The sequence below is a fragment of the Nonomuraea mesophila genome (genome assembly GCF_004352805.1).
Classification (GTDB): Bacteria; Actinomycetota; Actinomycetes; order Streptosporangiales; family Streptosporangiaceae; genus Nonomuraea; species Nonomuraea longispora.
In genome coordinates this window covers 1-42742 of sequence record NZ_SMLD01000073.1, presented here as the reverse complement: position 1 = coordinate 42742, position 42742 = coordinate 1, and the positions used below count along the sequence as shown (strand labels likewise).

Sequence of the window (42742 nt, the reverse complement as noted above, 5' to 3'; positions counted from 1 at the left end):
CCTGACGCCTGCCCCGCCGCGCGGCGCCCGTCAGGGTTCGACGAGGCCGGCGCGGATGGCGTAGCGGGTCAGCTCCAGCCGGTCGCGCATGCCGAGCTTCTGCAGGATGTTCGCGCGATGCCTGTCGACCGTCTTCACGCTTATCACCAGCGTCTCGGCGATGTCCTTCGCCGAGTTGCCCTCGGCGATCAGCTTGACGATCTCCTCCTCCCTGGGGGTCAGGATGCTCTCGGGCATGCGCTCACCCTCGCGGTCACGCTGCAGGTAGTCGCGGATGAGCGCGGTGACCGCGCCGGGGTAGAGGAACGGCTCGCCGCGCATCGTGGCCCGGCAGGCCTCCAGGAGGTCCTGATCGGCGGCCGACTTGAGCACGTAGCCCGAGGCGCCGACCTTGAGCGCTTCGAAGAAGTACTGCTCGTTGTCGTACATCGACAGGATGAGGATGCGGATGCCGGGCGCGCGCCGGGAGATCTCGCGGGCCGCCTGCAGGCCCGTCATGCGCGGCATCGCGATGTCGAGAACCGCCAGGTCGACCGCGTCGTCCGAGGCCGCGGCGACGGCTTCGGCGCCGTCGGCGGCCTCGGCGACCACCTCCAGGTCGGGCTCGGCGTTGAGGATCAGCCGCAATCCCTGACGGACCAGGGAGTGGTCGTCGGCCAGCAGGATCCGGGTCTTGTTCACGGGTGGAGGCTCCGATTCACGATGTCCGGGACGACCAGGCGCACGCACGTGCCATCGCCTGGCGGGGAGTCGATGACGAGACGGGCGCCTATGAGCAGGGCGCGCTCGCGCATGCCCCGGATCCCGGCGCCCTCCCGGGACACCCCTCCCCGGCCATTGTCGGTGATGCGCAGGGCCAGCCTGCGCCCGTCCGTGGTCAGGGAGAGTTCGGCACGGGTGGCGTCGGCGTGCCTGGCGATGTTCGTGAGGCTCTCCTGGGCGATCCGGTAGAGGACCAGCTCCACGTCAGCCCCCAGATCGGGAATATCCGGATCGATCGCGCGGGTCACCCTGACGCCGCTCCTCTGCGAGAGGTCGCTGCTCAACGCGCTCAGCGCGGCGTGCAGGCCGAGATCCTCCAGCACGCCGGGGCGCAACCTGCGGGCGACCTGGCGCACCTCGTCGAGGCTCGCGCGTACGCTCTCCTGGACGTCGCGCAGCTGGTCCTTGAGCCCGGCGGGGGCACGGTCGACCACCCGCTTGAGCCCCAGCAGCACCACGGTCAGGCTCTGGCCGATCTCGTCGTGCAACTCGCGGGCGATGCGCTGACGCTCGCCCTCCTGGGCGGCCAGCGCGTGCGCGCTGCTCGCGCTGCGCTCGGCCTCCAGCCGGTCGAGCATCGCGTTGAACGTGTCGATCAGATGGGCCAGGTCGCTGTTGCCGCTGCCGGCCAGCCGGTCGCCGGTGCGCAGCAGGTCGACCCGCTTCATGAGCGTGGTCAGCGCGTCGAGCGGCGCCAGGCTGCGGCGCAGCAGCAGCCCGTTGGCGGCCAGCATCAGCGTCAGCCCCACGAGCAGCACCGGCACCTCGGCCAGCACGACAGGCGCCGACACGGTGGCCGGCGAGATCGCCAGCACCAGCGTCCCCACCGCGTACACCAGCCCATTGATCACGAAAAGCCGTCGGAACAGCGCCTGCGCAGGCGGGCGTGGCGTGGCCATGGCCGCCTGCCGGTCGGTACGCTCGGTCATCTTCCCAGCCTCGCACTGACCAGGCTCGGCTTGGCGTGGTGGTCCATCTCACCAGCCTGCTTGTCGCCGGGGTCCACTGTCCATCCGGCCCGCGTACCAATTGTCGGGCGCGGTGCTACACGTTCTACCCCGGCGCATATGGGTGCCAGACCCAATGGTGACAGGGGAGGCCCGGCGACACCATTGAGGCGAAGCCGGATTGGAGTCAGCTATATGCCCCACACCACGACCGGCATTGACGCCGTGACCCCGCCGGGATCGCCCGGTCACGCCCCCGAACGGGAAGATGCCATGCGAGCCAGCGCCATAGCCGTGAACCTGCCGACCGTAACGGTCCGCGATCCGGTCACGAAAGCCGTGCGGCTCATGGCGCTGGCCCGGATGCCCGGTCTGATCGTCGTCGACGACGCGCGCCGGCCTTGGAGCGTGCTTCCCGGCACACAGGTGTTGCGGCTGACGGTTCCTGGCGCGTACCAGGAGGACCCCGCGCTCTGCCGGACGGTGGACGAGGCTCACGCCGACCTGTTCTGGGGAGAACTCGGCGACCTGACGGTGGGCGACTGCCTGTCGGTGCGTCCGGCCGTGCCCGCGACCGTTCCGCAGGACGCGACGCTGCTCGAGGTGGCCGCCCTCATGGCGAGGTTGCGCAGCCCGCTCGTCGCGGTCGTCGCGGACGACCGCACGCTCACGGGGGCCATCACCCTGGAGCGGCTGCTCACCAGCCTCGCACTCTCCGACCCGGACGACTGACCGCCCCAACCCACCCGACCCCCTCACCATCGGGCGTGCGCCAACGGCCACGTCCCGCTGTCGCGTGCTCACTTTCTGTGTTCAACTCCCGGAGGCAACGCCATGTTCCGCCAGCATTCCTTGACACCGTCATGTCCGGCGTCCATGACACCCGCCTGCGACCAGGCCGTGCCGCCAGGGCATCACGGATGAGCGCCTTCTTCGCGCTCGGGATCTTCTCGGTGGCGTACTTCTTCATCGCCACCGAGAAGGTCGACAAGGTCAAGGTGGTGCTCATCGCCGCCGGGTTGATGGCCGTGACCGGCCTCATCCCCGGCGCAGGCGTGTTCTTCTCCGAGCACGAGGGCATCGACTGGAACGTCATCTTCCTGTTGTTCGGTATGATGATCATTGTCGGGGTCATCAAGCAGACGGGGCTGTTCGACTATCTCGCGATCTGGGCCGCCAAGCGGTCGCGCGGCCGCCCCTACCGGCTCATGGTCATGCTGATGGTCATCACCGCGGTGGCCTCGCCCTTCCTCGACAACGTCACCACGATCATGCTGGTCGCGCCGGTCACCGTGGTGGTGTGCAACCGGCTGCACGTCCCCGCGCAGCCGTACATCATCGCGGAGGTCCTCGCCTCCAACATCGGTGGCGCGGCGACGCTCGTCGGTGACCCGCCCAACATCATCATCGGCAGCCGCGCCGGCCTGACCTTCAACGACTTCCTCGTGCACATGGCCCCCATCGTGGTGATCATCTTTGCGGTGTTCGTGCTGTTCACGCGGGTGTTGTTCCGTAAGTCGTTCCAGTACAACGAGGAACACGTCGCCGCGGTCATGGCGCTGCAGGAGCGGCGGGCCATCACCGACACCCGGCTCCTCGTCCGGTGCCTGGCGGTGCTCGCCGCCGTCGTCGTCGCGTTCGGGCTGCACGCCGTGGTGCACATCGAGCCGTCGATCGTCGCCCTGGTGGGCGCCGGGGTGATGCTGTTGGTGTCCCGCTCGAACGTGCACGACGTGCTGAGCGAGGTCGAGTGGCCCACGTTGGTGTTCTTCATGGGGCTGTTCGTCATGGTCGCGGGCCTCGTCCACACCGGCGTGATCGAGTCGATCGGCACCTGGGCCGTGGACGTGCTGGGCGACAACTACTTCCTCGCCGCTACGTCGCTGCTGTTCGGTTCCAGCGCGCTGGGCGCCTTCTTCGACAACATCCCGTACGTCGCCACGATGGCGCCCATCGTGGAAGGCGTCGTCGCGCAGGTGCCCGACCCGGAGACCGGCCAGGCCCTGTGGTGGGCGTTCGCCCTCGGCGCCGACTTCGGCGGCAACGGCACCGCGGTCGCCGCCAGCGCCAACGTGGTCGCCATCGGCATCGCCGCGCGTACCGGACACAAGATCAGCTTCTGGCAGTTCACCCGGTACGGCATCGTCGTCACCATCCTCAGCACGGCGATGGCATGGCTGTACGTCTGGCTGCGCTACTTCACCTGACCCCGCCCCTGAGGCGGGGCCAGGGTGAAATCAGGGACGATCACTGATGGGCCGGCCAGGCGGGACGGGGCATCGTGATCCTCATGAACCCTGCGAACCGCCTGGCCCAGGCCTCCTTCACCGCCGGGCCGGCCGCCCTGCTGCTCGGCTGGCTCCTCATGCGTCCCATCGACGGCGACCTCGTGCCCGGCCCATGGTGGACGGCCGCCCACGCGGTCTGGCTGGCCGGCTTCGTGATGTTCGGCGTCATGACGGCGGCGTTGCGGGGCGTGGCCGGGCCGGTGACGGGCGGGTGGCGGGTGGCGGTGGACGCGGCCGTGGCAGCGGGCATGATCGGCGTCGCCGCCAACGTCGTCCAGATGGCCATCGACCTGTACGCGGGCGCCACGGCCGTGGACGGCGCGGCCATGCGGGCGCTGTTCGAGCAGGTGAAGGGCTATCCCGGGGTGGAGGTGCTGGTCTACTCGGCGGGTGCCCACCTGTTCTTCGCCGCCCTCGTGGCGCTGGCCCTCATCCTGGTCGCGCTGCGCCGGGTCACCTTCGTCGGCGCCGGCGTCACCGTCGTCGGGGTGGTCGTGATGGCGGTGGCGACGTTCCAGACGGGCCGGGACGTGGCGCTGGTGGCGGTGGGCATGGCGCTCATCTGGCTCGGCGTGCTGCTGCTCGGCCGCGGTTCCGCCGCCGGCCCGTCCCTCGGGTCCTCGGCAGGCGTCGGTACGAACTCCGCGGGGATCGCCGGGCCGCAGGCTCCCTGAGCCGGGCCGAGGGGGAGGAGGCCCCATGAGCGGGAGGGCTCCCGCACATGGGGCCGTCGTCAGACGCGCCGGCCGTTGACCCACACGTTGCGCAGCACGAAGCCGGTCACGTCGGTCACCACGTCGTCCTCCGCCATCTCCTCGAACACGCTGTTCGTCACCCGCAGCCCCCGGATCGGGTTGCCCGGGTTGCCGATGAGGGCGAACGCCCTCGGCGCGCGCCCGGCCCGCAGCCGCCGGATGTCGATCCGGCCCACGTCGGGGAAGTAGGGGCCGGTGTGCTTGTTCTCGTAGTTGAGCGCCACCTCGACGACCGCGTCGGCCGCCTGCTCCACGGTGATGTCCTTGACGTAGACGTCCCTGACGTACCCGCCGCGTTCGGGGTTGGTCTTGATACGCACCGCCCGTTCCAGGCGAGGGCTGCTCATCGTGCAGTTCCACGCGAACACCCAGCTCACGCCGCCGGTGGTCTCGCTGCCGATGGTCACGCCGCCGTTGCCGTCGCGCATCACGCACGAGTCCACGAGCACGTTCGCGGACGGCGCGTCCACCCTGCGGCCGTCGGCGTTCTTGCCGGCCTTGATCGCCACGCAGTCGTCGCCCGTGTTGAACGCGCACCGCTCGATCAGCACGTCCACGCACGACTCGGGGTCGCAGCCGTCGTTGTTCGGGCCGTGCGGGCTGTCCACGGTGACCCGGCGGATGGTCACGTTCGTGCACAGGACCGGGTGGATGTTCCACATGGGGGAGTCCTTGACGGTGACGCCCTCGATGAGCACGTTGCGGCACTCGTACAGCTGGATCAGGTTGGGCCGCAGGTGGTGTCCCTCGCCGAACACCCGCTCCTCGACGGGCACGCCCTGCTCGGCCATGCTCGCGAGCAGCTTCTTGTCCGGGCCCTCCGTGGGAGGCGGGTCGCTCGACCAGTCCCACCAGTGCCCGGCGTCGGCCTGGCCGTCGATGACGCCGTCACCGGTGATCGCCACGTTGGTCCTGCCGCGGGCGTAGATGAACGGGGAGTAGTTCATCAGCTCGATGCCCTCGTACCGGGTGTGCACGACCGGCAGGTAGTCGGCGGGGTCGCGGCTGAACCTGAGGGTGGCCCCGGCCTCCAGGTGCAGGTCCACGTCGTCGGCCAGGTGGATCGCCCCCGTCAGGTACGTGCCCGCCGGCACCAGCACCCGCCCGCCCCCGGCCGCCGAGCAGGCCGCGATCGCGTCACGGAAGGCCTGGGTGCACATGGTGTCCCCGTCACCGGCGGCCCCGTGGTCGGTGATCGGGAAGGTGCGGCCGGGGAAGCGCGGCGGCTTGATGCGCCGCCTGATCCGTGGCACCCGGCTCCACGCCGCCGCGGCGGGGTCGGTGCTGGTGGCCAGGGCGGCGTCCGCACGGCCGGCCACCCCGGCGGCCAGCACGCCGCCCACGGCTCCGGCCAGCAACCTTCTGCGTAACTGGTCCATCGAAATCCTCCGTCTGCGCTAAGGGTTCTTCAGCCGCGGGCCATCGAGATGCCCCGCCGCTCCGCCTGGGTGTGCTCGCCGACCTGGTACGGCTCGCAGCGCCGCGCCGCCGTGTAGAAGTGGTACGGCCGTCCGTCCCGCGAGACGACGGCGGGTTTGTGCGCGTACGTCTCGTCCACCGACCCGGGCGGGCCCACGTCGACGAGGATCTCGCCGCTCTTGTGCCAGGTACGCAGGTCACGGGAGACCGCGTAGCTCTCGCGGGCGTGCCCGTCGAAGGACAGCCCGAAGTAGAACATCACCCACCAGTCGCCGTCGCGCAGCACGCACGGGTCGGAGGCGAACCGTTCGTCGAACGCGCCCTCGCCGCCGTGCGGCACGACCGGGCCGGAGCGGGGCCGCTCCCAGCGTTCGAGGTCGGGGGAGACAGCGTAGCCGATCTGCTCGCGCCAGCCGTCGTAGGTGCGGTTCTTGGCGTTGTAGAAGCAGTAGTAGAGGCCGTCGTGGCGCAGCAGCCACGACTTGTACAGGCCGCCGCGCTCCCACGCGCCGCCGTCCTGCGGGCGCAGCACCGAGCCGGTGTCCTCCCAGGTCAGCAGGTCGTCGCTGGAGAGGAAGCCGATGACGCCCGCGCCCGCCTCCATGCCCGGCTCCGGGTAGGCGTGGTAGGTCGCGTACGCCCGGCCGTCCAGCCAGGTCACCTGGCCCGCGGAGCCGAGCCGGTTGTCGCGCACGATCGACGTGAGCGCCGCGTTGTAGCGCCGGTGGGGGTGGCCGGGGTCGCGCGGCAGAATCACCTCGCCGGGGCTCCACGACTCCAGGTCCGGTGAGCGGCTCAGCGCGGTCTGGTAGCCGGTGCCGTCGAAGCCGACGTACGTCATCAGGTATTCGCCGCCGTCGGAGCAGACGAACGGGCAGTCCACGAAGAGGCTGTCGAAGCGGCCGGGCTGCCGCGACGGCTCCACCAGCAGCCGCCCGTCCTTGTGCGGGGTCCGCACCCGCGCGGGATCGTACCAGCCCGCCGGCCCGCTCATCGGCTCGCCTCGAACGTCCAGTGCCCGGCGGGTACGTCGAAGGCACGTTCGCCGAGCGCGACGGCCCCTCCGGGGGTGGCGTGCCGGGGCAGGCCGAGGTCCGGCAGCCGCACCTCGGCCGACGAACCCGGCGGGACCTCCACGTCGAGCACGTAACCGCCGTCGCGCCGCTCCCACGACACCGCGACCCTCCCGTACGGCGTCGTGGTGCCCGCCCGCACCGCCTCCAGGTCGCCGGGTGCGGCGGGTTCGATCAGCAGCCTGCGGAAGCCGGTGGAGCCCGGGGCCTGCCCGATGCCGCCGAGCCCCCGGTAGAACCAGGAGTCGATCGCGCCGAGCATGTAGTGGTTCTGCGACAGCCCGCGCGTCGGACCGTCCCACGCCTCGGTGAGTGCCGTGGCGCCATGCCTGACCTGGTAGCCGTAGCTCGGGTTGCCGGTCGAGACGGCGAACTCCCACAGCGCGTCGTGCCGTCCGGCGCGGGACAACACCCGGAACAACGCGGGCAGCACGACCTCGCCGACCGTGATGCCGCCGCCGCGCACGGCCTGGCTCACCCGATCGAGCACCCGGGGCACGAGGTCGCCGGGTACGACGCCCATGTCGAGCGCCAGGATCTCCGACGCCTGCGTGGCCTCGCCGGAGACCGCCCCCGGCAACGCGCCGGAGAACGCCCCGGGAAAAGCGCTCGTGAACGTGCCCGTGAACGCCGCCGAGATGTGCTCCGTCAGCGCGCCGTACCGTGCGGCGTCGTCGTCGCGGCCGAGCACGCCGGCGACCCGCGCCATCGTGCGCGCGGCCCGCCAGTAGCCCCACGTCGACACCAGCGGCACGGGTGTGCCGGAGTCGGGGGCGAGCCAGTCGCCGAGCCCGTGGCCGAGGATGCCGTCCTCCGACCGCCCGGTGAGATAGTCCACGTAGCGGCGCATCGCGTCGTAGTGGCGCTCCATCGCCGACGTGTCGCCGTACCAGCGGTAGAGCTGCCACGGCACGCGCACCAGCGCGCCGCCCCAGTTGGGGTCGTCCCTGAAAGGGCCGTCGAACACGACGTACTCGGGTGCGATGTCCGGCACCAGCCCGTCCGGGGTCTGCGCCTCGGCCATCGTGACCAGCAGCTCGCGGTAGTAGGCGGCGACGTCGTAGTTGCAGGCCACGACGTCGAAGAGCAGGTGGGTCTGCTCCAGCCAGCCCAGCTTCTCCCGGTGCGGGCAGTCGGTCAGGACGCTGTACATGTTGCCCCGCACCGCGCGGTCGATGATCCGGTGGATGTCGTTGACCAGCGGGTCGGACGTCTCGAACACCCCGGTGGGCGTGTTGTCCGCGCGCAGCACCAGCGCCGTCACCGCCTCGGCGCCGACGTGCTCGGGCAGGCCCTGCACCTCGACGTAGCGGAAGCCGTCGTAGCGGAAGCTCGGGTGCCAGGTCTGCGGGCCGTCCTTGGTGACGTACGTGTTGAAGATCGGCGCGCCCGTCGTGGGCTTCGACTGGATGACGCGGCCGAAGTCGTCGATCTGGTCGCCGGGCAGCAGCCGCAGGTGGCGCCCGGCCGGGAGGTCGAGTCGGAGTTCGGCCCAGCCGGCGACGACCGTGCCGACGTCGAACACCGCCGTGCCGTCCTTGGCGAGCCGCTTCTCCACGGCGGGCAGCGTCTCCGTGACCCGGATGGGCGGGCAGGCGCGGGCCCGGAGCGCGACGTCCGGCGCGTCCGGCACGGTCACCGGCCGCCAGCCCGAGCGGTCCGCGCCGGGGGCGTCCCACCCGTCGACGGCCAGGCGGGCGTCGTGGTCCTCGCCGCCGAACCAGTGCGAGCGCGTCGTGGGGCCGTCGGTGGCCAGCCAGCCAGGCCCGGTGCCGAACGTGCGCGACGACCCGTCGGCGTAGGCCACCTCCAGCTGCGCGATCGCCTTCGGCGCGCCCTTGGAGCCGTAGAACTTCATGTAGCGGTCCTGGTGCGGGTACACGTGCGCGATGCCGGGGCCGACCGCGATCCCGACCGCGTTCGCGCCCTCGCGCAGCAGCGCCGTCACGTCGTGCGTCGCGTACGCCACCCGCCGGGTGAAGTCGGTGTACGCCGGCTCCAGCACGGCATCCGTCACCGGCCTGCCGTTCACCGACGCCACGTAGACGCCGAGCCCCGCGACGTGCAGCCGGGCCCGCGCGACCGGCCCCGTCACGGTGAACTCGCCGGCCAGCAGCGGCAGCGGACGGCCCTCGCCGGCGCGCGGGTCGCCGGGGTCGTGCCAGTCCGGATGGGTGATCCAGGAGGCCGTCCAGTCGCCGGCGTCCAGCAGGCCCATCTCGAACCACGCGCCCCGGCTCCACGCCGACCACGCGCCGCCGGCGTCGCGGACGCGTACCTGCCAGTGCACGACGGCCCGGCTCGCCGGCGGGGACCCGCCGTACGTCACGCGCTGCCGCGCGGACTCGACCTCGCCGCTGTCCCACAGGTCGGCGGCGCCCTCGGCGGAGCCCGCCCGCACGTGGTAGCCGGTCTGCGCGAGCGTGCCGGTCAGCCGCCAGCTCAGCGGGGGCCTGGTGGTCTCGATGCCGAGGGGGTCGGTCAGGTCGCACGTTCGCAGGTCGCTCACCAAGACAGGGACTCCTCAGGTGATTCTGATCATGTACGCGGCCGTCGTGGGCGGCTCGGGCGGCAGGTCGGCGTAGAGCGCGTCGGGGGCGAGCCGCCAGCCGACGGGGCCGTGGCCGAGCAGTTCCACGGCGGCGGGACGGCGCTCCAGCAGCCCCGCCGAGGTGCCCAGGCTGGTGATCCTGGCCGTGCGGTCGTCCGGCCAGGCGAGCAGGGTGGCGTACACGGCCTCGCCCTTGCGGGTGAAGCGGATGTCGCCCGGCCGGTACGCGCGCTCGGCCTCGTTGTACCCCTCGTAGCCCTTGACCTCGCCCAGTCCCGTCGTGCCCTCGCCCGCGCGCAGCCAGGGCGTCGTGCCGTAGACGCCCTCGCCGCAGACGCGCAGCCAGGCGCCCACCTCGGCCAGCAGCGCGCGGGCGCGGGCGTCGACGGTGCCGTCGGCGTGCTGGGGGATGTTCAGCAGCAGGCAGCCGTTCTTGCTGACCACGTCGATCAGCGTGTGGATGATCTGCTGCGGGGTCTTGCGCGGATGGAACATCGGGCCGTCGTCGGCGCAGTCGAACCACTCGCCGTCGCTGGTGTCGAACTGCCACGGGTGGGGCTGGGCCTCGGCGAGCTGGCGGCGCTCACAGTCCATGACCACCGCGGTGCGGTCGGCGTCCGGCACGTCCTTGATCGTCACGATGCCGCCAGTCGGGCACGTGTTGTAGTAGCGGGCCAGGAGCTCCAGCCCGCCCGTGCTGACCGGCTCCGACTCCACCACGCTGCCCGCGTCGAACGGCAGCCGGCCGTCGTCGAGATAGACCAGGTCGGGACGGTAGCGGTCGAGCGCCTCGCCGACCCGGGCGTAGAAGCGCTCGGCGACGTGCGCGGGCGGCCGGGCTCCCGGGTCGTGCCGCTGCGGGTAGAGGGTCGCGGGATCGAGGCCGTCCCACCAGGTGCCGGCACCGTCGGCCCTGGTCAGCGCCCCGTCGTACGGCTCACCCGTCTCGGGGTCGCGGCCGTGCGCCACGTCGAGCCAGCGCCACGTCCAGTTGTGGTGGAAGCTGAGGCCGAAGGGCAGCCCGGCGGCGCGGGCCGCCCGCTCCCACGCGCCGACGATGTCACGGCGAGGGCCGACGCGGGCGGCGGTCCAGTCGTGTTGCCGGGAGTCCCACAGGTCGAAGTTGTCGCAGTGGGTGGCCAGGGCGACGAAGTAGCGGGCGCCGCTGGAGACGTACAGGTCGATGAGCTCATCAGGGTCGAAACGTTCGGCCCGCCACCGATGGAACAGGTCCTTGGCCCCGCCCCTGCCGAAGTGGGCCCGGTGGTGCGCGTGCTGGCGGCCGGCCCGCGCCCGCTCCCACGGCTCCGACCAGGGTTGCGTCCCGTAGAGGTGGCGGGCGTACCAGTCGCCTGAGCGGGCCACGGACTGCGGGCCCCAGTGCGACCAGATGCCGAACTTCGCCTCACCGAACCACGCGGGCACGCTGTGCCGGCGCAACGACTGCCAGTCCGGCCGGAAACCGCTCAAGTGATCACCCGTACGTCGAAGGGGGCCAGCCGGAGCGGGCCCGGGTCGAGGGGCCGCCGCCGCCCGGTGATCTCGACGGCCGGCCGGCTCACGGTCACCGCGTGCTCGCGGTCGGACCAGTTGTGCACGAACCAGAGGCGCTGCCCGCGCGCGTTCACCGCGGAGCGCACGGTGACCTGTGGCTGCCCGCCGTCGCCGACCAGCGGGACAGCGGGCCGCTGGTCCGCGTCGACGGCGGCCTGTTCGGTAGCCTGTTCGGCGGTCCGTTCGGCGGCTCGGGCGGCGATGCGGCGGAACAGCGCCGCCGCCAGTGTCCTGCCGGGCAGGGTGCCGACGTAGGTCACCGTGCCGCGCCCGGTGCGGTGCTCGGTGACGGCGGGCCAGCGGCCGAAGTGGTGGTGGTCGTAGCGGGCCAGCACCTCGGCCCCCTCCGGCTCCAGCGCGTCCGCCCAGTGACGGGCCCAGTGATGGGCCCAGTGATGGGCAGAGTGCCGGGTGTCGTCCTCCGCGAGCCCGTGCACGGGGACGGGGCCGGGCAGCGTCGAGTACTCCAGGTAGCGCACCCCGGCCACCTCGCGCAGCGGTCCGGGCGCGACCTCGGCCCGCGCCCGTGCCTCCTCGTCGGCGTACCCGGTGCGGAAGGTCAGCACCAGGTGCCCGCCGTCGCGCACGTACGCGGTCAGCGCGCCGGCCGTCGCCGCGGACAGGCAGTAGAGCGCGGGCGCCACCACGACGGGGAAGCGCCGGGCGCCGAACTGCTCCGGCGTCACGAAGCCCGCCTGCAGCCCCGCGTCGCTCGCCCCCTGGTAGAACGCCGCGACGATGCGCTCGTAGGAGTCGCGGTCGGGGTCGCGTCCGTCGAGGGTGAGCGGCGGCTGGAACGCCAGCGCCCACTTGCTGTCGGGGGAGCAGACGAACCCGACGTCGGCGTCGGGGGTCAGCCCGGCCAGGTCGTCGCCCGCCCGGTCGAGCTCCGCGCCCAGCGCCGCGATCTCGTCGTAGATCCGGCCCGGCGTCATGGCGTGGCCGAGGATGCCGCCCCAGTACGTCTCGGCGCCGTCGTGCAGCGTGTTCCAGTGCCAGTACGAGATCATTTCGGCCCCGCGCGCGACCAGCGCCCAGGCCGCCTGGCGCAGCTGGCCGTCGTAGGGGGTGAGGTTGAGCTGGGATCCGGCGATCGAGGTCGCGTTCGTCTCGGTCACCCAGAAGCGGCGCTGCTTGGAGCCGTACATGCGGTCGGCCGCCTGGAACAGCGCGTCGGGCCCGGCGGCGAACCAGCCGGGCTCGGCGGGCCGGTCCTCGGCGTCCCTGATGAGCGCGTCCTGCGCCAGGTAGTAGGCGTTCCCGCTGGTGACGGTCAGGTGTTCGGACAGCCGTACGTCGTCCAGGGCCGGCCGCTGGTAGGCCAGGCACGTGGTGAGGGCGCGGTCGGCGGGCACCAGCTCGCGTACGAGCTCGGCCTGCCAGGCGATGAACCTGGTGGTCAGCTCGGCCTGGAAGCGCCGCCACGCGAGATCGTACGACGGAGTGGTGTTGCCGTCGGGACGCCACAGCTCGGCCCAGTCGCCCAGGCGGTGCGACCAGTACGCCAGCCCCCATTCCTCGTTCAGCCGTCCCACGTCGCCGTATCGTTCGGCGAGCCAGGCCGTGAAGCGCTCGAAGACCGGCTCGTTGTGGATGAGGTGCAGCCCCGGCTCGTTGTCGAGCTGGATGCCGATGACGGCGGGGTGGCCGCCGTGCCGCCCGACGACGGCGCGGATGACGCGCTCGGCGTGGCGCAGGAAGATCGGCGAGGTGAAGTCGGCCTCCTGGCGCGCGCCCCACGGGACGCGGGCCCCGCCGGCCCGCACGACGGCCAGCTCGGGGTGCTTGCGCTGCAGCCAGGGCGGGACGGCGTAGGTCGGGGTGCCCAGGAGCACGCCGATGCCGCGCTCGTGCGCCGCGTCCAGCACCGGGGTCAGCCAGTCGAGGTCGAACTCGCCGTCGCGGGGCTCCCAGGTGGACCAGACGGACTCGCCGACGCGGATGAGCCCGATCTTCGCCTGGGCCATCAGATCGAGGTCGCGTTCGGGATCGGGGGAGCGCTGATACTCGGGGTAGTACGCGGTGCCGAATCGGATGCTGGGGGTGGGGGGCGGTGGCGTCATGGGCTCCCCGTGACGTGACGGACCGATGGCGAGCTTAAAACGTTTCACCGGATGATATATCTATTCAAGCCCTCATGTCAATGCACGCCGAGGCTTCACCGCTGTCCCGGTCCACGCCCACGCACGTGTCGCCTAAGGCAAGGAGGGATGGTGTCGATCGAACGCCGCGTATATGGTTAAAACGTTTTGTCTCCACCGGAGGGACGTTCGGATGGCCGACTTCCACGAGGACCCCGGGCCGGGCTCCGGGCGGCGCGCGGCGCGCGCGGACTTCGTCTCCGACGCGCCGCGCCTGCCGCTCAACGGCCTGTGGCGCTTCCGCCTCTCGGACACCGCCGAAGGAACCGGGCCCGCGCTGCCCGACCCGGCGCTCGACGACAGCGGCTGGGACACGATCCGGGTGCCGTCGCACTGGGTGCTGGAAGGGCACGACGTGCCCCTCTACACCAACACCGCCTACCCGTTCCCCATCGACCCGCCCCACCTGCCCGACGACAACCCGACCGGCGACTACCGCCTCCGCTTCGAGCCGCCCCCGGACTGGCCCGCGGGCCGGACCGTGCTGCGCTTCCAGGGCGTCGACTCCTGCGGCACCGTCTGGCTCAACGGCGACCTGCTCGGCCACTCCAAAGGCAGCCGGCTGCCGTTCGAGTTCGATGTCACGGGGCTCGTGCGGGCCGGCGTCAACGTGCTCGCCGTACGCGTGCAACGCTGGTCGTCCGGCAGCTACCTGGAGGACCAGGACATGTGGTGGCTGCCCGGCATCTTCCGCGACGTGGAACTGCTGGCCAGACCCGACGGCGGCATCGACGACCTCACCGTCTCGGCCTCCTACGACGCCGCCACCGGCTCCGGCACGCTCCGCGTGACCGCCGATGCCCCGGGCGTGGTGGAGATCCCCGAGCTCGGCCTCGCCGTACCCACGGGAGAGGAGGTCACGATCGCCCAGGTCGAGCCGTGGAGCGCCGAGAGCCCCCGCCTCTACCGCGGCACCCTGCGCGCCGCAGGCGAGACGATCGAGCTGCCCGTCGGCTTCAGGACCGTCGAGATCGCCGGTGGGCGGCTGCTCGTCAACGGCCGGCCGGTGCTCTTCCGCGGCGTCAACCGCCACGAGCACGACCCCGTACGCGGCCGCTCCCTCGACCGCGCCACCATGATCCGCGACATCGAGCTGATGAAGCGCCACAACGTCAACGCCGTCCGCACCGCCCACTACCCGCCGCACCCCGAGTTCCTGCGGTTGTGCGACGAGTACGGCCTGTGGGTCGTCGACGAGTGCGACATCGAGACCCACGGCTTCGTCTACTCCGGCTGGGAGGGCAACCCGCCCGCCGAGCCGATGTGGCGCGACGCCCTGCTCGACCGCGCCAGGCGGATGGTCGAGCGCGACAAGAACCACCCCAGCGTCGTCATCTGGTCGCTCGGCAACGAGAGCGGCAGCGGGGCGGCGTTCGGCGACATCGAACGCTGGATCCGCGAGCGCGACCCCACCCGGCCCCTGCACTACGAGCGCGACCCGAGCTACCGCCACTCCGACTTCCACAGCGCGATGTACACGTCACTCGACGACCTGGAGCGGATCGGGCAGCGCGAGGAGGAGACGCCGGACGGGGTGGCCGTGGGCTCGCCCGACGACGTGCGGCGGCGCGGGCTGCCGTTCCTGCTGTGCGAGTACGCCCACGCCATGGGCAACGGGCCTGGCTCGCTGGCCGGCTACCAGGCGATCCTGGAGTCGTACGAGCGGTTCTGCGGCGCGTTCGTGTGGGAGTGGATCGACCACGGGCTGAGCGGGACCGACGAGCGTGGCCGCCCCTACCACCGGCACGGCGGAGACATCGCCGCCACCCCCAACGGCGGGCGGTTCTGCCTGGACGGGCTGCTGTTCCCCGACCGCACGCCCTCGCCCGGCCTGGCCGAGCTGCGTGCCGCCATCGCGCCCGTGGGGTTCGCGTTCGAGCCGGGTGAGGTGGCCGTCACCAGCAAGTACGACTCGATCGACCTCGCCCACCTGGACTTCCGCTGGTCGGTCGAGGTGGACGGCGAGCCGCGCGACGGCGGGGCGCTTCCCGTGCCGGACTGCCCGGCCCGCGAGACGGTCCGCGTGCCCCTTCCCGCGGTGGAGGTCGCGGCGGAGGGCGAGACGTGGCTCACCGTCGAGGCCTCGCTGGCCGCCCCCGCCCGCTGGGCGCCCGCCGGCCACGTCGTCGCCTGGGCTCAGACCCGCCTCGGCACCGGCTCGCACCGCCGCCCGCGCCCCGCCGTGAGCGTTCCTCGCTCAGCGGCCGGAGCGGTGGTCCTGGGCGGGGCGGCGTTCGACGCCAGGACCGGGCGGCTGATCAGGCTGGGGGACGCCGAGCTCGACGGGCCGGTGCTGGACGTGTGGCGGGCCCCCACCGAGAACGACCGGGGCCAGGGCCCCATGAACACGCTCGCCGCCGACTGGGAGGCCGTCGGCCTCGACCGCTTCCTGCACCGCACCGCGAGCGTCGAACGCCCCGACGACCGCACCCTCGTCGTACGCGGCCGCAGCGGCCCGGCCACCCGCATCCTGGGTTTCACCACCACGTACACCTGGCGATGGCGGGACGGCGCGCTCCACCTGACGATCGAGGCCGACCCCGTCGGCGACTGGCACGACACCGCCTACGGCGGCCTCAGCGTCACCCCGCCACGGATGGGCGCCAGGTTCTCGCTCCCCGGCGGCTACACCGACGTCACGTGGTTCGGGCGGGGCCCCGGCGAGTCGTACGCCGACAGCCTGGCCGCCGCCCGGGTCGGCCGCTTCGCCCGTACGATCGACGACCTGCAGACCCCGTACGTCTTCCCGCAGGAGAACGGCAACCACGTCGGGACCCGCTGGCTGGAACTGTCGGGCGACGGCCTGCCGACCGTGCGCGCGGACGGCGAGCCGCACCTCGACTTCACCGCCCGCCGGTGGACCAGCCAGGCGCTGGCCGCCGCGCTGCACCCGCACGACCTGGCCGACTCCGGCCGGGTCTGGCTCAACCTGGACCACGGCCAGCAGGGACTCGGAAGCGCCTCCTGCGGCCCCGCGCTGCCCGAGCGCTACCGGCTGCCGGTCCGCCGCCACACCTGGTCGATGACGCTGAGCACGTGATGTCCTCCAAGGAGCACCCGATGATGTTCGACTTCTGCCCCTGGTTGTACTGGGACCACGCGACCGACGAGGACCTCCGCGCCCAGGAGCGCCACCTGGCCGGGCTGCGCGCCAGGATCGCCGTCGAGGCCGCCGAGAAGGTCTTCGTCTCGCCGCTGGCGGCCGTCCACGCCGACCACCTGCGCATGGGCGACCACAGCTACATCGCCGCCCACGCCTACGTCACCGACACCCTCGTCATGGGCGACGACTGCACGCTCAACCCGTACGCCGTGGCGCGGGGCCGCGTCGTGCTCGGCGACGCCGTGCGCGTGGGCGCGCACACGTCCCTGCTCGGCTTCAACCACGGCGTCGAGCCCGACCGGCCCGTGTTCCGCCAGCCGATCAGCTCCAAGGGCATCACCATCGGCGACGACGTGTGGATCGGCTCCAACGTCGTCGTGCTCGACGGCGTCACCATCGGCGACCACGCCGTCGTCGGGGCGGGCGCGGTCGTCACCAAGGACGTGCCCGCCTGGGCCATGGTCGCCGGCAACCCCGCCCGCCCCATCCGCGACCGCCGCACCCGCACCCGCTCCCGCTCGGCGAGCAGCCCCGCCGACGATCTGGAGGGGCTGCTCGCCGCCTTCGCCGACCGCGCCCGCGACCAGGCCGAGGCGGTGCTCGCCCGCTGCTGGACGGGCGAGCGGTACGTCGACCGCCCGGACGCCCCGCCCACCGTGCGGGCCTGGTGCGACGCCGTGGAGATCGCCGACCTGCTCCTCGGCGGTCCGCCCCCGGTGCCGGCGCGCGAGGAGATCGTCGCCTTCCTGCGCGACCGCCAGGATCCCGCCACGGGCCTGATCCCGGAGATCGGCGCCCCGGGCTCCCCGGAGCGAGCGGGGGAGCCGGGCGGCGGCGGGCCGGAGCTGGAGGGCGTCACGGCGTACCACGTGCTCTGCGCCGGCTACGCGCTCGACCTGCTCGGCACCGGCTTCCGGCACCCCGTCCACGCCGTCCACGACCTCACCGGCAAGGACCTGACCGCCGCGCTCGACGCCCTCGACTGGGACCGCGAGGCGTGGACGTCGGGTTCGGTGGTGGACGCCATCGGCACCGGCCTCCACCGCAACCTGGACGGCTTCGGCCTGCGCGGCGACCTCGAGACCCTGTACGGCTGGCTGCTCACCCGCTGCCGGCCGGGCCACGGCATGTGGGGCGAACCGGACTCAGACGCCGGCTGGCTGATGGTGGTCAACGGCTTCTACCGGCTGACGAGGGGGACGTACGCGCAGTTCGGGATGCCGCTGCCGTACCCGGAGCGGGCCGTCGACACCGTGCTCGCCCACGCCTGCGACCCCCGCCACTTCCACGGGGACACCGGCAACGCCTGCAACGTGCTCGACGTCATCCACCCGCTGTGGCTGGCGGGCAGGCAGACGGCGCACCGGCGCGAGGAAGGCGAGGAGTGGGCCCGGCGGCACCTGCGCCGCGCGCTGGGCGGCTGGCAGGACGGCGCGGGCCTCAGCTTCGCCCTCACCGGCGGCACCGGCGCGGCCCGCGTACCCGGCCTTCAGGGCACGGAGATGTGGCTGGCCATCGTCTGGCTGCTCGCCGACTATGTGGGCCTCTCCGGCGCCCTCGGCTACCGCCCCCGAGGCATCCACCGCCCCGAACCGGCGATCCACCTTCCGAACCTCTGACGTGCCGCGGACCGGGGATTGTCGGTGCCGTGGCCTACGCTCCCCCACCATGGATCTCGAGCTTGGCCGGCGAAAGGCCCTGGTGACGGCGAGCAGCGGCGGCATCGGCATGGCCGTGGCCCGGCGGCTGGCCGCCGAAGGGTGCGCGGTGCTGGTTCACGGCCGCGACGCCGCGCGGGCGGGCGAGGCCGTCGAGGAGTTGCGGGCGGCGGGCGGCACGGCGGAGGTCGTGCTCGGCGACCTGACCGATGACGGCGCCGCGGCCGAGGTGGCCGGGCGCGCCGCGGCGTGGGGCGTCGACATCCTGGTCAACAACGCCGGCCCGGTCGCGGAGCACGACTGGGACGACGCCGAGCCCGCGGCGTGGCTGGCCGCGATCGACGGCAACGTCCTGTCGGCCGTGCGCCTGATCCGCGGTGTGCTGCCCGGGATGCGCGAGCGCGGCTGGGGCCGGGTCATCAACCTGGGCAGCCGCGCGGCGACCACGCCGCTGCCCAACCTCGTCGACTATTCGGCCGCCAAGGCGGCGGTGGTCAACATGACCACGAGCCTGGCCCGCCACCTGGCCGGCACCGGAATCACCGCCAACACCGTCAGCCCCGGCGTGATCGTCACCGCGGGAATGCGCAGGATGTTCGAGGACCGCGCCGCCCGCCGGGGCCGGCCCCAGGAGTGGAGCGAGCTGGAGCCCATCGTGACGGCGGAATACGCGCCCAACCCGACGGGCCGGCTCGGCACCGCCGACGACGTGGCCGCGGCGGTGGTGTTCCTCGCCAGCCCGCTGGCCGGCTACGTCAACGGCATCGACCTGCGCGTGGACGGAGGCATCGTCCCCGTGCCCTGACCGGCGCGCCTCACGGCGTGCGCGGCAGCGTGGCGGCCGTCCTCGCGGAGGGAGCCAACTGGTCGTGTGTGCGGACGGCGATCACGCACACGATGCTGATGACCGCCGCGAGCCCCCCGTACACCGCGACGGGCAGCCATGAGTCCAGCCCGTTGAACAGCGCGGTCGCGATGAAGGGCGCGATGCCGCCGCCGATGATGCCGGAGAACTGGAAGCTGAACGACGTGCCCGTGTAGCGCGTGGCCGGCGGGAACACCAGGGAATCGTTCGGCGGTGGACGGGACGTCCTTGAGACCCGTCGAGGTTCCCACCGCGACCACGGTCCGCCCGCGCAGCCCGCCTTCCGCGGCGAGCTCGCGCGCCGCCAGCAGCGGCACCACGCCCGTGGCCTCCAGATACAGGCCCTCCGCGGCGGCGACCTTGTGCTGCATGTCCATGAGCGCGCGGTCGTCCGGCGTGACGACCGCCCGCCCGCCGGTGCGGCGCAGGGCATCGCCGACCGCGTCGTCACGTTCGAGGACGTCTGCCTCGACATCATGCTCGCCCGCAGCCCCGACACGACCGCCGCGCTCGCGGCGACGCTCGACCCCCTGCTCGCACGCCCCGAACTCCTCACGACCCTGCGCGAATACCTGCGCCACGGGATGTCGGCCCGTGCCACCGCCCGCGCCCTCTACGTCCACCCCAACACCGTCCCCTACCGGCTGCGCACCATCGAGCAGCTGCTCGGCCGCAGCCTCTCCGACGTCACCGGCCTCACCGACGTCCTCATCGCCCTGCACCACCTCGACATGGACTCCGCACCCGCGCCGGCCGGCCCCTCCTGAGGACCTGCGCACCACGGCACGCTCCCACCGCAGGGGGAGACCCGCCCCGGAGATCACCCTCACAGGGGAGGACCCGACGTGCGGGACGCATGTCGACTGGTCACATGAGTCCTTCTGCGATTCCTCCTGACCGGCTTCATGCCCCGGCGCGACCTGCTGCTCCTGTCGTCGTGACCGGCCTGCTGGTGGCTCTGTGCTGCGGCGGATTCGCGGTCGTCAACGTCATCTTCGAGGTGACCGGCCGTTTCGACGGCGGCCCCTACGCGGCGTACGCATCAGGCCTTCTCGTGATGAACTGGCTCGTCGTCGTGCTGAAGCTGGTGGGTGCGGGTGCGGCGCTGTCGTCGATCGCCGGCCGTCCCGCAATCCTTCCGCCGGCGGTTCTTGGCGTGGTGTTGTGGAGCGCGTTCGCCCTGCTGTCCCTCTACGTCCTCGGCGCCGTCGGCCAGGCGTTCGGCATGGCGCTGGGCCTGATGGGCTCGGCCGGCCAGATCACCTTGGCCGGGGTCGGTTACGTGCTGTTCTTCACGCTGATGGCGGTCGGATTCGGCGCCCTGGCGATCTCCTACTCGCGGCGCTTCGAGATCCGTAAGGGTCTCATCGCCCTCGGCGTCCTCGGCGGGCCCGTCGCGCTGGGGCTGATCCTGCTGGCCGCGCCGATGCTCCTGACCGCCCTGGGCGTCATGCCCGCCGCCTGACCTCGACGGTGTGCCGCCTTCCCCGGGCCGTGCTGGCTGTGCCCCCTGTCAGCGGTGTGGCCACGGCCGACACCTCAAGGTTGTCCGACCAGGTCTCAGGGTCGCCCGACCAGGTGTCATAGACAGTAGCGAACCTCTCCGTATAGGGCGCCAACGGGCCGAGCCAGTCCGTCCAGCGCGTGAAAGGCGTCCCATCAGGTTCAGGAAAATCGACCTCCCCGTCGATGTCTCCGTAGCGGGCGTACAGGGTGGTGTTGCCATGGCCTTGGAGCGGCGTGCGGACGCTGCGGCCCGCGCCTCGGCATCCGTGCCGGCGAACGTCTCCCCCTCCACTCTCTACCTTTTGTCTCATGTCCTGCAAAGTGCCGCCATGTTGCTGAAGCGCCGCAGTAGGATTTCCGGACATGACGGGAATAGAGATGGAATCGGGAGAAGCGGGGCAGAACACCTCCCGGGTCACGGCCTATGCGAAGCAGCATCATGCCGTGCTCAATCACCTCGGGGGGCGCGGAGATGGTATCCCCTCCTTATGCACGCCTCGGCCAGAAGACGATGTCGAGCAAATGGAGCGCATTCTGCTCCATACCATGAAGATGGTAGCGAACCTGCGGGAGACGCAGAAAGACCTCGCTGTAGTCGCCGGCACCGCGGAGAGCCGTGACGGCCTCATCAGCGCCGTCGCGAACAGCCAAGGCGACATAACGCGGATCCACATCAACCCACGCCTTATGCGCCTCGCTCACACCGACATCGCCGAGAAGCTGACAACAGTGCTCCAGCAAGCCCAACTGAACGCCGAGGCGCAGGCCAAGCAGATCATCGACCGCCGACTGGCCGATACGGCGAACCCCCCGCTCCTGCTGGACGAAAGATTCATCAGTGAGAGAGTCGAGCAAATCGCTCGCAACCTTTTCTGAGGAGGCTCGCGTGTACAACCTTTCCACCGATTGGACAGCGGACGTTCGCGAGAAGGACATCGCACAGGCCATGGCTCACGCCGAAGAGGCTGGCGCCTGGGTCGAGGAGGCGCGAAAAGAGCTGGCCAAGGTGGTCGGCGCGGGCGAGAGCCCATCCGGTCACGTCAAGGTCACCGTGACAGGCGAAGGCAAGGTGCTGGAAATCTCTCTACAGCCGCCGGCCAAGCGATTAGACCGCCATACGTTCGTCAACGAGGTGCTGACGGCCGTGACGCAAGCCCGGCAGGACGCCGCAGGCAAGGTGCACCAGATGATGCGCGAGGGTTTCCCGGGGTTCGACCCCACCGCGATCACTGCGGGAGCCGACCGTCTCATGAACATGCCGTGGTGAAACCCGCCTCGCCAGGTCGCGGCCTTCCTTGCCGCTATGACGGCGAGTCGCGAGGTTGACGCGGAACAGGCAGACTGGCTCGCATCGGCCCCCGGCTGACGTGATGATGAGGTGAGTGCTTCCCGCCAGGCACTGCCCATCGGCTGACGGACCTCGATGTCCTCAACGGGACCTGCCGGCCCTGGACGGGAAGCACTCATGGGCACTCACCGGACGTGGCACCTGTGACTTCATTCGATATGGAGGCGATCTGTTCCACCGCCACGTGCCTCGGGTGCGCGGACCGTTCGTCCGGGTCGCCCTGGAAGGACGACCGCGGCCAAGCTGCAAAGCTCGGCAAGTATGACAGCGATACGGAGCCCCGCCCGGCACTGGGAGGCCGGCAGTACCGGCGAAGGGGACAGCGACCGAAAGCAGCGTGGAGCGGGACAGTTCGTGATCAGTCTTTCATGGCCGGACCGCAGCTCCACGATTGGCTGACCACTTCGAGCACATCATCGCCGTAAGCCTCAGGATTCCAGCCGTCCCTCAGGAATAGTTGTGCCACGACATCGGAGGTCGCGCCCAGCAGATCCTCCTCCGGCGGCTCATCGAGCAGGCGGGTCGCCACGGCGGCGTCCTTGACCCGGACGCGGTAGTGCGCCTCCACATCGACGGTGGCGGCATCGAGCTCAAGTTCTTCTGCGTCCTCCAGGTCGCTTTCCAGTTCGCTGAACGGATTGCCCCAGCCGGTCGCCTCGGCGCACACCTGTGCGTATTCCAGCGCAGCGGAGCGAAGAGTGTTGACTGCGGCCACCACCGCCGGTGAGTCGTCAGGAGAGGCCGTCACGATTCGGGCGTGCTCTGCGATCGCCATACTCAGTTTGGTGGCCTTGTCCGCCAGTTCGTTCCCCATAACCCTTAGTCTCTCGCTCTTGCTGACGCCTGCTGTCACTTCTTCTTTTTCCACGGGAAGTGTTTCGTGTGGCTAACCTCACCGTGCTTGTTGAAGTAGTCGACATGCACATGATCATCTGACCGGCACTCGGGACGGAACCTGGATCTCCCACCCTGTCCCGCGGCTTCTCTCGCCGCCTTCTCCGCTTCTTCCTTGGACTCGTACGGCTTGTCGCCGGAGTTGGTCTTGTTGGAGGCGTTCTTCCGCCAGCCCATGCGGGCGAGGCCAGGAAAATCTCGCGACTCGCTCGGCATCCTGGTTCCCGGCAGGCGCGGCCCGCCCGCGAACGCCGGCCGCGGGCCCATGCCGGGGAGACGTAAGTGCTCAACCACATGCCGGAACTGTGAGGCCGCTCGGTCTCTGAGCGCCGGTGCCAAGACCCGGCCGGCCCCTTGTTGGGTCTGATGCCGGATCGCCAGAATCCGGGCACGCCCCTGCAGCAACGCCTGAGCGTTCAAGGCCGGCCCCAGCGGCCCCGCGCTGACGTGCGCTCTTAACATCCGCCAGAGCACGTGGGCGGCGGTGGCACCCACCGCGAGCTTCGCGCCCGTAACCAGCCAGCCGACGTTGTCCAACACGACGGGCACCGATCGTACGGCGACCGCCGCCCGCGCCAGATGGCCCTGCGTCTCTTGCGAGAAGTCCGACAGAACGGTGGCGGAATCGCCGTCATACACCTCGCCCGCCTGCCGCATGACCGCCTCTTGTTGGCCGCTGACAGCGGTCGAATACGCATCGACCGTACGCCACGCTGCCGCGTCGGCGTGAATGTCAGAAACCGAGACGTTGATATTCGGAACGCCCATCATCTCCAGCGTCGCATCGAGCGCCGGCGGCAGAACAACGTCCACTATGCCTCCTGGCGGCCGTATGCTGAAGCGTCCGTGAAACCGGCCGGCTCGGCGTCATCGATGTTCCTTCGCACTTCGTGCATGCCGTAACCGGTGCGGCGCAATGCTGCGGATAATCGATCGTGCGCCAGCAACCCCAGACAGACGCTTTCTGCGTAAGCCGGCATGAGCAGACTCAGCAACCCGTCGGTGTCTCCCCAGCCGCCCTCCGCGTACCCGCGTTCCTTCAGTCGCTGTATGGCGGCGGCGTAGTCATCACCATGCGCAGTCATCCGAACGGCGTGCTGACCGAACGCCTCTCGGTCAATTTCGAACCCCTGGCTCATGCGGCCTCATCTTATGAGGTTTCTTCGGCCAGTATGATCGTTATGCGCCCACGGCACGATGCGGGCATGCGAGCGGTTGACTCCGCCCGCGTGACGCCGCCCGCTTCAGGCCGAAGCCGGGCGGCGGGTACGTGGGGACGCACCCGCACAAGGAGCGGGTCGCCGAGTACCGGCGCACCCAGAACGAGGTCGCCGCCTACTACGACAGGCTGAGCACCGACCTGGTCGCCCGCCTGGTCGGCGAGCAGCAGACGACACCGGACGAGATCCGCCAGCAGGCGGCCGCAGCCTCTCCGACATCACCGGGCTCACCGACGTCCTCATCGCCCTGCACCACCTCGACATGGAGTCCGCACCTGCGCAGGCTGTGCCGCCCGCCAACGGTGGAGCGCAGCCTCCTCCGACGAACTAGAGTGCCGCGCATGACCGCAGGTGATGATCTTCTCCGGCGCATCGAGACCACACCGGCGCTGGCCGAACTGCTCATCTGGCCGGGCGACTTCGACATCGAGCGGCGCGACCCGGTCGAGGAGCTCAGATTGCCCTCCGGAGCGCCGCTGACGCCGATCGCCGGTGACGCCTCCGGAGCCACCTACTTCCTGTGTGGAACGCCCGGAACCACGCGCCCGGTCCTGTACGCCGATTCCGAGGGGAGCGCCACCTTGGTGGCGGCCGACCTGGTGGAGGCGGTCACGTTGATTGCCGCGTACCCCTACTGGCACGACCTGCTGCACGACCGGCTGCACGGCCATGCGATCGGGGAGGTGGTCGAGGAACTGGAAGAAGACATGTGTGAGGACCACCCCGACTACCCCGCCGCCCGCGCCGAGCTCCTACGCCTGCTCGGCGTCACCCCGCCCACGCCCGAGGACGCGGTCGCGCGCCTGCGCGCCTCGGCCGCCCGCACCGTCCCCGGCTTCCTGCCCATCGCCATGTTGGACGAGGGCGAGATTTCCTACACGCTGTTGTGACCCCATGGCGCAGAAGGCGACCGAGCAACCTCCGGGTCGTCCGGCCGGGTGTTGAGCGGCGCCTCAGCCTCGGCGGCCAGCGCCTGGTGGCCGGCCGTGCTCGGGTGGAGGTGGTCGCCGCAGTCGTAACGGGGGAGCAGGCGGGCCGGGTCGGCGGGGTCGCGGAGGGCGGCGTCGAAGTCGGCCACGCCGTCGAACGCGCCCTCGCTCCGGATGTGGGCGTTGACCTCCTGCCGGGCCCGTTCCCCCTGCTCGGTGTGGTATTCGGCGCCGGCGTACGGGGTGAGCGTGCCGCCGATCACGCGGACCCCGGCGGCGCGGGCGGTCGCGGCGATGCGGGCGTACGCGGCGATGAGGTCGTGCGCCCGCGCGCCCGCGCCGAGGTCGTTGAGTCCGGCGAGCAGGATCACGGTGGCGATGCCCGGCTTGGTCAGTACCTCGGCGGTGAGGCGGGCCTCGGCGGGACGTCCGGTGCCCGCGGCCAGCACGCGGCCGCCGGAGACGCCCTCGTTGACCACGGCCGAGCCGCCGAGCACGTCGGCGAGGAGGTCCACCCAGCCGTGGCCGGTCTCCGAGCCGACCCCGGTGGCGATCGAGTCTCCCAGCACCGCCACGGCCGAGACGGGCGCGGGCGCGGTGACCGTCAGGGCGTCCATCCAGTGCCAGACCGCCACCTCCTCGGTGAACGCCCCCGAGCCCTCGTCGGCGGCGTGGTCACCGGGGACCGACCGGTAAGCCGGGGCGGTGGCGGGTTCCCGGTCGGCGCACGGCGGCCGCTCCAGGCTGGAGCCGGGCGGTGGGTACGCGGGGGCGGTGGCGCGGTTGCGGCCCGTCAGGGTGCCCGGCTTCCCGCGGACGTACAGGCTGATCGCGAGGCGGTGGCGTGGGCGCACCCGTACGGGGAGCGGGTCGCTGAGGGCCGTCGCGCCCGGCGCCACCGTCACCTCGGGGCTCCCACCGAACGTCAGCCTCCGGTTCGACCCCGGCGCCAGCGCCGCCCCGGCCAGCGGGACGCCCACGCGGACGTGCCCGAACGTCACGGGGCGGTTTCCGAAGGCGTTGGTCAGCCGGACGCGCAGGCCGCTCCCGCCCACGGTGGTCCGCACGATGTTGCGTACGGTCAGCTCACGCAGGCCGCCGTCGTCGAGTCGTTCGGCGGCGGCGGCCCACGTGGTCACCGGCCGGTACGTCACCGACCCCACGACGCGGTGAACGTGTACCGGCCGGAGCCCACCCGGCACACCGAAGCGGCCTCGGTCGACTTGATCACGTCGATCCCCGCGGTGGCAAGCGGTTTCCCGGACTCGCGGACCGACGAAGGGTCCGTGGTGGGCACGTGGACGGTGGCGAGCGCGCCTGGCGGTACGCGCACCTCCAGCGTCAGCTCCCCGCCGGAGATCTCCCACCGGCTGCTCAGCCGCCCCAGCGGCGTGTCGTACGCCGCCGCGGCCCACCGCAGCCGCCCTCCGGGCAGCGGCCGGATGAGCGGCCGGCGGAACCCGACGGAGTCCTCCTCCTGCCCCACCCCCGCGACCCCGCTGTAGAGCCAGGCGCCGACCGAGCCGAGCGCGTAGTGGTTGAAGGAGTTCATGGCGACGGGCCCGAAGCCGTGCTCCTCCGTCCAGCCGTCCCAGCGCTCCCAGATCGTGGTGGCCCCGCGCTTGATCGAGTACCCCCACGAGGGGTAGCGGTCGTCGTGCAGCAGGTCGTAGGCGAGGTCGTGGTGTCCGTACGCCGACAGGACGGGCCCGAGCAGCCCCACACCGGCGAACCCGGTGGTGAGCCGCCGCCCCCGCCGCTCCAGGTCGGCCACGAGATGTCCGACGGCGGCGGGAACCAGGTCATCAGGGACGAGCTCGTGGGCGAGTGCCAGCAGGTAGCCCGTCTGTGTGTCGCCCGAGATCCGCCCGTCGGCCGAGACGAACTCCCGTACGAACGCCTCCCCGATGCGCGCCCGCAGCCCCGCGTACCGCTCGGCGAGGTCCGCGCGGCCCAGCACGGCGGCGGCCCTGGCGGTGAGGCCGGCGCTGAGCGCGAAGTACGCGGTGGCCAGCACGTCGCGGGAGGCCCGCACGCCCGCCTGCAGCCAGTCGCCGTAGTGGCTGCCCACCCGGTCGCGCCAGATCAGGCCGGGGTTGTGGCGTTCGACGTGGTCGACCCACCGGCACATGCTGGGCAGGCTGTCGCGCAGGACGCGCTCGTCGCCGTAGACGCGGTAGAGGTGCCAGGGCACCACCGTGGCGGCGTCGCCCCAGGCGGGGGTGCCGTGCCGCTCCGTCATGACGTGCGGCACCACGTCGGGCACCGCGCCCTCGGCGGTCTGGGCGCAGCGCAGGTCGGCCAGCCAGCCGGTGAAGAACGCGGCCACGTCGGCGTTGTAGCAGGCGGTGGGCAGGAACACCTGCGCGTCGGCGGTCCAGCCGAGCCGCTCGTCGCGCTGCGGGCAGTCGGTCGGCACGGACACGAAGTTGCCCCGCTGGCTCCAGCGGAGGTTGCTGGTCAGCCGCCGCACCATGTCGTCGGAGCAGGAGAACTCGCCGGCGACCGGTGTGTCCGAGTGCATCGCCCGGCCCAGCACCTCGACGTCGTCGTGCCCGCTGACCTCGACGTAGCGGAAGCCGTGCACGGTGAAGCGCGGCTCGAACGTCTCCTCCGGCAGCCCCGCGGCGACGTAGTGGTCGGTCGCCTCGGCCGAGCGCAGGTTGGCGGTGTAGAGGCCGCCGTCCTCGTCGAGCGCCTCGCCGTGCCGGAGCGTGACGCGGGTGCCGGCCGGGGCGCCGCGCACCGTCAGCCGCACCCGGCCGGCGATGTTCTGCCCGAGGTCGACGACGGTACGGCCGGCGCCGTCCCGCCGGGTCCCGACCGGCGTGAGGTCCTCGGTGACGCGGACGGGCTCGGCCGCCGAGGGCACGAGGACGTCGTGGCGGGTGCCGGTGACGCGGGCGGGGGCCCACGACGAGTCGTCGAAGCCGGGCAGGTCCCAGCCGTGCTGCTCCAGGCGGGCGTCGTACCATTCGCCCATCAGCAGGTCGGCGTAGCGCAGCGGCCCGGTGCTCTCCCGCCAGCTCCCGTCGGTGCCGACGACCGTGCGCGAGCCGTCGGCGTGGTCGGCCACGAGCTGGACGAGCAGTTCGGGACGCCTGCCGTAGCGCTGGGCCTGCTGCCGGCCGTCCCAGCCGAGGCTGCCCGACCACCAGCCGTCCGCGAGCACCGCGCCCACGCAGGCGGGGCCGTCGCCGACCAGCTCGGTGACGTCGTACACCTGGTACGCCACCCGGTGACGGTAGTCGGTCCAGCCGGGGGTCAGCTCGCCGTCGCCCACCCGGTGGCCGTTGACGCGCAGCTCGTACAGGCCGCGGGCGGTGCACACGATCCGTACGGAGGTCGCCGGGCGCAGGTCGACGACGCGCCGGAAGTAGCGGGGCGGGGGCAGGGACGCGGTGCGTACGGTGCGGGGCTCGCGGTCGTCGGCCGGAGGCTCGAACGGCGGCAGCGTCTCCGGGTCGTGGCCGATCCAGGCGGCCGCCCACTCGTCCGCGTGCAGCACGCCGGTGCCGAACCACGACCCGGCCGCCGCCTCCTCGCCGTCCGCGGAGCGCACCCGCACCCGCCAGGTGTAGCGGGCGAACGACGCGAGCGGCGCGCCCGCGTACAGGGCGTGGGGGTCCTGCCCGTCGATCCAGCCGCTGTCCCAGGCCAGGGCGTCGCCCGAGCGGACCGTGATCCGGTACGCGGCCTGCGCGTCGCCGCGCCGGCCCGACGCCAGCCGCCAGCTCAGCCGGGGCGCCCGGCCGGCGATGCCCTGCGGGGTGTCCAGGTGCTCGCAGCGCAGGTCGTACGGGTGCAGCGCGCCCCCCTCGGGAGCGGAGGGAAGGGACCATTCGCTCACGGCGCTCACCAGGCCCATTCCGTCGCCGGCCGGGACAGCGGATAGTCGCGTCGCGGCGCGGTGGGATGGACCTTGCGCCCGCTGTACATCGGCCGGGCGGTGCCCTCGGGACTGATGCCGATCACGTCGTCGCCGCGCCAGCGCACCCGGAACTCCCGGCCGGACGCGTCCTCCGTGCTGGTCGACTCGGGCACGGGGAACGTGACGGTGATCCGCTCGCCCCGCCTGGGCGCGCGTACGGACAGGTAGCCGTCGGGCGCCCACGCGCCGGGCCGCGTGCCGTCGAAGCCGTCGCCGTCGCGGGTGACGCGCACCTTGGCGTACCCGGCCCACTCGGGCACCCGCATCCGCAGCTCGCGCAGGTCCTGGTGCACGTCGAGGTCGACGCGGCCCTCGTGGGGGAGGTGGCTGAGCACGGTGACCTGCTCGGTGGCACGGGTGAGCAGCAGGTTGACCCGTACGTCGCGGTCGTCGCCCGTGACGACGGAGTTCCAGCCCCAGAACAGCCCGCGCACGCCGGAGCCGACGCAGCACGCCTGCACGTCGGCGGTGTGCCCGCGGCCCAGCTCGATGTCGCAGACGTAGTCATTGGGGGCGCCGTACCCGGCGAAGGCGCCGCGTACCCGCTCGCCCACCCGCACGTGCGTCACCCAGCCGGGTTCGTCGCCCGAGGTGTCGGGGGCCGACTCGACCCAGCTCAGGTCGAGCAGCTGGGACTCGACGAGGTGGTTGCGCAGGAACCGCTCGACCACGCCCCAGTAGCCGGTGTGCCCGGACCGGGCGAGCGTGACGCCGGTGCCGATCAGGTCGACCAGGGAGCAGCTCTCGTGTTCGTGGCGCTGGCCTTCGAGGTCGCCGGGCGTCCAGCCGAACCGGGTGGCCCGGGTGAGCGCCCAGTCGTAGGAGCGGCGTACGTACGCGGTCAGCTCGTGGTCGCCGGTGTGGCGGGCGTAGCGGGCCAGCCCTTCGAGCGTGCCGAGCCGGGTGTGGAAGTGGCCGCTGCGGTAGGCGCGGGCCGCGTTGAAGCCGCCGTCCTCGTGGAAGACGCCGCTCTTGTGCACGATCAGCCGGGCGAACCAGCCGCACAGCTCCAGCGCGTCCTCGTTGCCGGTGGCCTGGTGGTAGCGGAGCAGCGGCATGATGAGCCGGCCGCTGAACGAGGCCGGGTCGGGGGCCAGGTGCAGCGCGATGGCGTTGGGGGAGGGCCAGCCGTCGGGGGTGTACTCGGAGGCGGGGTAGAACCAGACGTCCCGCTCCTTGATCGCGATCCGTTTGAGCGCGGCCACGTGCCGGTCGGCAAGCCGCCTGGCCTCGGGGTCGCCGTCGGAGACGTACCACGTGGTGAGCGACAGGAGCACGGCGCGCTGGTCGATGAGGTTGGCGTTCGGGGGCCAGCCGGCGTCGGGGCGGGCCCGCCGGTAGCTCAGCCCGTCGGGGCCGAAGAAGCTCGCCAGCCGCCGCCTGAAGCCGTCCTCGACCTCCCGCCAGGTGTCCTTGCCCGTCATGTGCCGGGCAAGGAGGCAGGCGTCCAGCAGCCGGCCGTGGCTGGAGCCGTAGTCCCAGTCGCCGTGCCGCAGCGCGGCGGGCCGGGCGAGCAGGTCGGCGCTGAAGTACGGAATGCCGTCCATGCCCGTGTCCGGGTCCGTGTCGGGCAGTCCGGCCACCGCGTTCATCGCCAGTTCGGCCCGCTCTTCGAGCAGCACGGTGTCGGGGATCTCTGGCATGGCCGTCCCTTCGTTGCACATAAATATTCAAGTGTGCATAGATGTCGCATTCAGCGTGCGTCGCCGGTTGACTCACGTCAAGATGTGCATGGATATTCATGTCTTGTTGGATATGTAGGACTGAGGGAGGATGGTGGCATGAGCGTTGATCCGGTGGTGCGGCCAGGTACGGGCGCGGCGGTGACCCTGCGGCCCGTGACGGGAGCCCGCATCCACGACGGCTTCTGGGCGGCGCGGCAGCGGGTCAACCGCGAGGTGACGATCCCGCTGGGCGGTGAGCGGGTACGCGACTCCGGCGCCTTCGGCAACCTGCGGCGGGCCGCCCGGGGCGGCTCCGCCGAGCATCGCGGGAAGATCTTCGCCGACTCCGACGTCTACAAGTGGCTGGAGGCGCTGGCCTGGGAGCGGGGCAGGCGAGAGGACGACGGCCTGGCCCGTTCGTACGCGCAGGCGTCGGAGCTGGTCGCCGCCGCGCAGTGCGCCGACGGCTACCTCCACACGCACACCCAGCTCACCGGCCGGCGACGCTACTCCGACCTGGCCTCCAGCCACGAGCTCTACTGCGCCGGCCACCTCATGCAGGCCGCCGTGGCGGGCCGCCGGGCGACTGGCGACGAGACGTTGCTGCGGGTCGCCGCCCGCTTCGCCGACCACCTGGCCAAGGACCTGCCCGCCGACGCGATCGACGGGCACCCCGAGGTCGAGATGGGCCTGGCCGAGCTGCACCGGGAGACCGGCGTGGCCGCGTACCTCGACCTCGCCGCCCGCCAGGTGGCGGCGAGGGGACGCGCGCTCATCCAGCTCAAGGGCCACCACGGCCCCGGCTACCGGCAGGACCGCGTGCCGGTCGCCGAGGCCACCACGGTCGAGGGGCACGCGGTGCGCGCGATGTACCTCGCGGCGGGGGCGGCCGACGTCGCCGTCGAGACCTCCGACCTCGACCTGCTCGCCGCCCTCGGCCGGCAGTGGCGCGACATGGTGGCCACCAAGACCTACCTGACCGGCGGGCTCGGCTCCAACTGGTACGGCGAGGCGTTCGGCGGCCACCACGAGCTCGCCCCCGACACCGCCTACTGCGAGACCTGCGCTGCCATCGGCAGCGTCCAGTGGTCGTGGCGGATGTTGCTGGCGACCGGCGACCCCGCGTACGCCGACCTGGTCGAGCGCACCCTCTGCAACGCCGTGCTGCCCGGAGTCTCGCTCGACGGCGAGCACTTCTTCTACGTCAACGCGCTGCGCGTGCGCGCCGGCGCCGACCCCGACGACCTGCGTTCTCCCGCCCGTGGCCGGCAGGGCTGGTACGGCACCGCCTGCTGCCCGCCCAATGTCATGCGCCTGCTGTCCTCCCTCGACCACTATCTGGCCACGTGCGACGCCGACGGCGTGCAGCTCCACCTGTACGCGCCCGGCACCGTACGCGCGGGCGGCGTGCTGCTGGAGGTGGAGACCGGCTACCCGTGGACGGGCCGGGTCGAGGTCGTGGTCAAGGAGACCCCCGGCCACCCGTGGACGCTCGCGTTCCGCATCCCCGCCTGGGCCGACGCGGCCGGGGTCGACGGGCGGCCGGCCGAGCCGGGCGGCTACCACCGCGTGCGCAGGACGTGGCGGCCGGGTGACCGGGTGGAGCTGGACCTCGGGGTCCGCCCCCGGCTGACGGCCGCCGTGCCCCGGCTCGACGTCGCCCGCGGCCAGGTCGCGGTCGAGCGCGGGCCGCTGGTCTACTGCCTGGAGCAGGCCGACCACCCGGGAGTGATCGTCGACGACCTGTGCCTGGCCGCGGCGGACCTGCGTGACGCCGGCCCGGTCGCCGGCCTGCCCGCCGACGTGGTGCCGGTCACCGCGCGCGGCCGGGCCCACGTGCACCGCGAGGACGACGGCGGTTTCCCCTACCGCGCCGCCGTCGCCCCCCACGAGCCGGAGCACGGGGGCCCGGTCGATCTGACGTTCGTCCCGTACCACGTGTGGGCCAACCGCGGCGCCGGGCCGATGACGGTCTGGACGCCCATGCACCGGCCCTGACGTACGGGCACGTCCGCCCTCCCCGACGGTCAGGCAAAGGAAGCGTCATGATCTGTGATCACAGGTGGAAAACGGGTATGTCGTAGCGGCCGTTCGCGACGACTTCCGATCGCGCCCGACGTCATGCCCGGAGTGGAAGCGGTGGACGGCGGGATGTGATGATGTCCCCAACGCTACGGGGAGGAAGCGATCGTGGGGTCCCTCGCGGGCGGCGGGCTGCCTCCGGATGACGTCGTCGTCTCCGCGTTGCGGGCGGGCGACGAGGAGATGTTCGCGACGCTGCTCGACACCTGGGCGCGGGGCATGCTGCGGGTGGCCCGCTCCTACGTCTCCACCGACGACTCCGCCGAAGAGGTCGTGCAGGACACGTGGCTGGCGGTGATCGGGGCCATCGACGGGTTCGAGGGCCGTTCGTCCGTGAAGACCTGGGTCTACCGCATCCTCGTGAACACGGCCAAGAAGCGCAGCGTGCGCGAGAGCCGTACACTGCCGTGGAGCGCCTTCGAGCGGGACACGGGCCCGGCCGCCGACCCCGCCCGTCTCCACGGAATCGACGCGGCCCTGCCGGGCAGGTGGAAGGAGGCACCCGCGGCCTGGCCGACGCCCGAAGGGCAGGCGCTCGCGGCGGAGGCGCGGGGCCTGATCGGCGAGGCGCTGGCGACGTTGCCTCCACGGCAGCGCATCGTGATCACGCTGCGCGACGTGGAGGGATGCACCTCCGAGGAGGTGTGCGAGATCCTGGAGATCTCCGCCGTCAACCAGCGGGTGCTGCTGCACCGGGCGCGTGCGGCGGTTCGAGACCTGCTGGAGAGTTACTTCGAGTCGGTGAAGCAGCCAGAATAGGTGAAACGGTTCAATACGCAGAGGGTAAGGCGGTTAACGTCGTGAAGCGGTTCACGTGCGGCGAACTGGTGCAATCCATCACCGCCTACCTTGACGACGCCCTCGACCCGCCCACCCGCGACGCGTTCGAGGCCCACGCGGCCTGCTGCGACGACTGCCGGCGCCACGTCCACCAGTTCCGCGTCACCATCCGGGCCATCGGCGACCAGCCCCCCGAAAAGTTGTCGGACCGCACGCGCGAGCGGCTGATGTCCGCCTTCAAACAGCGGCGGCAAAGCTGACCTTTTCCGTGTAACGCTCGCGCGGCCGACGGCTCTATAGAGCCATGCGTCACGCGAGGGCAAGACGATGATCGGGCTCACGACCGAGGGGCCGCCGCTCAGGGACGCCTCCGAGGTGGGGGACTACGCGCACCGGTGCTTCCTCCCCCGCGGTGACGACCGGGTGGGCGTGGAGCTGGAGTTCCTGGTCTTCGACCGCACGTCGGTCACCCGCCACGTCCCGATGGACCGGGTCGAGCGGGCGCTGCCGCGCCTGCCCGGCGGCAGCCGGGTCACCTTCGAACCGGGCGGCCAACTGGAGCTGTCCGGCCCGGCCGGCTCGCTGACCGGCGCGATCGACGGGCTCACCGCCGACGTGGCCGCCGTCCGCCAGGCCCTGGCACGCGACGGCCTGGTGCTGGCGGGCGTGGGCCTCGACCCGATGCGCCAGGCGGTACGCCAGTTACGGCAGCCTCGCTACGACGCCATGGCGGAGTTCCTCGGCCGGCCGTACGGCGCGCTCATGATGTGCTGCACGGCGTCCATCCAGGTCAACCTCGACATGGGGGAGCGGCCCCGCACGCGGTGGGAACGGGCGCACCTCCTCGGGCCCGTGCTGACCGCGGCCTTCGCCAACTCGCCGCTGAGCCGGGGCCGGCCGTGCGGATGGATGTCGGGCCGCCAGGCCGTGTGGGAGCACCTCGACCCCACCAGGACGGCGCCCGTCCCCGCGTCGGGAGATCCGGTGGCCGACTGGGCCCGCTACCTGCTCGACGCCCGCGTCATGCTGGTGCGGGAGGGCGAGGAGCGCTGCCGCACCGTCCGCGACGGCTCCACCTTCCGCGACTGGCTGGGCTCGCGCGAGCGCCCGCCCACCGCCCAGGACCTGGCCTACCACGCCACCACGGTGTTCCCGCCCGTGCGGCCCAGAGGCTGGCTGGAGATCCGCTTCCTGGACGCCCAGCGGCCGGCGGACTGGCCGGTGTGCGTGGCCGTCACCCACGCCCTGATCAGCGACGACCGCGCCGCCGACGCCGCGCTCGCCGCCGTCGAGTCCTGCCTCGGACCCGGGTGGCGGCGAGGCCCGGGAGCGGACCGCGAGCCGTGGGCGTCCGCCGCGCGCCGCGGCCTGGCCGACCCCCGGCTGGCCCGCGCCGCCGACGCCTGCTTCCGCGCCGCCGTCGAGGCGCTGCCCCGCCTGGGCGCCACCCCCGCCCTGACCGGCGCGGTGTCGGCCTTCGCCGACCGGTACGTGACGACCGGCCGCTCCCCGGCGGCCGACCTGATGGATCTGGCGAGAGAACCGGGGCGGCGCCTGCCGGCCTGGCTGACCGATGAGGGACAACGATGAGCGACTTCAAGGAACGCATCGCCGGCGATCTGCTCGCGGTGCGCAGCCGGTCCCTGGCCTACACGGAGGCCGAGGACGACCTGCTCGTACGCCAGCACTCACCGCTGATGTCGCCCCTGGTGTGGGACCTCGCGCACGTCGGCAACTACGAGGAACTGTGGGTCCTGCGCGAGGCCGGCGGCCTCACCCCGCTCAGGCCCGAGATCGACGACATCTACGACGCCTTCAAGACCCCGCGCAAGGACCGTCCCAGCCTGCCCATCCTCGGACCGGCCGAGGCCCGCCGCTACATCGAGGGCGTGCGCGGCCGCGTCCTCGACGTCCTGGACGCCGTCGACTTCGACGACCCCGCGCCGCTGCGCCGAGACGGCTTCGTCTTCGGCCTGGTCATCCAGCACGAGCACCAGCACGACGAGACCATGCTGGCCACGCTGCAACTGTCGAAGGAGCCCGGCCTGGTGCGCGACGGACGCCTGCCGCCGGCCCGCCCCGGCGGCCCCGCCGAGGTGCACGTGCCCGCCGGCCCCTTCCTCATGGGCACCGACACCCAGCCGTGGGCCTACGACAACGAACGCCCCGCACACCGCGTCGACCTGCCCGCCTACTGGATCGACCGGCTGCCCGTCGGCAACGGCGCCTACGCCGCGTTCATCGAGGACGGCGGCTACCACGACCCCCGCTGGTGGACCGGCGAAGGCTGGGAGTGGCGGCAGCGGCAGGGCGTCTTCGCCCCGCTGTTCTGGACCAAGGACGGCGGTGACTGGCACCGTACCCGCTTCGGCCGCACCGAGCCCGTGCCCATGGACGAGCCCGTGCAGCACGTCTCCTGGTACGAGGCCGACGCCTACGCCCGCTGGGCGGGCAAGCGGCTGCCCACCGAGGCCGAATGGGAGAAGGCCTGCGGCTGGGACGCCGGGGCGGGCCGGGCGCGGAAATACCCGTGGGGGGACCACGAACCCACCCCCGAACTGGCCAACCTCGGCCACCGCGCCGCCCGGCCCGCGCCGCTCGGCGCCTACCCCGCCGGCGCGGGACCGTACGGGGCCGAGCAGATGATCGGCGACGTGTGGGAGTGGACCGGCACGTGGTTCGACGGCTACCCGGGCTTCCGCAGCTTCCCGTACCGGGAGTACAGCGAGGTCTTCTTCGACCGGGACTACCGCGTGCTGCGCGGCGGCTCGTGGGCGGCCGACCCGGCGGCGATCCGCACCACGTTCAGGAACTGGGACTACCCGATCCGCCGGCAGATCTTCACCGGGTTCCGCTGCGCCCGTGACGCGGAGCGGGCCTAGTGTGCCGGCACGCGGCCTGGCTCGGCGCACCCCGCGCCCTGGCCACGCTGATCCACGAGCCCGAGCACGGCCTGCTCGCCCAGTCGTACGCGCCCCGGCGGCAGCGGCACGGCACGGTCAACGCCGACGGTTTCGGCATGGGCTGGTACGACCCGGCCCGCGCCGAACCCGTACGCTACCGGCGGGCCATCCCGATGTGGGCCGACGCCAACCTGCCCGCGCTCGCCCAGGTCGCCCGCTCGGGCTGCCTGCTGGGTGCCGTCCGGTGCGCCACCGTCGGCATGCCGGTCGAGGAGAGCGCGACCGCGCCGTTCACCGAGGGCCGGTGGCTGCTCAGCCACAACGGCCGCGTCGAACGGGACGCGGTCAGGGCGCTGGCCGACGGCGCCGAGAGCGCCTGCGACTCCGCCTGGCTCGCCGCCGCCGTCTTCGAACGGCTGCGCACCTGGCCCGACCTCGGGGAGGCCCTCGCTGAGGTCGTCGCCCACGCCGGGGAGAAGGACCCCGGCGCCCGCCTGAACCTGCTCGCCTGCGACGGCGCGTCCATCGCCGCGACCGTCTGGGGCGACACGCTCTTCGTCCAGCGTCACCAGGACGGCGTGGTCGTGGCGAGCGAACCGCTCGACGACCTGCCCGGCTGGCAGGCCGTGCCGGACCGCAGCCTGCTGCTCGCCTCGCCGGAAGGCGTGCGCGTCCAGCCCATGTGAACCCTTTCCTGAGGAGACACCGTGCCTGTGAGCCATTCGACCGTGCGCCTGGTCAACCACCTCGACCTCGACTATCTGCGATCCTCCCTCGAACATGACGTCAGGGTCGGCCTGACGTCGTCGCCGAAGGTCCTGCCGCCCAAATGGTTCTACGACGAAACGGGCAGCGACCTGTTCTCGCAGATCACCCGGCTGCCCGAGTACTACCCGACCCGGCGCGAACTGGCCATCCTGCGGGAGCGGGCCGCCGACCTCGCCGCGGCGAGCGGCGCCGACACGCTGGTCGAGCTGGGATCGGGCACCAGCGAGAAGACCGTGCTGCTGCTCGACGCCCTCACCGAGGCGGGCACGCTGCGGTGCTACGCCCCCGTCGACGTCGACGCGGTCACGCTCGCCGCGGCGGCGCAGCGGCTGGCCGAACGCCACCCCGGGCTGGCCGTACGCGCCGTGTGCGCCGACTTCGAACGCCACCTGCGGCTGCTGCCCCGTACCGGCCGGCGCATGGTCGCCTTCCTCGGCGGCACGATCGGCAACCTCGAACCCGACGCCCGCCGGGTCTTCATGAAGGAACTGCGCGGCACACTCCGCCCCGGCGACACGTTCCTGCTCGGGGCCGACCTGGTGAAGGACAGCAAGCGGCTGGTCGCCGCCTACGACGACGCCGACGGGGTGACGGCCGCCTTCAACCGCAACGTGCTGCACGTCATCAACCGGGAGCTCGACGCCGACTTCGAGCCGGACGCGTTCGAGCACGTCGTCCGCTACGACGAGGAGCACGACTGGATCGAGATGCGGCTGCGGGCCTCACGCGCCATGCGGGTACGCGTCGCGGCGCTCGACCTGGACGTGGACTTCGCCGAGGGGGAGGAGATGCGCACGGAGATCAGCACCAAGTTCCGCCCCGGCGGGCTGCGCGCCGAACTGGACGCGGCCGGCTTCACCGTCCTGCGCTGGTTCACCGACCCGGCGGAGGACTTCAGCCTGGTGCTGGCCCAAGCATGATCGACGGCAAGGCATGATCGGCAAGGCGTGGCGGGCGGCACGCTCCGTCGTGCCGCCGGGCCACCTCGACGCGGCCGGCTGCAACGTACCGAGTGACCGGGTGCTCGACACGGTCGTGGGGCGCCTCCGGCGCGAACGCGAGCACGGAGGCTACGCGGCTGAACCCGGCCTCACCGACGCGAGATCCGCCCTCGCCGCCCTGGTCGGCCCGGCGGGCGCGTCCCCCGGGGACGTGGCGTTCCTGGAGAGCGGTACGGCGGCCATGGCGGCGCTGCTCGGCGGCTGGCGGCTCCCGCCGGGCAGCCGCGTGGGCTACGCCCGCACCGAGTACGGCAGCACCCTGATGCTCCTGCGCCGCCTGGCCGCCGACCGCTCGTGGACGCTCGTCGACCTGCCCGTGGACGCCGCCTCCCGCCTCGACCTCGACGGCCTCGCGTCCGCGCTCGCCGGGGGCCTGGACCTCGTCACCCTCGTCCACATCGCCTCCCACCGGGGCGTCGTCCAGCCCGCGCGGGAGGCGGGCGCGTTGTGCCGCGCCGCCGGGGTCCCGCTGGTGCTGGACGCCTGCCAGTCCTTCGGCCACACGGACGTGGGCGGGGTGGGGGCGACCGCGTACGTGGGGACGTCCCGCAAGTGGCTCGCCGGTCCGCGCGGCACCGGCTTCCTCATCGTGCCCGGCCTCGCGACGGGCCCGGCACCGACGTGTGGATGGGCGGCGGGGATGGACGCCGCCGCCCCCGCGCTCGGTGGCCACACGTGGGGCATGGACGACCTGCCCGAACCGCTCCCGGGGGCGATCCGCTATGAGAGCTCGGAAGGAGCGATCGCATCCCGGGCGGGGCTCGGCGCCGCCGTACGGGAGTACCAGGAGCTCGGCCCGGCCGACCTGCACGAGCATGTGACGGAGCTGGGCCGCACGGCCCGGCACCTCCTGCACGGGGCGGGCGGCTGGCAGGTGGGGGAACCACTCGACGAACCCTCCGCCATCGTCACCCTCCGGCCTCCGGCGGGCGACTCGGTGGAGTCCGCAAGGGCCCGTGCCGCCGAGGCGGGACTGCTCGTGGGGGCCGCCCCCGTCACCAGGGCACCACTGGACCTGCGAGAGCCCGTACTCCGCGTCTCGCCGGCCCCGGGCACGGATCCAGAAACCCTGCACACGTTCGCCCGCGTCCTCAGCACGCCGTAGGGACCAGCCCGGCTCGTATGCCGTTCACGGTTATCCACCTTCGACCACTGAAGGGAAAATCACCATCACCGATTCTCTGACCCGGGGATCATGCCCCGCAGTGCGAGTGTCCCCTGCAGCGGGCACACTGGAAGCATGACTTGGAGCTCGCGCTACGCCAGCCGTCGCGTCTATCTGGTGCCTGCTGATCTCACTGAGCTGACCGGCCCCATCACCGGCGTCGTGGAGCTACCCACCCGGTTGGACTGGTCTGAGCAACGCTTTTACGACATGTTGGACAACAGTCACGTGGGACTGATGTACGAACGTGTGATCCGCGAAGCGACGCGGCTGGACGAGTTGCGTATGTATCTGAACTACGAGAAGCTCATCGAGCTGTGGCCCCGTCTTTTTCTGCCCATTGAGGCGAGACGGGCGTGGGAAGCGTCTTTCCAGCAGCTGCGACGAGCGGCGTAGCTGCTGTGGATGCCTTGCACGAACTGGTCGCGCGCATCGGTCTCGCGGCAACAGAGCGGTTCGGGTTCGCGCTCGCCGGTGGCTATGCAGTACAGGCTCATGGATTCCTCGCCCGACAGTCTGAGGACGTCGACCTCTCCACCGCACACAACGCAATTGATGACTCTCCAGAGCAGCAGACCCTGGGTTTGACGTGGAGATGTTCCGGGTCGCGCTGTCCGCTCTGGCGCGCATCCCCGACCAGGCCTTGGGTCTCCATGGCTTGAGCCCTCAGGAAGTCGTGAATCTCCGCCGCTGTTTTCACGACTGGGAGACATCGCTCGATCGATAGCGACGTCCACGTCGTGTCTCAGGTGTTCTACCGGCGACATTCATGCAGTCGGCCATCACGACACCCCCGGCACGCAGGCCGAAACCCTGCATACGCTCGTCCGCGTCCGCAGCACACCGTACGGACCGACCCGCCTGCTGGGTCTCGATGGGCCCGGACATACTGGGGGGAGTCAACGGAGCCGGGGGAGAGAACATGCATGCGCGTTCTGAGGCGGGCGACCGTCTCACCGCTCTGGGCACGCAGCTGCTCGAGGTGCACATCTGGCTGCGCGAGATGCTGGACGACCTCCAGGACGGTATCGACGACTACTTCGACGGCAACGGGCTGCCGCCCCGCGACCTGCGTGCCCACTGCCTGTCCTTCTGCACTGTGCTGACCCGCCACCACACCGGCGAGGACAGGGCCGCGTTCCCGGCGATCGCCGAGAAGTTCCCCGAGCTGCGCAAGGTGCTCTCCGACCTGCGCACCGACCACAACCAGATCGACTGGCTCATGGGGAACCTGCGCAAGCTCCTCGACTCCCTCCCCGAGCAGCCGGACCCGGCCACGGCGGCCAAGGTGCGCGAGGAGGTGGGGGCGTTGTCGGCGGTCATGCAGACGCACTTCATCTATGAGGAGAAGAAACTGATCTCCGTCCTGAACTCCATGGACGTGCCCGAATGGCGCGACAACCGGCCCGACTTCCTGCTGGTCGACGACGACGCCTGACATTCTCCGGGGCCTTCACGGATCCGCCCCAGGTGAGTAATTTCGCAACCGTGATGCCCCGGATAGTTCCCGACGCGGCGCGTGCGCCTTTCGCCGGCTCCGATTGAGCGGTCAACCGGAAACAGAAGCACCAGCCCGTACGCACGACGGCCCGGCGTCAAAGGCGGGGCCGGTGCACGGGAAGATCTGGTGTTCCGCCCGCACATCGCGCTTTTCGAGCTGTCGCCCGACGAGAGCGCGGGAGCGGACGTCCACATCGCCCGCGATGCTCGATCGGCTATGTTGACGATCTGCTACGGTCGTCGCACATTTTCTCCACTTGTTGCATGACTGCCATCCCAGCCCGAGAACGCCGCAACCATACGGCTGATGTCCTGCGGCGCGTCCGGTTCGGCCGTGGCGGAGACGCCCGCCTGCGGACTGGCTGGTTCGGGTCCGGCGGTGGGCTGTTCTCCGCCGCATGACACGAGCGCCGTCGCCGTCAGAAGAAGGAGTGCGCAGCGCACCAGGCGGGCTCGCATGGTTCCTCCATGACCGTCGGTTGCCGCGACCCTAGCCCACCGAGTCCGGGAGCCCTCCCCGCCGGCCGCCTCATGAGTCCTCTTGCGCTCCATTTCGCGCGAGTTCTCGGGACGCAGGCAGAGGTGGAGCCGATTCTTGATCGTCTCGTGCTCCGGCACTTGGTTGAAGTGCAGGAGTGGCCCCTGAGGTAGCAGGACCTGCGTCTCCTCGTCTCCGGGCCGGTCTTCAGGATGCATGGGACAGCCGGTTACCTGACTCCAGAACCGGGCGAGTCCGTACGCATCCGCACAATCGATCGCCACGTTCTGCACTACCGAGATCATGCCGACATTCTGCAGCACCGCGATCGAGCCGGGTGCCCCGCTTTCGTGCAGTCGTGACCGGGTGGCTTCTTCGTGCGGGTCAGCGCGGCGGGCGGTGGTCCTTGTGTACGACGACGGACCCCTTGCCGCGCCTGGTGACGATCAGCCCTTCTTCCCGGAGGAGCTTGAAGGCGAGGCGCACGGTGGGCCGGGAAACGCCGAACTCGTCCTCGAAGCGCACCTCGCTCAGGACGGACTGCGGCGGGTAGACGTCCTTGCGGATCCGCTCGGCGATGACCTGAGCGATCTGCTCGTACTTGTAGAGCGTCTGATCCCACGCGAACTCATCGTGATCGGTCACGCTGATAACGCTAAAGGGCTATTGACCTCACGCCATAGAAGCTTATGTACATGAATTCAGCTTACAGCACATGACAGCACCTAACAGGTTGCGCAGAGTCGGCCGTGACCAGCGGCTTCTGGTCTGATCGAGAGGAGAGCACATGGACCTGTACGGCAGTCACCTCGGTGAGGTGTCGTTCCATCGGGTGTGTGGCGTGAACCAGCAGGAGGAGGACATGGAGTCATGTGTCCTGATCGCCCCGATCCCGGGAGTGGAGGACGCCTACGCGCTGCGTGACTCGAAGAACCCGGATGCCGGGACGCTCCGGTTCACCGGCGACGAGCTTCGCGCCGCTGGGTTGTCCACTCTTTCGGCACTGCCGCTGAACGGCGGTCCCTGCCTGATCGAAGCAGACAGGGACCGCCGCCCCCACAACTCTACGGGAGTTCCTCATGATGCATTGGCATGCCTACCAGTGGGTCGGTACGGGAACTGATCGCGAGAACGAGGCCGAGCGCCGGCCGTCCTCACCGGCCTACGCGTCGTCGATGGTGCCGCCGATGCGGACCGGCGACTGGCTGGCCAAGCCCGCCTCGCGCATCGCGGGAACTTTCCATGAGGTGGAGCAGGCGGTCGGGTGGCTGGCGGGGGAGTACGGCAAGGTCCGGGACGCGCTGCCGTCCGGGGGCGTTCCGGTGGAGGAACGACTCGACTCCGCCCGCGACCTGCTGTCCCGGGGCGTGGACGTGCAGTGGGGCGAATGGCTGCACGGCGGCCGGTTCGTGACGCTCGGAGTGATCTGCTGCCCCAACCGCCACACCTCCCACCCC

The 42742-nt window shown here is 71.6% G+C and carries 38 protein-coding genes and 1 pseudogene; 23 read left to right on the top strand and 16 right to left on the bottom strand.

The features are described 5' to 3' along the window. Positions 1-30 precede the first annotated feature (30 nt). Both E1295_RS25660 and E1295_RS25655 read right to left on the bottom strand, forming a co-directional pair. Positions 31-681 carry a response regulator gene (locus E1295_RS25660; RefSeq protein ID WP_132633460.1) on the bottom strand — a complete coding sequence of 217 codons (651 nt, stop codon included), beginning with the start codon at positions 679-681 and terminating at the stop codon, positions 31-33. After that, positions 678-1691 (bottom strand): sensor histidine kinase, encoded by a 1014-nt coding sequence (locus E1295_RS25655; protein WP_132633458.1) that lies wholly within the window; start codon positions 1689-1691, stop codon positions 678-680. The genes E1295_RS25660 and E1295_RS25655 overlap by 4 nt, the downstream gene beginning before the upstream one ends. Before the next feature lie 291 nt (positions 1692-1982). Between E1295_RS25655 and E1295_RS25650 the strand changes: the two genes are divergently transcribed. From E1295_RS25650 to E1295_RS25640, 3 genes are all read left to right on the top strand, one after another. Next, positions 1983-2441, top strand: coding sequence for a CBS domain-containing protein (locus E1295_RS25650; RefSeq protein WP_132633456.1), 459 nt, complete (start codon positions 1983-1985; stop codon positions 2439-2441). A gap of 188 nt (positions 2442-2629) precedes the next feature. Beyond that, the gene (locus tag E1295_RS25645; protein ID WP_132633454.1) at positions 2630-3916 is read left to right on the top strand and encodes an ArsB/NhaD family transporter; all 1287 of its coding nucleotides are present in this window, start codon (positions 2630-2632) and stop codon (positions 3914-3916) included. Between the two features lie 83 nt (positions 3917-3999). Continuing rightward, on the top strand, positions 4000-4671 hold the full coding sequence (locus tag E1295_RS25640) for a hypothetical protein (protein WP_132633452.1): 672 nt from the start codon (positions 4000-4002) through the stop codon (positions 4669-4671). Between the two features lie 59 nt (positions 4672-4730). Here E1295_RS25640 and E1295_RS25635 read toward each other — a convergent pair whose 3' ends face one another. From E1295_RS25635 to E1295_RS25615, 5 genes are read right to left on the bottom strand one after another with little or no spacing between them, the layout of a single operon-like run. Further along, the gene (locus E1295_RS25635; protein WP_132633450.1) at positions 4731-6131 is read right to left on the bottom strand and encodes a glycoside hydrolase family 28 protein; all 1401 of its coding nucleotides are present in this window, start codon (positions 6129-6131) and stop codon (positions 4731-4733) included. A gap of 29 nt (positions 6132-6160) precedes the next feature. Continuing rightward, the gene (locus E1295_RS25630) at positions 6161-7165 is read right to left on the bottom strand and encodes a family 43 glycosylhydrolase (RefSeq protein ID WP_132633448.1); all 1005 of its coding nucleotides are present in this window, start codon (positions 7163-7165) and stop codon (positions 6161-6163) included. Then, positions 7162-9753, bottom strand: coding sequence for a family 78 glycoside hydrolase catalytic domain (locus tag E1295_RS25625; protein ID WP_132633446.1), 2592 nt, complete (start codon positions 9751-9753; stop codon positions 7162-7164). The genes E1295_RS25630 and E1295_RS25625 overlap by 4 nt, the downstream gene beginning before the upstream one ends. Positions 9754-9768: 15 nt before the next feature. Continuing rightward, on the bottom strand, positions 9769-11265 hold the full coding sequence (locus E1295_RS48960; RefSeq protein ID WP_166427407.1) for an alpha-L-fucosidase: 1497 nt from the start codon (positions 11263-11265) through the stop codon (positions 9769-9771). Further along, entirely contained in the window at positions 11262-13412 is a 2151-nt protein-coding gene (locus tag E1295_RS25615; RefSeq protein WP_132633442.1) for a beta-galactosidase, read from the bottom strand. Before E1295_RS25615 ends, E1295_RS48960 begins: the two co-directional genes overlap by 4 nt. Positions 13413-13623: 211 nt before the next feature. On the opposite strand from E1295_RS25615, the gene E1295_RS25610 reads away from it, so the two are divergent. From E1295_RS25610 to E1295_RS25600, 3 genes are read left to right on the top strand one after another with little or no spacing between them, the layout of a single operon-like run. After that, positions 13624-16530: a glycoside hydrolase family 2 TIM barrel-domain containing protein gene (locus tag E1295_RS25610; protein WP_132633440.1), complete on the top strand. Its 2907-nt coding sequence runs from the start codon at positions 13624-13626 to the stop codon at positions 16528-16530. Then, a complete protein-coding gene (locus tag E1295_RS51935; protein WP_281284770.1) occupies positions 16530-18212 on the top strand; it encodes an acyltransferase in 1683 nt (560 codons plus the stop codon). Before E1295_RS25610 ends, E1295_RS51935 begins: the two co-directional genes overlap by 1 nt. Positions 18213-18261: 49 nt before the next feature. Continuing rightward, positions 18262-19056 (top strand): SDR family NAD(P)-dependent oxidoreductase, encoded by a 795-nt coding sequence (locus E1295_RS25600; protein WP_132633438.1) that lies wholly within the window; start codon positions 18262-18264, stop codon positions 19054-19056. A 10-nt stretch (positions 19057-19066) separates the two neighbouring features. On the opposite strand, the gene E1295_RS25595 is transcribed toward E1295_RS25600, so the two are convergent. Beyond that, positions 19067-19312 carry a hypothetical protein gene (locus E1295_RS25595; RefSeq protein WP_132633436.1) on the bottom strand — a complete coding sequence of 82 codons (246 nt, stop codon included), beginning with the start codon at positions 19310-19312 and terminating at the stop codon, positions 19067-19069. 166 nt (positions 19313-19478) lie between these two features. Between E1295_RS25595 and E1295_RS52230 the strand changes: the two genes are divergently transcribed. The 4 genes from E1295_RS52230 to E1295_RS25575 all read left to right on the top strand — a co-directional run bounded on the left by E1295_RS52230 (position 19479) and on the right by E1295_RS25575 (position 21889). Beyond that, positions 19479-19883 (top strand): PucR family transcriptional regulator, encoded by a 405-nt coding sequence (locus E1295_RS52230; RefSeq protein WP_342775907.1) that lies wholly within the window; start codon positions 19479-19481, stop codon positions 19881-19883. 170 nt (positions 19884-20053) lie between these two features. Next, positions 20054-20581: a hypothetical protein gene (locus E1295_RS25585; RefSeq protein WP_132633434.1), complete on the top strand. Its 528-nt coding sequence runs from the start codon at positions 20054-20056 to the stop codon at positions 20579-20581. A 404-nt stretch (positions 20582-20985) separates the two neighbouring features. Beyond that, complete coding sequence (locus E1295_RS25580) at positions 20986-21498, top strand: YbaB/EbfC family nucleoid-associated protein (protein WP_132633432.1); 513 nt, start codon at positions 20986-20988, stop codon at positions 21496-21498. Positions 21499-21508: 10 nt separating this feature from the next. Continuing rightward, positions 21509-21889, top strand: coding sequence for a YbaB/EbfC family nucleoid-associated protein (locus E1295_RS25575; protein WP_132633430.1), 381 nt, complete (start codon positions 21509-21511; stop codon positions 21887-21889). A gap of 439 nt (positions 21890-22328) precedes the next feature. Here the strand turns inward: E1295_RS25575 and E1295_RS25570 are convergent, their stop codons facing one another. From E1295_RS25570 to E1295_RS25560, 3 genes are read right to left on the bottom strand one after another with little or no spacing between them, the layout of a single operon-like run. Then, positions 22329-22784, bottom strand: a complete 456-nt coding sequence (locus tag E1295_RS25570) for a hypothetical protein (protein ID WP_132633429.1) — start codon at positions 22782-22784, stop codon at positions 22329-22331. 35 nt (positions 22785-22819) lie between these two features. Then, positions 22820-23677, bottom strand: coding sequence for a hypothetical protein (locus E1295_RS25565; RefSeq protein ID WP_132633427.1), 858 nt, complete (start codon positions 23675-23677; stop codon positions 22820-22822). Then, the gene (locus E1295_RS25560; RefSeq protein WP_132633425.1) at positions 23677-24003 is read right to left on the bottom strand and encodes a hypothetical protein; all 327 of its coding nucleotides are present in this window, start codon (positions 24001-24003) and stop codon (positions 23677-23679) included. Before E1295_RS25560 ends, E1295_RS25565 begins: the two co-directional genes overlap by 1 nt. 131 nt (positions 24004-24134) lie before the next feature. On the opposite strand from E1295_RS25560, the gene E1295_RS25555 reads away from it, so the two are divergent. Next, on the top strand, positions 24135-24974 hold the full coding sequence (locus E1295_RS25555; RefSeq protein ID WP_132633423.1) for a hypothetical protein: 840 nt from the start codon (positions 24135-24137) through the stop codon (positions 24972-24974). Here the strand turns inward: E1295_RS25555 and E1295_RS25550 are convergent. The 3 genes from E1295_RS25550 to E1295_RS25540 are packed head-to-tail and all read right to left on the bottom strand — an operon-like array spanning position 24959 to position 30587. Further along, positions 24959-26167 (bottom strand): GDSL-type esterase/lipase family protein, encoded by a 1209-nt coding sequence (locus E1295_RS25550; protein ID WP_132633421.1) that lies wholly within the window; start codon positions 26165-26167, stop codon positions 24959-24961. The genes E1295_RS25555 and E1295_RS25550 overlap by 16 nt on opposite strands. After that, on the bottom strand, positions 26164-28863 hold the full coding sequence (locus E1295_RS25545) for an alpha-L-rhamnosidase (protein ID WP_220448883.1): 2700 nt from the start codon (positions 28861-28863) through the stop codon (positions 26164-26166). Before E1295_RS25545 ends, E1295_RS25550 begins: the two co-directional genes overlap by 4 nt. A gap of 5 nt (positions 28864-28868) precedes the next feature. Continuing rightward, positions 28869-30587 (bottom strand): glycoside hydrolase family protein, encoded by a 1719-nt coding sequence (locus E1295_RS25540; RefSeq protein ID WP_132633417.1) that lies wholly within the window; start codon positions 30585-30587, stop codon positions 28869-28871. Positions 30588-30725: 138 nt separating this feature from the next. On the opposite strand from E1295_RS25540, the gene E1295_RS25535 reads away from it, so the two are divergent. From E1295_RS25535 to E1295_RS25485, 10 genes are all read left to right on the top strand, one after another. Beyond that, entirely contained in the window at positions 30726-32606 is a 1881-nt protein-coding gene (locus E1295_RS25535; RefSeq protein ID WP_132633415.1) for a glycoside hydrolase family 127 protein, read from the top strand. Positions 32607-32798: 192 nt separating this feature from the next. After that, entirely contained in the window at positions 32799-33449 is a 651-nt protein-coding gene (locus E1295_RS25530; protein ID WP_132633413.1) for an RNA polymerase sigma factor, read from the top strand. A 41-nt stretch (positions 33450-33490) separates the two neighbouring features. Beyond that, on the top strand, positions 33491-33730 hold the full coding sequence (locus tag E1295_RS48955) for an anti-sigma factor family protein (RefSeq protein ID WP_166427406.1): 240 nt from the start codon (positions 33491-33493) through the stop codon (positions 33728-33730). A gap of 67 nt (positions 33731-33797) precedes the next feature. Next, positions 33798-35060 carry an ergothioneine biosynthesis glutamate--cysteine ligase EgtA gene (gene egtA, locus E1295_RS25520; RefSeq protein ID WP_132633409.1) on the top strand — a complete coding sequence of 421 codons (1263 nt, stop codon included), beginning with the start codon at positions 33798-33800 and terminating at the stop codon, positions 35058-35060. Continuing rightward, the gene (gene egtB / locus E1295_RS25515) at positions 35057-36352 is read left to right on the top strand and encodes an ergothioneine biosynthesis protein EgtB (protein WP_132633407.1); all 1296 of its coding nucleotides are present in this window, start codon (positions 35057-35059) and stop codon (positions 36350-36352) included. The genes egtA and egtB overlap by 4 nt, the downstream gene beginning before the upstream one ends. Further along, positions 36352-37059, top strand: a complete 708-nt coding sequence (egtC, locus tag E1295_RS25510; RefSeq protein ID WP_132633405.1) for an ergothioneine biosynthesis protein EgtC — start codon at positions 36352-36354, stop codon at positions 37057-37059. Before egtB ends, egtC begins: the two co-directional genes overlap by 1 nt. 21 nt (positions 37060-37080) lie before the next feature. Beyond that, positions 37081-38061, top strand: a complete 981-nt coding sequence (egtD, locus tag E1295_RS25505) for an L-histidine N(alpha)-methyltransferase (protein ID WP_132633403.1) — start codon at positions 37081-37083, stop codon at positions 38059-38061. A gap of 13 nt (positions 38062-38074) precedes the next feature. Then, positions 38075-39247: an ergothioneine biosynthesis PLP-dependent enzyme EgtE gene (gene egtE, locus E1295_RS25500; protein ID WP_132633401.1), complete on the top strand. Its 1173-nt coding sequence runs from the start codon at positions 38075-38077 to the stop codon at positions 39245-39247. A 135-nt stretch (positions 39248-39382) separates the two neighbouring features. Further along, positions 39383-39703, top strand: a complete 321-nt coding sequence (locus E1295_RS25495; RefSeq protein WP_132332135.1) for a hypothetical protein — start codon at positions 39383-39385, stop codon at positions 39701-39703. 526 nt (positions 39704-40229) lie between these two features. Next, the gene (locus tag E1295_RS25485) at positions 40230-40745 is read left to right on the top strand and encodes a hemerythrin domain-containing protein (protein ID WP_132633397.1); all 516 of its coding nucleotides are present in this window, start codon (positions 40230-40232) and stop codon (positions 40743-40745) included. Between the two features lie 530 nt (positions 40746-41275). On the opposite strand, the pseudogene E1295_RS52535 reads toward E1295_RS25485, so the two are convergent. Together E1295_RS52535 and E1295_RS25475 are read right to left on the bottom strand one after the other, a co-directional pair. Next, positions 41276-41590 (bottom strand): annotated as a pseudogene (locus tag E1295_RS52535) (VOC family protein); the annotation flags it as partial. Between the two features lie 79 nt (positions 41591-41669). Next, positions 41670-41930: a GntR family transcriptional regulator gene (locus tag E1295_RS25475; RefSeq protein WP_132633395.1), complete on the bottom strand. Its 261-nt coding sequence runs from the start codon at positions 41928-41930 to the stop codon at positions 41670-41672. Between the two features lie 142 nt (positions 41931-42072). Here E1295_RS25475 and E1295_RS25470 point away from each other — a divergent pair, with 142 nt between their 5' ends. Together E1295_RS25470 and E1295_RS25465 are read left to right on the top strand one after the other, a co-directional pair. Further along, on the top strand, positions 42073-42408 hold the full coding sequence (locus tag E1295_RS25470; protein WP_132633393.1) for a DUF397 domain-containing protein: 336 nt from the start codon (positions 42073-42075) through the stop codon (positions 42406-42408). Further along, a partial coding sequence (locus E1295_RS25465) for a hypothetical protein (RefSeq protein ID WP_132633391.1) occupies positions 42365-42742 on the top strand: 378 nt, incomplete at its 3' end. The genes E1295_RS25470 and E1295_RS25465, both read left to right, overlap by 44 nt.

What these genes read in the sequence shown, in the direction of transcription:
- E1295_RS25655 (WP_132633458.1), bottom strand. Translation starts at nt 1,691, where the DNA reads ATGACCGAGCGTACCGACCGGCAGGCGGCCATGGCCACGCCACGCCCG.
- E1295_RS25650 (WP_132633456.1), top strand. Translation starts at nt 1,983, where the DNA reads ATGCGAGCCAGCGCCATAGCCGTGAACCTGCCGACCGTAACGGTCCGC.
- E1295_RS25645 (WP_132633454.1), top strand. Translation starts at nt 2,630, where the DNA reads ATGAGCGCCTTCTTCGCGCTCGGGATCTTCTCGGTGGCGTACTTCTTC.
- E1295_RS25640 (WP_132633452.1), top strand. Translation starts at nt 4,000, where the DNA reads ATGAACCCTGCGAACCGCCTGGCCCAGGCCTCCTTCACCGCCGGGCCG.
- E1295_RS25635 (WP_132633450.1), bottom strand. Translation starts at nt 6,131, where the DNA reads ATGGACCAGTTACGCAGAAGGTTGCTGGCCGGAGCCGTGGGCGGCGTG.
- E1295_RS25630 (WP_132633448.1), bottom strand. Translation starts at nt 7,165, where the DNA reads ATGAGCGGGCCGGCGGGCTGGTACGATCCCGCGCGGGTGCGGACCCCG.
- E1295_RS25615 (WP_132633442.1), bottom strand. Translation starts at nt 13,412, where the DNA reads ATGACGCCACCGCCCCCCACCCCCAGCATCCGATTCGGCACCGCGTAC.
- E1295_RS25610 (WP_132633440.1), top strand. Translation starts at nt 13,624, where the DNA reads ATGGCCGACTTCCACGAGGACCCCGGGCCGGGCTCCGGGCGGCGCGCG.
- E1295_RS51935 (WP_281284770.1), top strand. Translation starts at nt 16,530, where the DNA reads ATGTCCTCCAAGGAGCACCCGATGATGTTCGACTTCTGCCCCTGGTTG.
- E1295_RS25600 (WP_132633438.1), top strand. Translation starts at nt 18,262, where the DNA reads ATGGATCTCGAGCTTGGCCGGCGAAAGGCCCTGGTGACGGCGAGCAGC.
- E1295_RS25580 (WP_132633432.1), top strand. Translation starts at nt 20,986, where the DNA reads ATGACGGGAATAGAGATGGAATCGGGAGAAGCGGGGCAGAACACCTCC.
- E1295_RS25570 (WP_132633429.1), bottom strand. Translation starts at nt 22,784, where the DNA reads ATGGGGAACGAACTGGCGGACAAGGCCACCAAACTGAGTATGGCGATC.
- E1295_RS25560 (WP_132633425.1), bottom strand. Translation starts at nt 24,003, where the DNA reads ATGAGCCAGGGGTTCGAAATTGACCGAGAGGCGTTCGGTCAGCACGCC.
- E1295_RS25540 (WP_132633417.1), bottom strand. Translation starts at nt 30,587, where the DNA reads ATGCCAGAGATCCCCGACACCGTGCTGCTCGAAGAGCGGGCCGAACTG.
- E1295_RS25535 (WP_132633415.1), top strand. Translation starts at nt 30,726, where the DNA reads ATGAGCGTTGATCCGGTGGTGCGGCCAGGTACGGGCGCGGCGGTGACC.
- egtA (WP_132633409.1), top strand. Translation starts at nt 33,798, where the DNA reads ATGATCGGGCTCACGACCGAGGGGCCGCCGCTCAGGGACGCCTCCGAG.
- egtB (WP_132633407.1), top strand. Translation starts at nt 35,057, where the DNA reads ATGAGCGACTTCAAGGAACGCATCGCCGGCGATCTGCTCGCGGTGCGC.
- egtE (WP_132633401.1), top strand. Translation starts at nt 38,075, where the DNA reads ATGATCGGCAAGGCGTGGCGGGCGGCACGCTCCGTCGTGCCGCCGGGC.
- E1295_RS25495 (WP_132332135.1), top strand. Translation starts at nt 39,383, where the DNA reads ATGACTTGGAGCTCGCGCTACGCCAGCCGTCGCGTCTATCTGGTGCCT.
- E1295_RS25485 (WP_132633397.1), top strand. Translation starts at nt 40,230, where the DNA reads ATGCATGCGCGTTCTGAGGCGGGCGACCGTCTCACCGCTCTGGGCACG.
- E1295_RS25470 (WP_132633393.1), top strand. Translation starts at nt 42,073, where the DNA reads ATGGACCTGTACGGCAGTCACCTCGGTGAGGTGTCGTTCCATCGGGTG.